The following is a 57,671-nucleotide window of genomic DNA, read 5'->3' as shown; positions in this document are numbered from 1 at the left end:
TCTCTAAACCTTTCCAAATCAGCTTGAATCGTTGATTCTACTACCCGTCCTAAAAATAAGTTATCCATGATTTTGCCAATAATGCCAGGGATGGCATAGGACACAGATAGCTTGACGATGCTACTAGTGTGGCGATCGTAAAAACGAATTGCTCCCTGGTTTGGCAAACCATCAATTGATTTCCATTGAATAATTTGGTTGGGAATAACTTTAAGAATCTGAGATTTCCAGGTAAATTCCAAACCACCAGTATTGAGTTTCCAAATAGATATCTCTGGATTATCGGGCGGTATCTTTACCGAATCAATCCATTTCATCCACCGGGGCATTTGTTCTAAATCAGACCACAGACTCCACACTAAATCAATGGGAGCCTCTACTTCTACCTGTACGCTATGCTCTAGCCAATCTGACATTCTCTGTTCTTCCTCTGGAGTTCGCTACTGCTTGATACTCTCTAAAATTGCGTTTGCCGCGCGTCTTCCCGAAATTGTCGCTCCTTCCATACTATCGATATAGTCTTGCTGGGTATAGCTCCCTGCTAGGAAGAAATTCGGGATTGGAGTCTTTTGGTTAGGGCGGTATACGTCCATTCCTGGCGCTTCTCGATAAAGAGATTGGGCAAGTTTCACGACACCATACCAAGTCATGTTAAGTTCCCGTGATGAGGGGAAAAGTTCATGCACTTGTTTGAGGACGTGCTGGGCGATCGCTTCGTTACTTTCTTTAATAAACGGATCTCCCGGAGTTAGCACTAGTTGCAGCAAAGAACCTTGGCCTGGACGATAGTAATCACTGGGGCTAGTCAATGCCAAGTCAGCAAAACAAGAAAAGTCTGCATCAGCAGTGTACAGCAAGTTATCTATCCCAGTGGCATAATTGAGTTGTTTGCGTTTTTGGGCATCTTGCAGTTCTGTCACCCAACCATCAAAGCGCAATTGGACTGTAGCAACTGGTACTGCATCCAATTTGTAGATGTTGTCAAATTCTGACCATTTCCGCCATTCTTGCGGTAGTACTCGCTGAATTCCTGGAATATCACAGGCGCAGACATAGGCATCTGCGGTAATAATTTCGGTTGTATCGCCTTGGGCTACTACTATGCCATTAACACGGGTTTGTCCACCTTCTTCGGCAAATTGAATTTCTCGCACTTGCCGACGAGTGTAAATTTTAGTACCTCTGGCTTCTAAATATTCCACGATGGGTTTGTGTAAGTAACCATCAGGCGAACCTTCTAGCATCCGCAATACAGAAGCTTCGCTTCTAACGGCGAAAAACTGGAAGATGGTTAACATACAACGGGCAGAAATATTTTCGCAGTCAATAAATCCCAAAGCGTAAGCAATGGGATTCCACATCCGTTTGATGCTACCTTCACTACCACCGTGACGGCGAAACCAATCGGCAAAGCTAATTTTATCCAGATTGCGGATGGTGTTCATCGCCCCGTCGAAGTCTACCAATCCTCTGACTATTGGGCTGGTACCTAAGGCGATCGCATTTTGCAATTTATCTTGTAAAGATAGTTGGGAAGTCGTAAAAAATGCTTTTAAGCCATTCAAAGGCGCACCCGTAAAAAAGCGAAAATCTAAAGCACCAGTACGTCCGCCTTTATTAATAAAAGTATGGGTGTGTTCTTTCAGGCGTAAATGTGACAACGCCCCCACTTTTTCCATTAAGTCAAAAAGTTGGTAGTAGCAGCCAAAAAAAACGTGCAACCCCATTTCTATATGATTGCCATCACCATCTACCCAACTACCGACCTTACCACCAACAAACGGACGGGACTCAAAAATCTGGACTTCACAGCCAGCATCAGCTAAATCTACAGCGGTTGCCAGCCCAGCCAATCCCGCACCTACAATTGCAACGCGCATTCCGTCCTCTACCTCTTCAATTTCTTTACAAATTGTAACTGGGTTGGTGTCGGAATTTGCTATTAACATCAAGCCTATTTGCGAGGTTTCACACTCGCTCTTGTCAAAAGTTAATTCTCAGAGATTTATCAGGAGTCCACCAGTATGTAGATGCACGATGGGTTGAAACCCACTGGTAATAAAATTGCTTTTATTACTTTATTCGATCCTGATCACTAAAATTTACTGACTTCAAAACGCTTGTGTTGAGATACACAAACTTTAGTAAAGGTGGACTGAAAAAAGCATTATAGATATTTTCTCGATAAAACAGCGACAATCGATGACGCTGTGGAAAAATTTCCTATCTTTCTTATCTATTTTGCTTCCTTGTTGTCATCAGATATCGGTAATCCTCGAATCAGTTCACGAATTACATCTGTTGCTGGTCTACCTGTCTGCTGACAATATTTTTCTAGTTTTTCTGCTTCCTGTGTTGCTAAATTCACAGTGATACGTTTAACGGCCCATTTTTTATTAGTCATTATCATGCAATCTGCTGTATATTAACACCATCAAAACAACAAAATACTCCAGACGAGGAGGAATAAGATTATCAGAGTTTGTGTCAAGAAACAAGCAAGGCTATAGACACAAAAAACTGTCGTTTTGTCAAATTATTTCATCATTTTCCAAAAACATAATCAGAACAGGATTACTATTGTGGCAGGAAAAGTCGTTAGTGTACATTCATGACTTGTAACAATTTTACTAGTGGGGTTTTCAAGAAAGCCTGACAATTAAATTCTATGAATTAATTTGAGATATCTAAGTTTCACTCAATCGAGATTACCAATATTTTTCTTCACAGAAAGTATTTCAACTTCTATGCTGTATGAGATCAGCGCATACTTTTTGAGAGACAATGTTGTGAACAATTTGAGACCTTCATAGGCCTGCTAGTTGCTAGGTGTGTATATTTGGCTGGTAATTACCTAATAGTACGCACACATAAGCTATCGCTCCCTGGTTAAAAAGCATTTTCCTTTTATCTAGCGACTGTGATTTTTGGTACTCATTAGATGTAGATATCCACAAACTCATATTGAGTCTTTAAGTAATCATTATGCTGGCTCCTGTAGGTAAGTTCAGTTAATTTTTACTTTGTATTTATAACTACTAAAGGTAGTCATTTAGTGATTTGTGTGTTGTTTATCAAATTTCTTAAGAGGTTGTTAAAACTATTAATTTATTGTTGATTTTATTTGATACCTCACTATATGCAATTTAGGCTTTGATCAATTTGGGTAAACAGATAATTATTAGGCAAAATTGTAGTTAAACCTCTATACAATTTTAGAAAAATCTAAATATGTATAGCTAAAAATTCAAGCAAATGTTTAATAGACCTCCTTTGCAATAGAAATAAAAAATTATTTAGTAAACACTTACCATATAAGGTAATATTTGCTTGATTTTTAGTGTTAAGGCTATTATAACCGTGATTTTTATGCTTTAAATAATCTTCATTTAATACCTGAAGTCCAGTTTTTTCAACTTTATAAAAAAAATACAAAGAAAATTTCTGAGAACTAAAGATTTAAGTGATTTCCTAGAAAAATCATGTCGATGATTAGCAAGAAATCAGAATATTAAATTTTTAGGAGACAGTTTAAATCCTCTTTTATTTGCTCATTTATCGGAAAAAAATTATCCCTGCGGGTACTGGCATAGTTTACTCAACCAATTACCGAAAAGCAAAAAAATATCCAGACTTCATAAACTTTACATAAAGTAATTAAGCCAAAAAGCGCTCGCCAGAAGATGTTTGAAAATCTACAACGAATATATGGCAGCGCCAGGCCATGATTATTGATTCACACAATTAATAGAATGATGATTGGCTTTCTCCCTAACGCAGTGAGTGAAAACCTAATTCTATGTTTTTTCTCTGAAGCAGGCAAAAAAGCAGTGTTGAACTCAGAGGAGTAAAACAAAGCTAAACCCCAAATGATTGCGATTTGGGGAGATTTTGAATTTAGTTATGAAGATTACCTGACTTTCGTTGAGATTACAGCTGCGGCATAAGTTGCAGAGTACCAATACCTAAATCTTTTGGTGAAAGCGATCGCGCCTCGAATAAAGCCATCATATCTCGCAGTTGGGGATTGCCACGAGCCGCCCCTGTCAGTCCTTTAGCAATAATTAAACCGCAATAGCCTTTGGTATTTTTACATCGCTGATTCCATTTTTTGCGAGCTTCGACATGAATAGGATCGTCATCTAAAAATTCGCCGAATAAGAACAACTCACCATTTTGAGTTTGTAACAAACCCAAATCGTAGCGATCGCCATCAAAAGGATCAGCTCCAGGATTAAAGCAAATTGCTTTTAGTCCACCAGCCGCTTCTATACTTTCAATTACAGTCTTAGCTTTAGGGCGGGAAGTTTGAATCAAAATTACAGGTAATCCATCACCTACTTGTTTGATTTCGCCTGCTGGATGATAATTCACACCTTTACGCAGGAATTCCAGCATCTCCCAAGACACCACTCCCAAGCTGAGAAAAGAATCTTCGGGAATTAAGTCATCTCGTAAAGACCGGAACATTGGTAAATCGGAAGTTTCCATGTCCGAGTCTGCTACACCAAAGCCTGCCATTTCTTCTAACTCAGATGCCAATTGTGGCATGGAAGCGACAGTCACAGATACGGATTTTGTTGCTGCATCTGATTCTGGGAGAGAAATCCGATAGCGACGGTTGAGTTCGGGAAAAGTCTCATCATGTAACTGTCGGCGGTGGTCACGGATGAAACGACAAAGGCTTTCTAGGGCTACGTAAACTACCAGCGCCTCTTCGTCATATAAAACCGACCTCAGTCCTTCTAGCGGGTGAATGTTGCCAAAAGTTGGTGCAATTTCTGATGTAGGCACCTCAGCTAAATCCTCAACTTCGTCCTCATCTTCGTCATCAGCTTCTAGATGCTCAAAAGTGAGAAACAGACAGTCTTGCTTGAGAAAAGCTTCTTCTAAGCGTCCTTGTGACTCCTCATGTTGTAAAACTGCGGCACGAAATCGTTTGAGGGATTCTTCTGAGCGATAAAACAAAATTCCATATTCCATCCCCAACATACCCATAACTGAGGCGTAAAGCGTACCTACATCCCACTTATTAATTTCTATTGATAAGATTTGCTGTTCTTCCAAAAATTCCCAAGGGGCTGCTTGCCAAAGGGCAAATGCTTTTTCTTGCAAAGCTTGGGCATACTGTGGCGGTAAATCGGGGATTTGGTTATCAACAACTTCCGCAAAACCACGAAATAATTCATCAATTAGGGGTAACTCTGGAGCGTAGTCAATAACAATATCTAAATCTTGCAGTACGCCGCGCAGGTAGAATTGAATTTCTCGGTCTCTGACTACAATTTTATGGGGTCTAGCAGGTTTAGCGGGGCTGTGGGGATGCTCCATTGCACGCATGAGGGTACGAACAATTGCTTCCGGGCCTGTTTCGGGCGGTACTACGTCCATTCCCCGAACAACACCTTGTGAGCCATCAACCCAGAGAATACAATCACCATTTGCCGATGAATCTGAATGCGGGATTGGTGATGATGACAATGGACGGCGATCGCCCTCCCATACAGAAGGAATTTGAGGTAAATTATTCAACCGACGACTGGTAGAGCGATTAAAACTTGTCATAGAGTCAGTTAATCAAAAGAAGCTATTTGCATGTCAACTGTTGGGGATGGCTTGCCTGGGAGGTAATTTTCCGGGCTGCACCTGAAGAGGAATTGTGACTCAGGCTGCCACAAGGCGTAAAATTTATTAAATACCGAATTTATAAATATACCGAGTCTCTCAATTCTAGAATAAAAAGCTTTGACTGCTTTTGACGGAGTGTTTACAATTGGCAATTTCCGGCCTCAATGTCGCTAGAATATATACAAAAATTACCCATCAACCCAGCAGCAATTACAAGCTTCTATCAGGTTACTAGTTATTAAGGAGTTAATAAAAGATGACACAAGCAACGCAGCCTCAACAACGCGGTATTCAGTTAAGCGAAGCAGCTTTGCGCCAAGTCAAACTCCTGCAAGAAAAGCAAGGTAAAGATTTGTGCCTGCGGGTAGGAGTGCGCCAAGGTGGATGCTCCGGGATGTCTTACATGATGGACTTTGAGGACAAGAGCAAGATCACCCCTCAGGATGAAGTTTTTGACTATGATGGCTTCCAAATAGTTTGCGATCGCAAAAGTTTGCTTTACCTTTATGGCTTAATGCTTGACTATAGCGATGCGATGATTGGCGGCGGCTTTCAGTTCACTAACCCCAACGCTAACCAAACCTGTGGTTGTGGTAAGTCATTTGGTGTCTAGTCGATAGTCCAAAGTCAATTGTCCAAGGTCAATTGTCCATAAATTTACCAAATTAACCATTGACTATTGACCATCGACCATTGACTATTAACTATTGACCATTGACCATTGACTCATGACGAATGACTAACACCGTTGAATCCCTGTTTGATACAGGTTTGGAACGCTATAAAGCTGGCGAAGCAGCGGATTCTTTGATCCCTGTGTTTAAAGAGGTGTGCGATCGCGCTCCAAAAACTAGTGCAGCTTGGACTTGTTTGGCATGGTTGTATCTGTTAGATAATAAATCTAACTCAGCTTATAAAGCGGCACAAAAAGCAGTCAAGTTAAGCCCGCAAGACCCACAAGCTAGAGTAAATCTGGCTTTAGCAATGCTAGAAACTGGTCAAAAAGGATTGCGTCAACATATTGATGCTGTACAACAGTTATTCTTGGTAAACCCAGAATGGCGCGACGAAATCAAAGATAGTATAGAAGACGGTCTGAGTAGAAAACCAGACTGGGAGAGTTTACTAAAAGTTCAAAAGTGGTTGTTTGAAGAATAAGGGTTAGGGGCTAGAGGCTAGAGATTAGCGTTACATCCCTATGATCACCACTTTCTCATAGCTAATTTCTAGTTCTTAATTTTTATATTCCTAGCCCCTAGTCCCTACTGTCTACTCCCCATTCCATATTCCCTAGTCAATACATGAAAGATAAATTTTTAAATTGGCTGAACTTGATTTTGGTAGCCGATGTATTCTTGGTTTTATTTGGCTTTGGTTGGTTTGCGATCGCAGTTTTTGGTGATGCTGCGGGCATAAATTTGGGTCTTGATTTATGGCACAAGCTTTGGCAGCCAGTATTTAACCCAGCTATTGGCATCCTGATGGGGGGTGCAATTCTGAGCGGAATTATCAGTTGGGTATCTCGCAAATTTCTGGCTGATTAATGATTTGTCAATAGTCAATAGTCAATAGTTTTTTGCTATCGACTATTGACTTTTATTTTAAAATCTGCTGCAAGGCTGGTTGTAAATTAGGATATTGATAGGTAAAACCTAATTCTAAGGTACGTTTCGGCAGAACTTGCTGACCTTCTAAAACTACTATCGCTCCATCTCCTAGAAGGGCTTCAATTGCAAAAGCTGGTACAGGCAACCAAGAAGGACGATGCAACACTTGTCCTAAAGTTTGAGCAAGATCATTCATACGGACAGGGTTGGGGGCAGTGGCGTTATACACCCCTTCCATATCTGACTTGGTTAAAGCTTGCAAAATTAAGTTAACTAAATCGTCAATATGAATCCACGAAAACCATTGACGACCACTCCCTATTGGCCCACCTGCGAAGAGTTGGAAAGGCGGAATCATTTTGGCTAAAGCACCACCATTGCCAAGAACAATCCCAAAACGCAGAATTACTAGTCGTACACCAGCCTCTTTGACTTTTGTGGCTTCTGCTTCCCAAGCTTGGCAAACTTGGGCTAAAAAATCATTACCAGAGACACTACCTTCATCAAAGGTCGCTGTTTCACTTGTGCCGTAATATCCAATAGCAGAAGTATTAACTAATACTTTGGCTTTGGGGTTAGCTTGAGCTATAGCTTCAACTATTTTTTGTGTACCTAACTGACGACTATTCAGGATTTCTTGCTTACGTTCTGGTGTCCAGCGTCCCTCACCAATAGGTTCACCAGCTAAATTAACAACAGCTTCACAACCAGCAATGGCATCTTGCCAAGTACCAGATGTAGTTGGGCTATAAGTAACAATTTCTACATTTGGAAAATTTGCAGGTGGAAAAACTTTTTGAGCAAAGTTAGTGTTACGAGTTAACACCAACACTTGATGACCTTCCTTGTGGAGTCGCTCTACTAAACGACTCCCAACTAATCCTGTTGCTCCAGTAATTGCTACTTTCATAATTGCACCTCCACCAAAGCCTTATTTTAAAGTTTTTTATCAAATTTTCAACTTGTGTTTCTCTGGGAAATTAACCAAAAGAGCGTAGCTTTTTCTTATTACTTGGTATGTTTCTGTAATCAATCTGTAATGATTTACCGTTTAGAGGCTTCGGTATTATACGATGGACGGAGTGTTGTAAGGCTTGAGGCTGGGGCTATTATGGCTCGCTATACTTGTTCATTTATTATTTCTATTCCTTTTGACCATCTTCAGCCATTACTTTTAGACCTTCTACAAGGCTGCGATTTGGAAATTCAGTACTATAATGCCGATTACATTCTGGCTCGTGAAATTCCTGGCAATGTTCTGTTCTCCAAGTTGGTCAAGGTTGAAGTCTTCATTGATAAATCAACCGCTACGGAAACAGAAACCCGGATGAGTGTTGTGATTAAAAACGAGGAACTACCACTCCAACTGGAAAATCATTGCCGAAAAATGTTTGAATTTGTGAAGCAGGAGATTGAAGAAAGTCGGCATTGGCATCTAATTGAAAGTCTTGCTGGGTAATTATAGGTATTTCTGCTTTTAGTGAAGATGTTTGCTAGGCTAGCTTTGGGTAAAGCTAGCTCTCACAAATTTGGATAATTTAAAACGAGTAAGCTAATAGTCAACACCTGTCTGAATTAGCTGGTTTTTAATCTTCTATATCTTCTGGATCGTCGGTCATGCCAGGGTTGATTAAGGTGATATCATACTCGCTGGAGTCGGTTTGCCCTGAGCGCTGGGTATTTCTCAACAGATAATAGATGGCGCGTACCTGAGGGCCAAAAACGATTTCGTCTTCGTTTTTTAAATCGTGAGCCGGGATTTTGCGCCCGTTAATCATCAATCCGTTGGCACTGAGTTTACCTTTAGCATCACCATCTACAATTCGATAGTAATAGCTATGACTGTTTTGCTCTCTTGGCAATCTGACTAAGGTAGCGTGACGGCGAGAGACAAACTGAGATACTAAACGGATATTGCAATCGCGGTCTCTGCCAATAGAGTAAACAGAATTTTCTAGAGGAAATTCCTTGCGACCTTGATCGTCTTCAAGAATTAGTAGATGGCTTTCATTAGTTTCTGGTGCCATTGAGGTATTGTTGCCACTATCAGCGGAATTTTGATTAATTAATGTTGGTCTGTTATTGTTTCCTGCCATTCTCGCGCACTACAGTCTAAGGTAATAACTCTGACAAATTTGAAAGCTATACTGACTGGGAAGAATAGAAAATTCACTTTCTACTCTATTAAAGGTGTAACACCTAACTATCGATTTAGTTTAACCTGAGTTGGTAAAAACCGACATTTATAGCAGGGAACAGGGAACAGGGAACAGGAACAGGCTTTAAAGTCGCTCAGTGTCCATGTTTGATCATTAGTCTTTGTTATTATCTATGCTTCTACTGCTATTGTTTGCATTTTGACATTTAATGACTCTTTGGGTAAGGCAGGAGACAGGAGCCAGGAAGGAGAAAAGATTGTTAGCTAAGAAAACTTTTTTGCCTCACCTAGCCGAGTTTAAGTCCCACACTCAAATCTCTGATTTAGCTGTGTGTAGGTTAGCTGCGGGTCTAAATCTCTATCTAAGCTCTCCTGCCTTTCAAATTCTGCCTCCTTTAATAGCAGTTAATAGCAGTCTTTAGAGACGGTGAACCAGCCTGCGTAAGAGTAAAGAGTTGGTTACAACACTGACTGAGCTAAAAGCCATGAGTGCAGCAGCATTAGATGGGCTGAGGACAAAACCCATACTGGGTAATAAAACACCTGCTGCTAAAGGAATGCCTAAGGTATTGTATGCAAAAGCCCAGAATAGATTTTGGCGGATTTTGTTGAATGTGGCACGACTTAGCTGAATTGATTCTACAACGTCGCTTAAGCGATCGCGCATCAAAACAATCTCAGCGGTTTCCATTGCCACATCTGTGCCTGAGTGTAAGGCAATGCCGACATCTGCTTGGGATAAAGCTGGAGCATCATTAATGCCATCGCCAATCATCGCCACTTTAGCTGCCGATTTTGTCTGTAATTCTTGGATAACAGTAGCTTTTTTGCTGGGGGGAACTCCGGCTATGACATCAGCACTATCTAATCCTAATTGTTTACCGATCGCATTGGCTGCTTCTGGGCGATCGCCACTGAGTAACATGACCCGTAAACCTTTTTGGCGCAATTTATCTACTGTACTTTGTGCATCTGGTCTGAGGGTATCTTGAACGGCGATAATTCCGGCTAAAGTACCGCCAACAGCTACACAAACAACTGTTTTACCTGCTGTTGCCAGTCTTTGAATTTCTTGTTGCGCGGTGTCACTTACAGCAACTCCATGCCAACTCAACCAATCTTGATTGCCTAACAGCACTGTCGTCTCTTCTACAACCGCAGACACCCCTAATCCTGGTTCGGTATGAAAATTTACCGCGTTGGGAATCGTTAACTGCTGGCGTTGTACTTCTTGTTGAATTGCTTTGGCTAGGGGGTGGTATGTGCCACTTTCGACGGCGGCGGCTAGTTGAATGAGGGAGTAGGGAGTGGGAAGTTGGGAGTGGGAAATTTCCAGGCAATCTGTGACGGTGGGATTACCAGTGGTGAGAGTGCCTGTTTTATCAAAGACTACAGTATCTAGTTGGTGGACTTTTTCTAAAACGTCACCACCTTTGATTAACAAACCTCTTTCTGCGCCTAGACCAGTGCCAACGAGAATGGCTGTGGGTGTGGCTAGTCCTAAAGCACAAGGACAAGCAACTACCATAACGGCGATCGCTAGTTTTAAGCTGGTCAAGAGTGCTGAGTGCTGAGTGCTGAGTGCTGAGTGCTGAATGCTGAGTGGAGAATGGTGACTCATCATTTCCATGCCACTGGACATGGTGACATGAGGCCAGATGTGAGTACCGAAAAAGTACCAAAAGATAAATGTCAATACAGAAGCCGTTAACACGCCATAGGTAAAGTAACCTGCTACGGTATCGGCTAATTTCTGTACAGGTGCTTTGCGGGTTTGGGCTGTTTCTACTAAGGCGACAATTTGTGCCAGTGTGGTATCTTTGCCTGTACGAGTGGCTTGAATGGCGATCGCACCTGATTGGTTTAAGGTTCCGGCGGCGACTATATCGCCTGGTTGCTTGCTCACAGGTACGGCTTCACCCGTTAACATCGACTCATCGATGGTTGTCTGCCCAAAGCGAACCTCCCCATCCACAGGAATTTTATCTCCAGGCAATACCTGCAACCATTCACCAACCCGCACTTGTTCTGCGGGGATTTCAATACTGTTAGCGCCGACTCCCCATTTTTCTGGGTCTGGGTTGGGGATTAACCGTGCTACCTGTGGTTGGAGTGCGAGTAATTGTCTAAAGGCTGTGGCAGCCCTGCCTCTGGCTTGTCGTTCTAATGTTCTGCCTAGGAGGATAAAGCCTAACATCATCACTGGTTCATCAAAAAAGCACTCCCATCCCATTTGTGGGAACAGCAGCGCTACTAAACTCGCAGTGTAAGCTGTGAGTGTTCCTAATCCCACTAAGGTGTTCATGTTGGGAGCATTGCGCCGCCAGCCTAGCCAACCATCTACAATAATTGGGCGACCGGGAAATAAGATTGTAACTGTTGCTAGTCCACAGTGAAACCAGATGTTGTCCAATATGGGCAATGTTAAGCCACTGAAGCTGCTAAAATGCCCAATTCCCGACAACACCAGCAATATACCAGCGATCGCCAACTGTTGGAATGCAGCACGCATTTCTTGATGCTGCCTTTGTGTGGAATCGTCTAAAGAAATTTGGTTACTAGCTTTGCGGGGTTGAGTTGGGAATCCAGCAGTGGTTAATCGCTTTGCCAGCGCATCCGGGTCTACCACTCCAACTTCTGATTCTACGACTGCTACTTCTGTCGCCAAATTCACGCAGGCAGTCTTGACCCCTGGATATTGGGTTAGCTGGCGTTCTACAGCATTTACACACCCAGCACACTTCATCCCACCTACATCCAGAATAATTGTCTCTGATGTTGGGGCTAGTTCTGGGTCAAGGTTCGTTTTCGGCACAAGTTGCATGGCAAGTTTTTGGATTCGCTACGAACATTCAACGCCTGACAACAAGCGTCTCTAATTCGAGCGTAGGCGAAATTTGCAACTACGACTGAATGTAAATAACATTAATTTTCTTTATTTATCGCTCTTGTCTGAGCTGAAATTGCGATTCCAGTGGAGATAAGCCATGTAAATTGCAGTTCCTAGCTGGATTGGCATAACAATAATCAGGCTTTTCCAAAAATAATGAATTTCTAAATTGGACATTGCACTGACATATCCGACACCTACCAGTAGAAATACTGCCCAGACAAGCTGTTTACGTTTCCGGTTTAGCATCTCAATCAAAATTGCTACTTAGAACCAACCCTGCTTATTCACGAAGTAAGTATCTATGAATTCTTCGGAGGACTTATTTAAATAAATCATGCCTTCAATCAGACCTATCAGTTGCATAACGATCAAGGCAATTCCGTAGGTGAAACTGCCTGCAACTATAGATATAGCCAACATAATAAAGCCTTCAGGCGCATACCCTAAAATAAATTTATGAACTCCAAAACCTCCAAACAGAATTCCACAGTAACCAGCTAGAAGTTGTTTATTAGGATGACTAGGGTTGAGATTTGCCATAGTATTGTTGCTCCTGACAGATAAGCTAATAAGTTAAATTTTTCTTCTAATTAACAACAAGTAATATCAGTTCATAATTCGTCATCAAAAAATTTTAAATTTAAAACAGATATTGTGAAACGACTAAGAAAAACTAGGGGTTTTCTTAGTATTTCAGAAATCGTCAGCTATAAAAAAATGTTTTTGGAACTGATGTTTTGTTAGTATACGCCTAAGTTCTGTCCAAATAAAGATGTCAACACTTTAAAGGAAACACTAAAAATATAAGTAATAAAGGCAATTACTTTGTAGCTTGGAACTAGCAAGCGACTTGAGAAATGTATTTAATTGCGATTATGACACCAAATACAGTATTTTTGCAGATTCTTAAGTATGATTTCTCTAGAGAGAATCAATAATAAGTATCAGCAAAAAACGGCGATATCATACCATTTTCTACAGTCCCATTAATGTTATTTCCGGACTTTTTTGATCTGGCTGCAATGATGCGATGCCAATTTAGTTGGCAAGGTCTAAATTAGACATAGATGACATGTATCAATTAACTAGAAAACTATGCCATCTTAGTTTCAGTAAACTGAAGTTACACTGAACACCTTATTTAGTTGTAGTTCGCAACTCCTATCGTGAAAAATTGAATTTACCATTCAATATCGCCTGCCACAAATGGCATAGATAGGCAATCAACATCTGAACAATAGCTTCAACTATCTAGATACTACTAAATGTTTATCTAGAGATTTTGTAATCTATTTAACAGTCTTGTTGAATTTTTCGTTGCCGCCAATATTGTTAAATTTGAGCCAGAATTCACTGAATACTGAATTTAGTCATCACCAGCGAAAAATTATGACCTACGCAGATGTAACCAGATATTTTTTGCTACCGCAACCGTATAATTGACGTTTTATTAGTTACCACTGCCTAAGAGAAATAGACTAAGTAGTGTGCCGCTATTCCAGAGGCTATGGAGCAGCATGGGAGCCAGAAGATTGCGCGATCGCGTGTATACTACTCCCAAGACGATCCCTAAAGCTGTGAGTGGTAAAACTTCTGACAAGCTGAGGTGAGCGATCGCAAATAGCAAACTACTAGCCAGAATTGCCCCCCAAACAGAAAGGTAACGAGTCAGGGAAGGCAACAAAAAGCCACGAAATAAAATTTCTTCAAATAATGGCGCTGCGATCGCTGCTGTCGAGAAAAATATCCCTAATGCTACAGAATCTTGGCTTTCTAGTGCCAGCTGCAATAACGGATTACTACCGCCCTGTCCTTGCCAGAGTTTTTGATTAATCAAAGATACTACAACAACTACAGGTAAAGCAGTGCAATAACCCCCCAGTCCCCACAACCACCACTTGTCCTGCAAACGAAAGCGAAACCAGAACTCAGGTAAAGGAAAGAACTTTTTCACCGAAACATATAATACTGACAGCGCTCCTGATGCCACTAGCATATAACTAACTAAGACATACAAAGCCTGAAGTCGCACATTCCCAACAGGGCGGGGAATAGGAAGTTGTGACAAAAACCAGGGTACTAACAATTGCCCCGTAAAGAAAAAACCCAGAACAAAAACTTGTAAGATAGTGTCTCCATCCCAAGGCGTTGACCAAGGCAAATCACCATTTTGTGCTAACAATGATTCTCTGCCCTTCAACAAGCGTTGAGTAAATAAGAAAATCAGCAAGATCGTACCTACCAAGGCGGCTAGGGCTGGCACAGTGCCGATAAGGGTGAGTTTAAACACTGCTTGGGCAGCTGCTTGTTGTTGTGCTGCTTTAACTGCTGCTAAAGGTTCTTGACGTTGCTGAAGTTGGTATAGCTGAATCAAAGCAGTGTCACGAAACCAACCATCTAAATCCTTTTGAATCAGTTGTTGGGCATTGGGTAAGATCTGGGGGGGATTACTCCAGAGTCCACCTAAAACAGCAGCAGTATCTCGAAATTCTGGGTTATCTGTTTCTACTGGCTGTTGTAATTCGTTCCAAGTTTTAAATGCTGCGTCTTGTTGTCCTTGTTGCGCTTGTAAAATGCCTAGCCGTAAATCTAATTCTGCTAGGAGTTTTTGCTGTTGAGTGAAAGACTGCTGTAACTGTTGCCGTTGTTCCGCAGTAGATATATCAGTATCAAAAGTATCTTTTGGTAGGGGTTTAGCTGGAGTAGTAATTTTAGATTGAGAATCTAGCTGTGCAAGTTGGTTTTTAACTTTATCTAGATTAGTTTGTACAGATTTTTGTGCCTCCTGATATTGCTGCGTAGCATTTTCCAGGGGCTGATCTTCCAGTAAGGCTTGGCGAATCACCTGAAAATTATCACCATTGCTATTTTCTGGTTGCCAAGCTTGAGCTTGCAGTGCAATATTTATTTGATAAAGTTCCAGCCGACTTTGGAACTGGGGTTTTTGCCAACTACTAACTAAAGATAAAGTTGCTAACCCAATTGCTACCAAAGTCGAAATTATTAAAACCAACCGTTTGATTGTCATCTATCCCCCTTTGACGAACCAGAACACACCCCTTGGGAATTATCGCAAGAAAAAGCAAGAGGTGGATAGACATCATCAATATTGTGAGTCTACTTTACAAGGACAGCGATCGCCCTGAGCATTTCACCATGTTAAATTACAACCTACTCCACTGCTTACCATCCGCCGAGGATCTGCCAGACTCTGACGACGAACCTGTGGATAAGCAACTACAACATTCTATTAAGCTTTAAGTCTTCTACAAATTTTTCAACTAAAGTATTGTAAATTTAAATAAAAAATTTTGTAATTATTTATTTTATTTTCTCCCGTACCCAAGCGCGAAATAATTTGAGAAAAGCAATTTCTCCCCTAGTTTTACTTTGTTCAATAAACTGGTTAATATCACGCACTGATACTATAGGAAAAGTAATAATAAAGTCACACTCAATATATTGCTCCTCTACTAATTGATAAAATTTTAAATCTTGTCCATTATATCTCCATAGTTCAGGGACTTTTAAACTTAAGTAAATACTTAATTTGTTAACTGAACTGCTTTTACTAAAAATGCTCACCCTACAAAACTGAATTCTGCTGTAAATAAGAGCAAAGCCCAAGGTAATACCAAATTGAAAAATGATTGCGACTGATGGATTGCTCAACAGGTTATGCAATAACTGTGTTAAAACCCCTCTTGAAAATTATGTGCAAGCAGGGAAAACAGTTCTACCTACTGGCTGGAATTTTCGCAAACTCTAACATTCAAAATGGTATAAATTACACTTGGACTTAGGCAAAATTAATATAGTATATGGTTACAAAAGCTTTTTTAATTTGGAATTAGATGTTACTGAGTATAAATGAAATGATTACCCAGCAAATCTATTACCCTGACATTTTCTAAATCTAAATAAGATTTTTTAGCGACAGACTTACGAAGATTTGAGTTTTGCAGATGACATTTATATTCTCATCAGCTTCGCAAGCGTTTTGAGCAATATGTGCAATGAGCGAGTTCAACTTAGTAAACTAAGTTGCCAGTACCCCGTAATTGTCGCAAAGAATTGATGCAATATGGACAGTCACACTTAAATATCCTAATTGCAGCATCACTTTCTTCTTCTGTAAAATTCAGTTCCGCAACGTTGGTGTCTGATGGCTTAGATGAAACCACCATAGATTTAGGTGGAGGAGGAGCCTTGGGATCTCTCTCAGAATCTCGAATACAAATAAAATCCTTCAGACCGTGGGGATTAGTGATACAGGTACGACCGTCGTTGGTGTGAATTAATTTTTGGGTAAGGTTAACAGAGGCATGGGCTGGATGTATTGCTGCCAATGTAGACATCAGAGAAGTAAAAATTGCCGAGCTAGAAAGCAAATTAAGTACCAATTTTTTGTTCATATATTTCCTGATAGAACATCTCTGAATGCCAAGCCTATCCTATTAGTTGTTCTTGGTCAAGATGATGATGGTGAGAAATTGTGAAAGATGAATGAACTGTTGATTTTTTTCTGCCATTTTTAGCTAAAGAAGCAAAAAATCTATTTTATTCATCTATCAAAGTGAGTAAAATAATTGCCTGTTAAAGCTCACGTGATTAAGCAACTAAAGAATACAAGACGACTAAATAAAATTAATGAGTATGTAAAAGCTTTTTATGTCTAGCCAAAAACATTAATATACAGAATTGCACGGTGGTAAAATCTAATATCTTGTGTTATCTGCTTAATAATCGGTTTTACATAGATAGCTGTTATGAGAGATTGTGAATAAACTTCAGTTGAAACCTCACAGGTGACAACTGTAAAGCAGTTAAAGCTACTCTTAGCTATAATCCTTACCGATGCGTTAAATTTTCTCTACTCATCCGAGGTATTTGATGACTACTCAAACTCATCCTTCAGTTTTGAAAAAAACAGCAAGTGTGACTTTATCTACACCTGTACAAGCCACACTTTATGTTTCTTTGTGTGCTTTGACGCTTTGGACTGTTTACTTCACAACTAACCCAGCCATCCACGATCGCGTACACTCTGTACGTCACCACACTTTGCTTGTAGGTTGTCATTAGAAGTATTTTTTGTATAAACCGATGGGGAATTAGGGAGATAAGAAATTTAAACTATTTTCCCCATCATTGAAAAAATCTATCAAAATAATTGCGATCGCTCAGCAGTGCTAGAGTAACTCCTCTAGTCTTTCAAGATATATGCTTAAAACTAAAAAGTTAAAGGTTCATCTACTCGTCAGTACGATAGTTGGTTTGATGAGTGTGGGTTTTGATCACTCAGTTGGTTTGTCTCAGTCACCTCAACCAAATGTCCGACTCACCACTGAACCACCTCTTAACCAAGTTATACCTTTTGAAGCAGAAGCCAGCACACCTCAATCTCCGGTAAAACTGACACTACAAGCAGTAGATGTAACAGGTAAATCTTTAGAAAATGCCAAAGTTCACCTACAAATTTTCACTCCCCCTAAAAATCCTTGGTTTACGACAGATTTTCCGATAGTGGAGGGAACTAAGTTACTAGATATAGAAGCGATCGCTCCCAAAGGTCAACTGCAAATTCAGCAAATTTTACCAATTCGGGGTAATTACCAACTACAAGTCAATGTTACTCCCATCACACCCAATGCTTTTACACCAATTCAACAAAATCTCACGCTGTCAGTTCCCGAAAATCCAATCAAGTACCGCAATTTTGCGATTCTCGCTGGAATTTTATTAATTGTTGGCTTAGGTGGTGGCTGGGTAATTGGTGGACGGCAAGAAATCCAACCAGGAGAAATTGCACCCCAACGGGTAAGATTATTGTTGAGTGGTGCAACTGTTGTGGCTATCGTTGCTTTATTGGGAGTTAACTTGAGTGCAGAAATTGCTCAATCGCAGACATCTCATACAGAACATCATCATCACACTGCTGCGGCTGAACCAGAAACTAATAACTATGGCATTGTCAAACAACAGGGGTTAGAAGTACAACTGTTGGGAGATAACAATGCCACAGTTGGCGAACCTGCTAAATTACAAGTGCAAGTTCTTGATCAAAAAACTAAACAACCAGTTTCCGATGTCTTGTTAAAGATTAAAACGACTGCATTGGAAGATGGCTGGGTTCCTTTTGCTTACCAAGGTATCCCAGATGCAACCGGAAAATTCTCCTGGGAACAGCAATTTTTTGATGGCGCACCTCACAACATTCAGGTAGAAGTTGCACCCCAACCAAATGCATCACGGCAATTTTCACCTCTGCGGGTGCAAAAAAATGTAGATGTAGAAGGGGTTGCGCCACCTTTAACAATTCGGTTGATTGTGTTGGCTTACCTCACAGGTATTATCGTCATCGGTTTGTTAGTAGGATTGCAGCTAAGGCGGAAACTAACACCACAATACTAATGTTGCACCTGCTGAATTAAGGTTTGTGTTTGTTGATAGCTGACGGTGTCTCCTTGCTGGCGAAAAAGTGTTGCTGCTTGCTGAAGATCCGCGATCGCGTTACGCTGATCTCCTAAAGTATATTTAGCCAGTCCACGATTGCCGTAAGCATCAGCTAACTTAGGATTTAATTTAATTGCTTGGTTAAAGTCAGCAATTGCGGCTTGGGGATTTTTCTGTTTAAAGTAAGCAAGTCCCCGATTGTAGTAAGCATCCACAGACTGCGGATCAATTTTGAGTGTTTTGTTAAAATCGGCAATTGCTTGTTGCAGATTTCCCAGTTCGGCATGAACCGTTCCTCGGCTATTATAAGCATCTACATGGTTAGGATTGAGTTGCAATGCTTGGTTAAAGTCGGCAATTGCTGCTGCTAAGTCTCCAATTTGCGATTTAGCTAGACCTCGCAAGCAAAAACCTTCATAATATTTGGGATTTTGCTGTACTACTTTGTCAAAATCTGCGATCGCTGCACTAAAGTTACCTTTTTCTAGCTTCTGCACTCCTTGTTGAAAATATTCTTGAAAATTTGTTTGGTTGCTTGGTGTGTTTGCATATACAGCCACAGGTGTTGCACTAAACAACATGGTAATTCCCAATACGGCGATTTTTTGCTGGATATGGTTCATAATTTCACCCCTTTACACTTACAACAAAAGCTAGAATTTTGCCTATTTCCACATTTTAGCTAAGCACTTCCTAACAACCACTCGCAAATAGTTTGCCATAGCAGCCAAGCATTTAAATTAATAATCGCGATCGCTACTAACCATGATAAAATCTTCAGCCACCAAGGATTAACAAATTCACCCATTAAGTGACGATTACTGGTAAACATCACTAATGGTACTACCGCAAATGATAGCTGTAAACTTAAGATTACTTGACTAAAAATTAATAAGCTGCCTGTACTTTTTTCCCCAAAAAATATAATAGCAATTAATGCTGGCACAATTGCAATGAGCCTTGTTAATAATCGACGTAACCAAGGTTTCAGGCGTAAATTTAAGAAGCCTTCCATGACAATTTGCCCTGCTAAGGTGGCTGTGAGGGTTGAACTTTGTCCAGAAGCTAATAATGCTAAACCAAAAATTGCACTAGCTGCATTCACACCTAACAAAGGAGAAAGCAATTTATAAGCATCTTGAATTTCGGCAACATCTTGATGTCCCGAAAAATGAAAAGTTGCTGCTGCAACAATCAATATTGCTGAATTGATCAACAATGCAAAACACAACGCAAATGTTGAATCAATCGTACCGAATTTAATAGCTTCCCATCGCTTTTCGGTAGTTGGTTGCCAAGCGCGTGTCTGGACAATGGATGAGTGCAAATATAAATTGTGGGGCATAACTGTTGCACCCAAAATGCCAATGGCAATGTATAGCATTCCGGGATTTTGTAAAATTTCTACTTTGGGAGCATAACCTAATAAAATTCCGCCCCAATCAGGACGCGAAAACATAATTTCTAGTCCAAAACAAATGCTGACAGTTCCTACTAACATAATTACTAAGGCTTCCGTATAACGAAAACCTTTATTTTGTAGTAATAACAATACAAATACATCTAGCGCTGTGATGCACACACCCCAACTTAGGGGAATACCAAAAAGTAATTGTAACGCGATCGCACTTCCTAAAACTTCTGCTAAATCACAAGCGGCGATCGCAATCTCACACAGCAACCATAAACAAAAGCTCACACGCGGACTAAAATAATCTCGACAAGCTTGGGCTAAATCTTTCCCCGTCGCCACCCCCAACCGCACACACAACGACTGCATTAAAATCGCCATCAAGTTGGAAAGCATAATCACCGTTAGCAGTGCATAGCCAAATTTAGCCCCACCAGCTAAATCAGTCGCCCAGTTCCCAGGATCTATATATCCTACAGAAACTAGATATCCTGGCCCTGCATACGCCAATATCTTACGCCAGAAACTTTTCGTATGCGGGACTTTTATGCTGCGGTGGACTTCAGGTAGGCTGGGCTTTTTAGCACTATTCTCCGAAAAAGGCATTCGTTAAAACTCAATTTTTCATAATTTCCTCATAATCTTACAAAATGCTGACGCATATACATCTTTCTGGAGATAAATTCGCAAATATTCACATTGGCTGAAAATTTCTCTGCACATTCAACAGCATACTTAAATTATTACTTGATAAAGATTCTCTTTCTTAAAATTTCAGCTTGCATAAAATTTTAGTTTCTAATAAATTTGAATATACGCTCATATATTAAAAAACCTGAGTTTTGACAAAATGAAGCATAAAACACATTCAGAACATTCCAGTTGTTGTAGTCATGAACATGAACATCAGCATCATGAGAATCATAACCATAACCATGAGCATAATCATGATGAGAATCATAACCATGATCACGGGGGAGAATTTATCTTAAAAAACGAGATATTTTCTCTAACTTTGATTGGCATTTTATATTTATCTGGGTTAATTTTTGAACAACAGTTACACAATACACCTTATTCTATTGGTGAATATCTAATTTTTATCCCTGCTTATCTTCTAAGTGGATGGAGTGTTTTAAAAACAGCCGGACGGAATATCCTTCGAGGGAGAATTTTTGATGAAACATTTTTAATGACAATCGCAACATTAGGCGCTTTAGCAATTCATAAATTACCCGAAGCTGTGGGTGTAATGTTGTTTTACAAAATAGGAGAATTATTTCAAGATATAGCCGTTAGTCGTTCCCGCAACTCGATTAAAGCTTTATTAGAAGTACGTCCAGATTATGCCAATCTTGAGATAGAAGGCGAACTAAATAAAGTGTCTCCAGAAACAGTAAAAATAGGAGACATTGTGGTTATTAAACCTGGTGAAAAAATTCCTTTAGATGGTGAAATAATCACAGGAAAGTCTCAAATTGATACATCTGCTTTAACAGGAGAATCTGTACCGCAAACAGTTAAAGTTGGAGACACGGTATTAGCTGGATCAATCAATCAAGTTGGATTAATCAAAATTAAAGTTACAAAATTATTTAATGAGTCTTCCATTGCTAAGATTTTAGATTTGGTACAGAATGCCAGAAGTAAAAAAGCAGAAACCGAAAAATTCATTACAAAATTTGCCCGTTATTATACGCCAGTAGTTGTGTTTATATCTTTGGCAGTAGCGCTATTACCACCTTTATTAATTCCTGGCGCTACATCTTCAGAATGGGTGTATCGGGCGTTAATATTATTAGTGATTTCTTGCCCTTGTGGATTAGTAATCAGTATACCTTTGGGATATTTTGGTGGGATTGGTGGTGCTGCTAAACGCGGTATTTTAATTAAAGGTTCAATGTTTTTGGATACTTTAACCACAGTCAAGACAGTAGTTTTTGATAAAACAGGCACTTTAACAAAAGGAGTATTTAAAGTACTAAAAATTGTCCCATTCAATGGATATAATGAACAAGAAATATTGGAATTAGCAGCAAAAGTAGAAGGTCATTCTAATCACCCGATCGCGCAATCAATTCGAGAAGCATACGGTGATAGTCTTGATATATCAACAGTGACAGATTATGAGGAAATAGCAGGTCATGGAATTAGGGCAAAGGTAGACAATAAAGTAGTATTATCAGGAAGCGATCGCTTACTACATATAGAGAATATTATCCATGATACCTGCAATGTTGAAGGTACAGTTGTGCATTTAGCAATAGATAATATTTACGCTGGATATATTATCATTGCTGATGAGTTAAAAGCCGATGCTAAAGAAGCGATTCAAGCACTCAAAAAACAGGGTGTAGAAAAAACAGTCATTTTAACAGGAGATAATCAGGCGATCGCTTCTCGGATTGCTCAACAACTTGGCATAGATTCCTATATTGCCGAGTTATTACCAGAAGAAAAAGTCGATGCAATTGAAAAGTTAATCAGCACCAATAATAAACATAGCAAAGTAGCCTTCATCGGTGATGGAATTAATGATGCACCTGTAATTGCTAGAGCCGATGTTGGTATGGCAATGGGTGGTTTAGGCTCAGATGCAGCCATTGAAACTGCCGATATAGTCCTCATGACAGATGCACCTTCTAAAGTAGCCACAGCAATCCAAATTGCCAAAAAAACTCGCAAAATTGTTTGGCAGAATATTAGTTTTGCCTTAGCAATTAAAACTGCATTTATTGGCTTAGGTATTTTAGGTGTAGCAACAATGTGGGAAGCTGTGTTTGCTGATGTTGGTGTCGCTTTGTTAGCAATTTTTAACGCTACTAGAGTGATGAAATAAAAGGGAACAGTAGACATGAAAAATCGTCACTAATAACTCATACTGTTCAACAGAGTAATACAGTGAATCTACCCATCAAAAACATAGCAACTGCTGCCTTAGCTTTATTAATTAGCTACTCAGCAACCCCAGCAGTTGCATTACCCCAAAATCACTTTCATCACCTCACGATTGCGAAATCACAACCGTTAACAGATAACTTAATTGTTCCTGGCGAACGAGTCGGGCCGATTACACGTAAAACTACTAAAAAAGATTTAGTGAGGCTATTTGGTGCTGCTAATTTAGTTGATAAAACTATTTATGGCTCAGAAGGAATCGGTCGTTTTGCTGCTACTCAGGTAAACTTAGGTCGAGAGCGATCGCTTTTGGTAGTTTGGAGCGATAACACTCGTACTAAACCTCTAAATGTGCATAACTTAGGAACTGCTTGGAAAACCCGCGAAGGTATTGGTGTTGGTACTGGGTGGAGTGAGTTACGCCAAAAATTAGGCAACTTTAAACTTTATGGACTGGCTTGGGATTATGGCGGAACTATTTTGCTAGATACCAGCCGGCTATCGCGCTATCAAGGTAAACTGATCTTACGGGTGGATGCTGCACCCAATGCTTCCGAGAAATATCCTAATGATTATCGTGCAGTGTTAGGTGATAGCACTTTTTCTTCCAGCAACCCCCACTGGAAACCTTTGGGAGTGAGGCTGGCGGAAATAACTGTTTTACTTAACTCAGAGCAGTAAACTCATTTACTGGAGATTCTTGGACTTCTCAGCCTGAAAAACTGCGATCGCTAAATAATCAGTGTTTATTTATACCATTTTTTATTCATACAATCGCTATACTCATTTATAGGTTCTACCTGGGAATGATGAAGTGGCTTTGCCACTTCTTTTTATTAAAGCTTAAGTATATAGGAATCCGATTTGATTACTGAAAATCCTTGTGTAGGTAGGGAACAGGGAACGGGGAACAGATAACAGGAAATTTATTTGTGTACTGATTTTTTTCACTAATCAAATATGCGTCCTATATAAAATTAAAAGTACAATCAAAAGTAGGGTGGGCATTTTAAGCGAATATATTAGTAAATGCTCACCTTACAGATATCTCAGCACTTTTTAATCATTAGTCAAATCATCACGCCATTTATTGTGGTTTTCTTTGAGTTCGATTTCACGCGATCGCGCTAACTGCCAAGTTCCCCACATTAGGGGTTTTTGTCTTTCAACATGATTGATAAACTGCATGATTGATTGATCGGCTTTAATGGGTGTTCTTAAGTCAAAGCGAATTGTCCGAAAAATTTTGTTGTCACCCTTAACAAAATTTTTACCTAAAAATTTCGTTAGCCACAGCACAAATTGATTAAATAACCTGCCAAAAACTCCTCTACGTTTTTTAACCATTAATATAGTTTGACCTTCTGTTTTACCAGATTCTAAAAGACGCAGAGCAAACATCAGATGTAAACCTAGAAAATCAGGGCCAAGCGTCACAATAGCAATAGAGCCATACCAATAACAAACACTGTAATTAATGGCTTTTTTTGATATAGAACGAATCAGTTTTGTAAAGTTAGAATCCCTAACTATATCTGTAATATTAGTGAAAATAATAGCATTATGATTATACTCCTGCTTATCAAAGATGACTTCTAATGGTAATTTGTGAACTGTATTGAAGTGTTGAGCATCAATTGCATTAATCATCACCACATTAGGATGACAGTTTTTGACAAAGTGAAACCCAAAAGTTACATCAAAATCATCTTGTTCTAAATCTGGAATAAATGGTAGTGGTTGTTGTGGAGTTTCTCCAGTCCAAATCCAAATCATGCCGTACTTTTCATCGGTTGGCCAAGTCTTTAATTTAATAGGTAGTGGCTCATCTAAGCAGGGAATTTCTACACATATTCCTTGCTCATCAAACTTCCAATGATGGAAAAAACAGCGAATTTCGTTACCTTCAACTCTGCCTTCTGCTAAGTGAGCGCCCATGTGTGGACAGTAGGCATCACAAATAACTACCCTTTTATCTTGACCACGATAAACTACTAGATTTCTGCCCAAAATAGTGACGGCTTTTACCTCACCTATTCGCAGATTTTGAGATGGCATTACCCAATGCCAGCCCTCAATAAAACGCTCTGGGTTATTAAAAGTTTTAGGTTTACGCATCGAGATAAAATTATGCGAGTTAACATTGATTTTTAGGTTTCACTAGAAGTGAAGCGGTTCCTCTAGGAATATCATGTTAATCTCAGCAAAACGGTTATTTTAAGTACTAGCAAAAACATTAATTCAATTCATTTAAACAAAACTGTTAAATTTTTGGCATAGCAATAAAAACTGGTATTTTCTAGAAACTAATTATTATCAAGAGTTGTAAAACTAAAACTACGGAAAATACTAATAAATTTAAGAATATTCTGCTTTAATAATTCATTTGAAAAGTTAGTTTTTCATAAATATAAGGGCTAAAGGAAACTTGTCCTTTAACCCTGACTCTAATTTCTACAATCAGTCTGTTAGTTTCTAATCAAGAATTAAGCTGCGGGATAGCCTGCTTCGGCTAAAGCATCCTTAATTTTTTGCTCAGAAGCTTGAGTTTCTACACTAACCAGCTTAGTTTTAGGATCGGCTTCAACGCTGGCATTGGCATCAACTGTCTTTACTGCATTGGTAATATTGTTTGCACAAGCAGAACAAGCCATGTTGGGAACTGTGAGTGTAAGTGTCATAGTTGTAAGATTTTGAACGATAAAACTATTTAGACCAAGCTTGATACCATTGCTGCATCTGCTGAATTTCAGCAGTTTGTGATTTGATGATAGCTTCAGCTAAGTTGCGAATTTCAGGATGGGTAGCATTATTAGCTACCATCTTTGCCATCATCACTGCTGACTCATGGTGAGGAATCATCTGGCGAATAAATTCCTTGTCGAAGTCAGAAGCATTTTTCAAAGTCTCCAGATTCATCTCCATGCCCATCATTCCTGAGTGCATGGACATTCCTGGCATACCATGACTTCCACCATGATGCATTGCCATACCATTTTTTGGAGTAGCAGGGACTTCAGTACCGTACCATTGTTTGTACCAAGCTCTCATTTGCTCAATTTCTTTGGTTTGGTCGGCTTTAATTGCAGTAGCCAGCTTTTTCAACTCAGGATGTTGCGCTTTTTGCAAAGCCAAATCTGCCATTTCTACCGCTCCCTGATGGTGGGGAATCATCATTTCGATGAAGTGCTGATCTACTTGTTGTCTCCCAGCCATCTTATGTGGCATAGTGCTGCTTGCACCACAAGGCGGCGATGATAACGGACGCTGTTGTTCTGCTTTGGCATTATAGGTTATCGATAAACCTGTAATAGTACTTCCTGCGAGTATACCTACAAGCCCATAAATTGTTGTTTTACTTAACATACTGTTCCTCCTTTCTGGTTCAAAGGAGCTATTTGTGTTCTACTTGGGTGCATCTTGTTAGACTTAAATTCATCCTAAACTCTCCATGAGACTGGAGAATCTAGCAGACTTTACAATTCGTTACATTTACTAGGCGACAAAAGGATGTGTTGTCTAAAAATCTGTTGGTGTAAGCCCTGATGATCCATAGGCTGAAAACAAAAAGCCCCCGGTTTTTGCCGGGGGTATCTATCTCTATCAGCATCAACCTATTCCTACATAAACGAGAATCGCACTTGTCAGAGGTTATTGCATCAGCACTGATGCATTTATTGCATAACATCAATCCGATTATTGCAAAAAAGTGTAAAAGATAAAAGCGATCGCTCCCAATATCCAAAAGAAAAAGGCTTAACAGTACGTTAAGCCTGAAAATGTCCTAGTGCTTAAGCAGACATCCGTGATTAATTTAGACATACTAGCTTGACAGTTCATCTCCCTAAAGGAGGTCATTTGACGTTGAAGAAAAAACTTGAGAAAAATAACACATCACGTTAAGCTTCCTTAGCGTAACTGCACGCGGTGACATCAGGTAATGACAAATCAACACTCCCTAGAAATTCCCTTCTGTACTTGGAATCGTCCCATAGGCTTAGGCTGGGACAAACCTTATACCGTCCGCTACGCTAGTAATATTGATGATGGCCCTTGGCATGGTATGCCTTTGGGCGGTTTTGGTGCAGGTTGCATCGGTCGTTCTTCTAGGGGAGATTTTAACCTGTGGCACATCGACGGCGGTGAACATATCTTCAAAAATGTCCCGGCTTGTCAATTCAGTGTGTTTGAGTTGCATGGCACATCTTCTCAAGCCTATGCTTTATCTACTGCATCACCGGAAGATGGTAGCCTCAATGCTTGGCAATGGTATCCAGCAAGTACTGAGTCAGCTTTTACAGGGAATTATCATGCTTTATACCCGCGTAGTTGGTTTGTATATGAAAATGTGTTTCAAGCACAGCTAACTTGTGAGCAGTTTTCACCTATCTGGGCAAATAATTATCAAGAAACTAGTTATCCTGTGGCGGTGTTTTTGTGGAAAGCGCATAACCCCAGCAATACACCGATTACCCTCAGCATTATGCTGACTTGGGAAAATATGGTGGGCTGGTTTACTAATGCGTTGAAGTCGCCGGAAGTAAAAATCCGTGATGATGGTAGTCCAGTTTATGAGTATCAGCCGCGTTGGGGTGAGAGTAAAGGAAATTACAATCAGTTAGTGGAAAACTCTGAATACTTAGGCTGCTTTTTAGGACGGGTGGGGATGACTGAACCTGTGCAAGAAGGTGATGGGAGTTGGTGTATTGCAACCTTAAAACATCCCCAAGTAGAAGTGTTTCACCACAGCAGATGGAATCCTGAAGGTACGGGTGAGGAGGTATGGCAAAGCTTCGCGGCGGACGGTTCTTTGCCTAATTATATAGAGCCAAATCCAGCGACCGAAAATCAACAGTTAGGCAGTGCGATCGCAGTTCGGTTCACTCTCCAACCAGGGGAAACTTTAGAAATTCCTTTTGTGTTGGCTTGGGATTTCCCGGTAACAGAATTTGCAGCGGGAATAAATTATTACCGCAGACATACAGATTTTTTTGGTAGGAGTGGAAATCAAGCTTGGGAAATTGCGACTACTGCTTTAGAAAATTATCAAACTTGGCGATCGCAAATTCAAAGTTGGCAAGCACCAATTCTCCAGCGCGAAGATATGCCAGATTGGTTCAAAATGGCATTATTTAACGAATTATATGACCTGACTAGCGGTGGTACTCTTTGGAGTGCAGCATCAGAAATCGACCCTATCGGTCAGTTTGCTGTGTTGGAATGTTTAGATTACCGCTGGTATGAAAGTTTAGATGTGCGGTTGTACGGTTCCTTTGGGCTGCTGTTGCTGTTCCCAGAATTAGAAAAGTCGGTAATGCGGGCTTTTGCACGGGCAATTCCCCAAAGTGATGACCATCAAAGGATTATTGGCTATTACTATACAATTGGTGCAGATACGACAACTGCCACCCGTAAAGTTGCAGGTGCAACACCCCACGATTTAGGCGCACCCAATGAACAAGTCTGGGAGAAAACTAATTACACCTGTTATCAAGACTGTAATTTGTGGAAAGATTTAAGTTGCGATTTTGTTTTGCAAGTCTACCGAGATTTTCTGCTGACTGGTGGCGATGATGTAGAGTTTTTAGCAGACTGTTGGGATGCAATAGTGCAAACCCTCGATTATCTGAAAACTTTTGATAAAGATGGTGATGGAATTCCTGAGAATTCTGGCGCACCAGACCAAACCTTTGATGATTGGCGGTTACAAGGGGTTAGTGCTTACTGTGGCGGCTTGTGGTTGGCTGCTTTGGAAGCGGCGATCGCAATTAGTGATATTTTAATAACGAACCACAGAGATGCTGAGAAAGAGAAACAGAAGTCTATCTATGAAAAATGGTTACAGCAATCTCGCCCTATTTACGAAGAAAAACTGTGGAATGGTCAGTATTACAAATTAGATAGTGGTAGTGGTTCTGCTGTGGTGATGGCAGATCAATTATGCGGTCAATTTTATGCAAGATTACTAAAACTACCGGATATTGTACCGAGCGATCGCGCCCTTTCTGCTCTGAAGACTGTTTATGATGCTTGCTTTTTGAAGTTCCAAAATGGTCAATTTGGTGCGGCGAACGGTGTGCTTCCCGACGGTTCTCCAGAAAACCCCAAGGCTACCCATCCTCTGGAAGTTTGGACAGGAATCAATTTTGGACTAGCGGCTTTTCTAGTGCAGATGGGAATGAAGGATGAAGCTTTGCGACTAACACAAGCTGTAGTACAGCAAGTTTACAACAACGGACTGCAATTCCGCACTCCAGAAGCTATCACCACAGTCGGGACTTTCCGCGCTAGTACTTATCTCCGCGCAATGGCGATTTGGGGTATTTATTTAGTGATGAATAAATAGACAACAGGTGAAAAATACTCACAAATGTAATTTGTGAAGATTGGATATCAGGGTGCAAGAGGCGTTGCTTACTTACACCCTATTCCTCTAAACTTCTTGTTTAAACCGTTGATTTTTCGTCTCAATCTGTAAATTCTAATAAGAAAGGCTAGGGGGAATAGTCCCAGCCTTGGCAGATAGATGTGTATCTCTGGTATTAGTAAAATATCGCCTATGAATATGTCACTGGCGTTTCAATTCCTTGGCAAAAATGCGATCGCACTAAAATAAAAAAGGCGGAAAGACCGCCAACTTACACTTACACCTTATTTATCTGACTAAATTCAGTTTGCCTTATTGAAATGACATTGTTATTACAACAATATGTCAAACCATGACAAGGTATTCTTTTTCTACCTCAATCAAAGGCTAATAATTTTGCAGTATTTGTGACATTCTGTATAGAAAAAATCAACCTTATTGTTATCAAGGGTTTTAGCCTAGGAAGGGCTTTTCTGAGCTTCTTTTTGAGCCGCTTCGCTATACTTCCTATATAGTTCAGTACGAATCTGAGCTTCTCGATAGCGAGTGTGATTTGCTGGTACTGCTGCCATTAAATCAGATGCTCGTTGCCACTTAGCAGCTAAATCTAACCATTGAACTGAAGTTGTAGCTGTTTTGCCACTAATGGTAGCTTGGTTGGCAATTCGCACAGCAGCTCCAAAAGGATCTTTCTCTTCTTCAGCGTCACCAAAATTACTTTTAGCAGTCGTGACTGGTGCAGCTGGTTTACTTTCTTTAGCGTTGGCTGTAGTGACAGGTTGAGATGTTTCTAATTGAACTAAAATTTTCAACCTATCACCTAACTGAGCATATACAATCCAACCCAACAACACTACAAAGCCCACACTGACGGCTGTTGGTATTCTGGTTTTTGGTAAATACTTATATTTATCTCTTTTATTTAGTACGGAAGTACGAGAAGATTGATTCTTTAGCAGGGCTGATTGTGCTAGTTGTGTAGCTCCTGCCAAATCCTGAATTAGCTGTTTAACTAAATGTGGTTGAGTTAAGGTAATTTCCTGTGACCACAGTAATTGATTTTCACGATCGCTATAAATTTCTTTTAGCCAAAGTAATTGTTCTTCTCTAACAATTCGGCTATTAATATTAACTCGATGAATATTGCGCGGTGCGATCGACTCCAGGATTTTCTGGATTTGTTCTACTAAGGTCGATTGTTCCAGTTGCTCTTTTTTAGATGCTTCACAGAGAAGTTGTAAAACTCCATCAGCAAAAATAGCTCTGGTTCTGACACCAGAGTGGGCTAACTTTTCGTTTAATAATTGAATAATTGCGGCAACGCTACCCTGGTGAGCTTGCCAAGCAATATCATTTATCCGATCTACCATTTCTAGCATTTGAGTTTTCGTGATAGCTTTTTAACCCTGATTTATTACCGGACTGTGGATACTTAGGCTTCTGTTCATGGGAACTTTAGCTTGTCTTAGATTTTATGAGTAAAAAGACGAGTTGCCAAATAAAATCTTTAAAATTTAGCCTGCTTCTGCTTTTGGCAAGAAGACCTATCAGTTTTAGTCAGTGTACCCTGATTCTGAGTAACTGATTCATGAAGCAGTTATAAACATCACTTCTGTAGTATAAAGTTCTGCACGTCTAAATAGTATCAGGGTCAATACCTAGCAATCACAACTTTTCTCAGAATTTTTCTACCTGAGACCTGTTGCTTGTTTGACTATTCTTTCCTATTGCAGTGCTTCTATAGAACTCATATTTGATGAGTGAAAAAAATCAGTACACAACTAACTTTCCTGTTATCTGTTCCCTATTCCCTGTTAAGAGTTCCCTTCCTACACAAGGATTTTCAGTAATCAAATCGGATTCCTATACCATTTCCCTAGTAATTAGCAGCTTTTCTTCAGTGTCTTCTCGATAAAAACCCATAAATCAGCACCCCTAACTGCTGTGAAGAGAGAAAATAGGGGTAGGTAGTAGATTTGCTGATAACTCTTAAACAAACTGCTATGGCGATCGCCTTTAAGATATCACCTTAGCTTGCAGCTATAAGTTAAATAAGCAAAGCTTAATTACTCTTCTCTCCGCCGAAAAAATTGTTTTTCTGATAACTTATCTTTCTTGGAACAAAATTCTGAGCAGTTTTTAGCCTCATCAGTCATCACAATAGAAGGTTGCACTGCACATTTAAGATAATGGTTGTTAGAATAAAAGCGGCAATTTTTACAAGGGACTTGATGCAAGCTCTTGACGCTAAATACCATCTTGTTATCTAAAACACTCTGGATTTTTCTTAATACCAGAAAAAAAATTATCCAACTAAACAGAAGACCAATCGGACTTAAATATAACGTTGCAGCCGGAACATTTAAGCCTTGAGGTTGTGTTTTTTGATTTTGCAACTCACTCCGACCCAAATAAGAATCATTGACTTCTATTGTTTTTTTAACTTCTGTTTTAATAAACATAATATTACTATAAGTATTTGTGACAGATTGATATGTGTTAAATGAAAATGCTGAACGGATTTATAGGAATCGGATTTGATTACTGAAAATCCTTGTATAGGTAGGGAACAGGAAACAGGGAACGGGGAATAGCAAAGAAGTAATTAAGGTCTACTGATTTTTTTCAAAAATCAAATATGAGTCCTATATATGAAATAACCTTAATAAGAATAATGTATAGTAACTTACAATTATCTACATAATCAGCGGTTAAGTATACCTACACAATATTTTATTAGATAACTAGTAGTACTAAGTATTCTGTTTAAGATTCTAATTATATATTTAGCAAAAGAAAATTCATTGTATCTCTGCCAAGAGTTTTGATTATAGTTGATGGGTATATATCAAAAGAAATAGGCTACTCGTTTATTTTGCTAAAAATAACTTTATGTTAAAATACTGAAATATTTTTTATTTTAGATTTACAGTTTTCATGCTTTTTAGGCATAAAAAAAGGTGGTTTTACCCACCTGAATGTCTTACTCTCCAGAAAACTTATTTGCGGCTACCTAACCACTTAGCAGCTGCGATACCTAAAATTGCGGCTACTACAGGGTTACTCAGGAATTTAATAATACCAGGTTGCTCTGCTAGTACTTCGCGGAAAATGTCTGGGTGGTTGTGATAAGCAAAAGATGCAAGTTTGCTGACATCATCTGCACTCATCCGGTTGGGGTTGTGAGTGGAAAGACCTAACTGTTGTTCCAAATGGCGCTCATCTAAACCTCTTTCTTTTAAGTGTTTGAAGAAAGCGCGAGCAACATCATCGCGTTCATTGGGTTTAATTTGTGCGATCGCCTTTTGTAATTCTGGCTCCATTTGGCTGGAGGGAATGCGCTCTGGATGAAGAGAACGACCAAATAATTGGCGACGTTGATCTGTAGTTGTCCGTTGAGCGAAATCGTCAAAATTATCGTATTGAGTAGCTGCATCGGTTGATGGCTCATCCAATGATTCCACATCACCTTGAGCTAAATCTTGCATTATATGCCGTCTGTATTCTTCGCTGGTTGACACTTTTTTATCTCCTTATTCAGAACCAATTTCCGAATTTTCTCTTTCTCAATCCAAAATCTAAAATTCGTATTAGCTATACTTCACTTGATTAGTCTGAACATCGTATTGAGTCGTCAGAATTAACTTTTTGTCAGGGCCGTAAACCAAAACAGTTAAATCTTGATTAGGGAAATTCTTCCGAAAACCTTGAACTAAAGACTTGGCTAAAGGTTTAACTTCATTTGGACGAACTTCACGGGAAATCACAACACCTAATTTGTTGTTATCTCTCACGTATGCGTCCTTAATTAATCCTCTGGATGTTTGCACAACCCAGTTACCAAAAGTTTGACCCCCAGCAGTATTACCTCTCTCTAATTCGCTGTAAGCTACATCTCTACCAATTGCAGGCGGGTTAGTTGTGCGATCAGCTTGAGTGACTGTAGAGCCACCACAAGCGGTAGTTACGGTTAACACCACAATTAAAATACCAGCGATCGCAATTTTCCGAATCTGCTCCAGCAGTATCATCTTCTCACTCCCAACATGAAAGCTTTTATATGTCAAATTATTTGTATTTCTTAGCTAGTGAAATTGAATAGGATATTATTTTTAACTTCATAATTAATCATTTCTCTAGCTAAGGAGAGCAGAAATTTAGAGACGTAAAAGATTGCATCTCTAAATTTGCGCTCTGTCAGCCTAGGTTAATCAGAAAGAGAAGAATGAGTATCTAAGTTTCAATTCTCTAGATTTCATCCTTTTATTAATTGCAAACACAATTAATTCTAGTCAATCTTTCTTTTTACAGAATCTTTGACATCTTCCATGCCTTGACGTACTTCGCTTTCAGCTTGTTTTGCTTTGCCTTCAGCTTTATCTTCTGGATCACCAGTTACATTACCCATTGCTTCTTGAGCTTTGCCTTCAATATTTTTAGCAGTAGCTTTTGCGCGATCTTCTAAGCTCATTTTACTCTCCTAATCTTATATAAATAAACATTCAAAGTTGTTATTTACTTTGAACTTCTTGGTTATCACTCTTACAACTTAACTTTATATTTCTGCTGTAGCCTTCCACCACAGGATATATTATTGGTCTCTATAAAAGGAGAGATACTAACAATAATCAAAATCCCCGACTTCTGAAAGAAGTCGGGGATCTGAAACTAAACCTTTAAATTAAGTTAGATTAGTAATGATATAAATCTAGCTTTTTCTACTATTAAAATCATTAAAAAACCCGCTTTCTTTTAGAAAGCGGGTTGATTAGATAATGAAAAATGATTTTTTGATCTAGTCGATAAAACCCATAAGAATTTCAGAATCGTCAATAATATTTGATGCAACTGGACGGTTCCCCATTACGGAATAGCTGCTAGAAACTACCAATGAACTAGAAGCAATTGGACGCAGACCCGAGAGGTTAATGCTATCAACAACTTTGATAGTATTGGCAGCAATAGGACGAATACCCATCACATTGATGGTCTCTACTACTTCTAAATTACTAGCAGAAATGGGACGTATACCCGCAATCGAGACTGTCTCAGCTACTTGTAAATCACTGCCAGCAATCGGACGAACCCCAGCAATAGCAAGTGTTCCAGGCTTATCGGAATTATTTGTATCTTGAGTGCTTTGCTCGTTATTCACAGCTTGACCTTGATTATTTTCAACTTCCACGGTTGTTTCTCCCTTTAGTTTGGCACGTCTTTGACGCGGACTAGCTGCTTTGCCAGTGCTGCTTATGGCCATAAACTAATACCTCTGGTTTCTTAATTGAACTTTACAATATTTGAGGAAAAATTAGACTTTTTTCCATATATCAAAGTTTACCCTTAAAAAACCTTGCATAGGTATAATTATCTTCAAAACTTACACATAAGTAAATTTAAAGAATAAATATTTGTAAAATAATATTGCTATTTATTCATTTGGGTACGGAAGCTCAACAGGTACAGAGTGGTTCGCTACTATGAGATAGGGTATTTCCAATGAGAAGTGCTGAGTTGAAAGTGCTGAGTGCTGAGTAGAGAGAACATCGAATCACAGATGGGCTATCAAACTTTTTTCGTACTCAAGCATTTAGAGTCATACAAAAGTACTTAGCACTTTTTACTCAGCACTCAGCACTCAGCACTGAGTAAGGTAAAACTGTATGACAGAATTTTGTCTTCAAGCTCCCTTTGCACCTACAGGTGATCAACCACAAGCGATCGCACAACTTGTTTCCAGTATCCAAGCGGGTAATCGTTACCAAACCTTACTGGGAGCCACAGGAACCGGCAAAACCTTTACAGTAGCAGCAGTAATTGAGAAGGTCGGTAAACCAGCCTTAGTTTTGGCACATAACAAAACCTTAGCTGCACAACTTTGTAATGAGTTACGTGAGTTCTTTCCCAAAAATGCAGTTGAGTATTTTGTCAGCTACTACGATTATTATCAACCAGAAGCGTATATTCCCGTAACCGATACATATATTGAAAAGACAGCTTCGATTAATGATGAAATTGATATGTTGCGTCACTCAGCGACGCGATCGCTGTTTGAACGTCGTGATGTTATAGTCGTTGCTTCTATTAGCTGTATCTACGGTTTAGGAATTCCCGCTGAATACTTAAAAGCAGCCATACCCTTAAAAATTGGCATGGAAGTCAATCAACGCGAAGTTTTGCGCGATTTAGCATCTGTGCAATATAGTCGCAACGATTTAGAAATGGGTCGAGGACGTTTTCGCGTCCGGGGTGATGTTTTAGAAATCGGCCCAGCCTACGAAGATAGAATTATTCGTGTGGAATTTTTTGGCGATGAAATTGACGCGATTCGCTATATTGACCCGGTAACAGGTGAAATTATTAATAGTTTGGATGCTGTTAATATCTACCCAGCGCGTCACTTTGTTACACCAGAAGAACGGTTAGAAATCGCTTGCGAAGATATTGCCTTTGAATTAAAACAGCGAAAACTAGAATTAGAAACAACAGGCAAATTATTAGAAGCGCAACGGATAGATCAGCGCACTCGTTACGATTTAGAAATGTTGCGAGAAGTTGGTTATTGCAACGGTGTAGAAAACTATTCGCGTCACCTTGCAGGCCGACAAGCAGGCGAACCACCAGAATGTTTAATTGATTATTTCCCAAAAGATTGGCTGTTAGTTATTGATGAATCTCATGTGACTGTGCCGCAAATTCGGGGTATGTATAACGGTGACCAAGCTAGGAAAAAAGTGTTAATTGAACATGGATTTCGTCTTCCCAGCGCCGCAGATAACCGTCCTTTAAAAGCAGATGAATTTTGGCAAAAAGTCAACCAATGTATTTTTGTTTCGGCTACACCTGGCAATTGGGAATTAGAAGTTTCTGATCATCACATAGTTGAGCAAGTAATTCGTCCGACTGGGGTAATTGACCCCGAAATTTCTGTGCGTCCGACAGAAGGACAAATTGATGATTTGCTGGGAGAAATTAAAGATAGAGTTGACCGCAATGAAAGAACGTTAATTACAACATTAACTAAGCGTATGGCGGAAGATTTGACCGAATATTTGCAAGACCACAGTATTCGTGTGCGGTATTTGCATTCCGAAATTAATTCAATTGAACGTATTGAAATTATTCAAGATTTACGCGATGGGAATTTTGATGTGTTAGTTGGGGTAAACTTGCTGCGGGAAGGTTTGGATTTACCAGAAGTTTCCTTAGTAGCAATTTTAGATGCAGATAAAGAAGGTTTCTTACGTGCTGAACGTTCTTTAATTCAAACGATTGGTCGAGCCGCACGTCACGTTCGCGGACAAGCGATTTTATATGCTGATAATTTAACAGACAGCATGATTAAAGCTATTGAAGAAACTGAAAGACGGCGTAATATTCAAACTGCATATAACCGGATACATGGAATTACACCGCAACCAATTATCAAAAAATCTAGTAACGCAATTTTGTCGTTTTTAGAAGTATCGCGCAGGTTAAATGCCACAGAGTTAAAAGCGGTAGATGAACATATTAATGAAATACCTTTAGAGGAGATTCCCGACTTAATTACCAAGTTAGAAGCACAGATGAAAGATGCCGCGAAAAAACTAGAATTTGAAGAAGCAGCAAAATTGCGCGATCGCATCAAACATCTGCGAGACAAATTAATCGGACACTAGTAGACTAGTACAGTTCGGCGGAAGTAAACTACCTATTCTAAATAGCTGAAAGCCGTACTCTCAGAGGTTGTTTTAAAAGTCATAAAAGAAGATACTAAAAACCCCTCTCCAAACCTCTCCCCGACGCGGAGAGAGGCTGTAAAACCCCCATTCCCTCATGAGTGTTGGGGGGTTGGGGGTTTAGGTTTTTAAGATTTTGATGTTCACAACAATACTTTCCAAACATCCTCTCAGAGTTTCTTCATTTCATACTTCATACTTCATACTTTAGCCTTTTTGTACTAGTAGTACTATTCTCCTAAATAAATACCTAAACCACGAGCAGTTTTGACCAAAGCATCTTCTGGGTTGACGGCTTTATACTGAGCGATCGCTTCTTCTATTGGTACGGTGATCACTTGGCGATTTTGCCAAGCAACCATGTAATCGTATTTACCTTCCTCAATCAGATTGACGGCGGCTACGCCAAAAGCAGAGGCGACTAATCGGTCTAGAGGTGAAGCTGTACCACCGCGTTGGATGTGTCCTAACACTGTGACTCGTGTTTCTGCACCAATGCGATCGCTAATTTGATCGGCTAGATATTCCCCAATTCCCCCATATCGTGATTGACCCAAACGATTAGTTAAGGTGCGAATTTCGCCTTCTTGAGTTCGCACTGCTTCGGAGACAATAATTAAACAATAGTTTTTGCCTTCCTCTTGACGGTTTTTAATGTGGTAGCAAATGTCATCCATACTGTAGAGGATTTCGGGAATTAAAATTACATCTGCACCCCCGGCAATTCCCGCAGCTAAGGCGATGTGTCCGGCATCACGACCCATTACTTCTAATATCATGACTCGACTATGAGAAGCGGCGGTGAAATGTAATTTATCCAGTGCTTCTGTAGCAATATTAACAGCGGTATCAAATCCAATGGCATGTTCAGTAATGCCGATATCATTATCAATGGTCTTCGGGATACCGACTAAGTTGATCCCGCCTTGTTGTGCAAGGCGACGCAGAATCGCTAAACTACCATCCCCACCAATGCCAATCAACGCATCTAAATCTAATTGATGATAGCCTGCAATAATTTCTGATGAGCGATCGCACAAACTACCATCAGGCATAGGAAAAGCAAAAGGATCACCTTTATTAGTAGTTCCTAACATTGTGCCGCCAGAGGTTAATAAAGGATCAACTTGGTCGATTTCTAATTTAGTAACTTGTGGCGGCCGTGCCATTAATCCTAGAGTTGCTTGCCGAATGCCTAAGACTTCCCAACCTTTACCGTTAGCACAATGAACAACAGCTCTAATCACTGCATTCAAACCAGAGCAATCTCCGCCACTGGTAAGAATTCCTATACGCTTACTTTTACCCATATTTTTTAACGTTGCAAACGTGAAATAATTTCACTCACTACCAGAGTTAGCTAATGCTTGAAAAATCTAATTAAATGCTATGAATTTGGTTGATTAAATCTCTATATTGCTTGATTTCAGACCAAAAACACATCATAAAATTGATAACAGCAAAGTTTTACGGTCATCTGACTAGAAGCTTAATCTCAAAGTATAGTTTTGATTATTTCATTACTTTAAAAGTCTAGGATAATTTGTGTATACCCCATTTTTCCGAAACAAAATTTCATGATTTTCAGTATTTAATAATTTAATGTTGCTAATTTTAACTATTAAAAACTGAAGTCTTAATGCTTGATTTTGTGAGGGCAGAAAAACTCAGTCAAAAGTATGAAGTATGAAGTATGAAATTCTATCTTCTACTTCTTGGCTTTTGACAAAGGACAAATAACCAACTTCAATTTACTTACCTGGCAATTCTACTCATATACCTGCCCCACAGTTGAGCGGCTTGGGCGCTGCTACCAGAAGTGGGGGAATTATTATCATTTCCTAGCCAGACACCTGTAACTAAGCGGCGGCTAGGAATAAAACCAATAAACCACAGATCAACGTTTTTATCAGTAGTACCTGTTTTACCAGCTTCTCCCATACCAATAGCAGCACTACGACCAGTACCTCTGGAGACCACTCCCCGCATCAAGGTGGTCATTTGATCAGCTACATCTGTAGAGAGAACTCGCTTGTTAGCCTCGCGGTTTTGGTCAAAGGAATAGATCACCCGGCAGCTTTTTAAATCATTCCGATCCTTGCAATCACCGCTATCTAAAATTCGGCTAATCGCATGGGGTGGATTCCACACACCTTGATTGCCAATCGCACCAAAAGCCCCAGTCATTTCTAAAACATTCACTACACTTTGACCCAGTACTAAGCCAGGAACCGGATCAAGCTCTGACTTTACCCCCAAACGCTGTGCCATTGCCACAACTTTATTCAACCCTATTTCTTTAGCAACTCGCAAAGCAATTGGGTTTTCGGAAAGGGCAAGACCTGTAGCAATGTCTAAACTTACGTCTGCACCAGCACGACAAGGTTTATAGGTAAAGCCTTGCCAAGGTAAAGGGGCGCAAGAATAAGTTTTATATGGTGAAATTCCCTGTTCGATGGCGGCTGTATAGGCAAAAATTTTAAAGGTAGAACCTGGTTGCCTTTTGGCTTGGACAGCGCGATTGAATTGGCTTTTGCGGTAATCAGTACCGCCTACCATCGCCAGAATACTACCTGTTTTCGAGTCTAAAGTAACGATCGCCCCTTGGGAAAAACGAAAGGTTGAGCCAGAAGTACTGACTGAGTTTTTCAATGATGCTTCGGCTTGGGCTTGAATTGCTGGATCTAGCTGGGTTTCAATGATGTAGTTTCCTTCTCTGGCTGCGCCTTCTCCTAATATTGATTCCAGTTCTTGAAACACATAACTGTAAAAATAAGGCGCAATCGTTTTGGCTTGCTGTTCGCAAACTTTAGGGCTGACTTGGACTGTAGAACGTCTCGCCCGATTTGCATCTTCTTGGGAGATTTTGCCCATTTCCAACATTCGCTTAATCACGCGGTTGCGGTAATCAGCAGCTTCTAGTTTATTTGGGCCGTCACCACAAAAATCAAAGGCGTTGGGAGCAGGTAAAATTCCCACTAATGTTGCGGCTTCTGCTAGAGTTAATTCTTTCGCTGACTTTTCAAAATAAAACTTTGCCGCATCCTCAAAACCAGAAGTATCTCCGCCTAAAAATACACGATTTAAATAAGTCAGCAAAATTTCATCTTTGCTATAAAACGTTTCTAACTTGAGAGCTACAATTGCTTCACGCAATTTTCGTCCGAGGGAGTCCTGATTACCAACATAATCACGGAATAAACTACGAGCAACTTGTTGGGTAACTGTACTTGCTCCTTGCTGTAAATCGCCACTGCGGCTATTAATTAACACTGCACGTAAAATCCCCAAGGGGTCTACACCAACGTGCCAGTAATAACGAGTATCTTCTGAGGCGACTACAGCGTTAGCCAAATAAGGGCCAAAATCTTGCAAGCGCTTCATGTCTACGTGGGCGGTTGTGCGCGGTTCACGTAGAGGGGTTGAACCATCACGGGCGTAAACGATGACAGGGGCGCGAGTAGCTGTTGGTAGAGGTCTGACAGAAAACTTCATCCATTCCACACCAATCACCAAAGCTAACAGTGCAGTAGCACCACCAACACCATAACCTGCCCAAGTTGCAGCTTTGACATACCATGCTGGCGGATCGACATATTGCAATCTGACTGATGCAGCTAGTTCTGGTGGCCCTAAAGTGATGATGTCGCCATGTCGCAGTTCTAAAGAAGTCAGCCGTCTTTTACCAAGATAAATGCCATTGGTTGAGTTTTCATCTTTAATCACGAACACAGGTTTGCGTTGGGTAGAGTCCCGCGACAGTGACAGATGAATTTGGCTGACGACTGGGTTACGAACGACTATATCGCTAGATTTAGAACTTCGTCCTAGGATATAGCGATCGCCTAACAATGGATAAACCTCCGCCTTATCCGCCCCTGCATCTTGTACCCACAGTTCTGGTACTTTGGCGTTCGGCTTAAGTGCCAACTTGGAAAAATCGACCCTAGCTTGAATTGTATGTACTGCTTGAGTCAGTTGACCAAGTATAGTTTGCGGCTTTTGCGGGGGTTGGGGAGAACTCATCGGCTATTTACATCACGATTATTTGGCAGTGAAGAATCGGCGAATGGCGATTTCCTGACAGATCTTTCACCATTTTACTCATAGCCACAACAGATTGTGGCGTTCTGATCATCGTGCTTCTAGCCCAGCTTGTAAATCCGCAAAAATAAGGAGCGTTATTGAATTAAATGATGATGATTGTGGGGTAAGCCAGACAGCCTGCCCCATCAATACCAAACATGGTCATCTACAAAACTATTAAAATTATTTTAATTAGCTTGTTACTGCAACCAACTTTTTGCGACTAGGACGCTTACGGTCTGATTTTTTCTTCAGTCCCACAGCTTGCGCTTGGTCACTGTCTGAACCGTACTGTCCGCGCACAACTTCTTTCATTGCTATCACAGCATTGTGAAATTCCCATTCTGCCAATCGCGCCGCATCAGCCGCCGCACGATATAAAGTTAATTTCTCAGTTTCGGCTTGTTGCGTAGTCAACATAGCTTGATAAGCTTGTTGTAAGTTAGCAGCAGTAGCATCAGCACGGCTGGTTTCGTAAGCACTGATAGTTTGCAAGCCGTGTAATGAGTCAACATCTTGACTAATAACTTGAGGGCGCAAACGACGGGTTGTATCTGGATTTGTCATAGTTGTCTACGTAATAAATTATATATTTAATGTACCCATTGCAACAAAAGAACTAACAGTATAAATAATAGTCTGATAATTAACAGTAATTTAATGTTCGCAAGGCGTGGCATTAACAATGCAAGGCGTGGCATTAACAATGCAAGGCGTGGCATTAACAATGCAAGGCGTGGCATTAACAATGCAAGGCGTGGCATTAACAATGCAAGGCGTGGCATTAACAATGCAAGGCGTGGCATTAACAATGCAAGGCGTGGCATTAACAATGCAGGGCGTGGCATTAACAATGCAGGGCATGGCATTAACAATGCAGAGCGATGTATTAAAATTGCACGAAGCGATCGCATCAAAAATTAAGCTTGCTTTGCTTGTATCAACGGGAATGGAATGGTGCGATCGCCCAATAAAATTAACCTCAAACTCAAACTCCGCGTAACTTTGCGCTTACCTCCGCGCCACTCCGCGTTTAAAATTAAGCATAGTTATAGTACACAATATATATGAATATTTCCTTGACTCCAGAAATAGAGCAATTTATTCAAAATCAAGTTGCAAGCGGTAAGTATGCTTCAACAGAAGCAGTGATTATTGCAGGTATTAAACTGCTGGAAGAAAGAGAATGTATTTATCAAGGTAGATTTGAAGAATTGCAACAGGAAATCATGATTGGAGTCGAAGCTTCAGAACGTGGGAAAGTTATTGACGCAGAAACGGTTTTTCATCAACTAGAACAGAAACTACAACAGCGTCGTCAGCAGACTAATAAATGAGCAATATTTGTAGATTTACTGCTCCTGCAAGTCGGGATATTGAGAAGATTATTGATTATGTTGCTGACAACTAGCCAGATTTTCACGAAAAGTAATTGTGTTAGGATGACTTACCCCTAAACTCAGTTCCGCAATTTGCAAAGCCTTCTGGAACAGTGGTTCGGCTTCACCGTACCTGCCTTGGGAATAGTACAAAAATGCCAAGTTGTTGTAAATGGAGGCGAGATTGGGATGCTTTTCTCCCAGCAGCCGTTGCCAGAGTTGCAAAGCTTTTTGGTAAAGTGGTTCGGCCTCGCTATCCCGTCCTTGAGAATGGTATAGGAATCCCAAATTGTAGTAACTGGTAGCGACATCAGGATGCTCTTCTCCTAAAAGCCGTTGCCTGAGTTGCAGCGCTTTTTGGTAAAGTGGTTCGGCCTCGCTGTACCGTTTTTGGGAATTGTACAGAAAAGCCAAGTTGTTGTAACTCTGAGCGACATCTCGATGCTCTTCTCCTAGCAGCTGTTGCCTAAGTTGCAAAGCTTTTTGTAACAATGGTTCAGCTTTATTGTACTTTCCTTGAGAATTGTATAGTGACCCCAAATTGTTGTAACTGGCAGCAACATCGGGATGCTCTTCTCCTAGTAGCCGTTGCATGAGTTGCAAAGCTTTTTGGTAATATGGTTCGGCTTCGCTATACAGTCCTTGTAAATTGTATAGTGATGCCAAGTTGTTGTAACTGGTAGCGACTGAGGGATGCTCTTCACCCAAAAGCCTTTGCCTAAGTTGCAGAGCTTTTTGGTAAAGTGATTCGGCTTCACTGTAACGTCCTTGAGAATTGTAAAGGTTAGCCAAAGTGTTGTAACTAGTGGCGATATCTTGATGTTCTTCTCCTAGCAGCCTTTGCCAGAGTTGCAAAGCTTTTAGAAACAGTAATTCAGCTTTGCTGTAATGTCCTTGTAAATAGTAAAGATTAGCTAAATTGTTGTAACTAGCAGCAACATCTTGATGTTCTTCTCCTAGTAGCCGTTGCATGAGTTGCAAAGCTTTTTGATAAAGTGGTTCAGCTTCACTGTAACGCCCTTGAAACCTATAAAGATTAGCTAAGTTGTTGTAACTGGTGGCGACATCTTGATGTTCTTCTCCTAGCAGCCTTTGCCAGAGTTGCAAAGCTTTTTGAAGCAGTGGTTCTGCTTCCCTGTATTGTCCTTGTAATTTGTAAAGTGATGCCAAATTGTTGTAACTAGCGGCGACATAAGGATGCTCTTCTCCCAATCGCTGTTTTGCCACTGATAAACATTGCTTTCGCCAAGGTAAAGCTTGGGCGTAAGCTCCTTGACCTTCATAAAATTGACCTAAGCCAAAAAACGGCCAAATTAAATCTTTATCACTTAACCAAGTGTGGTAAGCCTTGGCAACTTCAGCAAGGTGGCGAATAATGGGAGTAAATGTAGTAATGTCTTCCAATACAGGTTTTTGAGGAATTGCTTGCGCTACTTCTACCATCGCCGCGCAGTAATTATATTTTTGCTTATCAGCAACAGCTAAATTATTTTGCTTACCTCTAAAAAACTCTTGAATCAGTCGATGTAACCGATAACTATCTTCACCTTGGATTAAATGCAAACTTTCTAATTCAACTCTCGCATCTTCCAAGGCTTCCGCATCTTGATCTTTTGCCGCACTTTCCACCAAATCCCAAGGAATTGGAGCTAAAGCAAATAAACTGAGTAAACACCCTAACTCTTGAGCAGGTTCACTTAATTCTGTCCAACTCAATTCAAAAGCTGCGGCTACTCCTCGTTTTACATCAAGTGTCCAAGTAGGGTCATTTTCATCCACCACTAAAGAAGGATGAGCTAATCCTTTTTCTTCTAACCGTCGCAACATCTCCGCTAAAGATATCTTGCGTTTTTTTACATACCTTCCCACTAATTGCAACGCTAAAGGCAAATAACCTAAACGCTGACATAGTTCTTGAGCCTTTGCCGATTCTTGTTTTACTTTATCTTCCCCAATTAATTGATTGAGTAATAACAGCGCATCAGTTTCTTGTAAAACTTCCAGAAATAAAGAACCAGCTAAATCTAACTTGAGTCGCGTGGTAATAATTACCTTAAACTGAGATGGTTGGGGTGGTAGGTAAGGTTTTATCTCACCATAATTTGTCACATCATCTAAAACTATGAGCGTGTTTCCCTCCCGCCAATGTTGCCAACACCAACGCACTCGTTCCGGTAACTCTAAATCATCAGGAATTGGCAAACCTAAATCTGTTCTGGCAAATTGTACAATTTGCAAACCAATATCTTCTGCTCTTCCTTGTAGCCAACAAATTCCACCAGGGTAACTCTGTAATTGTAAATGCAGCAGCGAATACTGGATTGCTAATTCTGTTTTCCCCACGCCCCCCATACCTTCCACAGCCGCAATAACTACTTCATCATTACGTTGCAACTGTTGATAAAGACGTTTTAATTTTCCCTCTCTTCCAACAAATTTATCTGTGTTACTTTTAGGAATGTTTTGCGGAAATCCAGTTGGTTTAGGAATATTATCTAAATTATTAACTGTTTGGTAAATCTGGGTAATATCTTTGATTGTAATATTGCCACCGACTTGTAAATTTTCAAGTTTTACTTGTACAACTTTAGAGTCTGGCTCGTTTGTCATAATTTTAAATTAGAATATGGCATTACATTATGAGGCTTTTGTTGGGTTTTGCTATCGCTCCACCCAACCTACAAACTGCAATAAATTGCAAATTATGAATTATCTTTCAACTTGTTGGTTTAAATTACTCACATCAATGTTTTTAGCTTTCACTTCTTTAACGTTTACTTGCTCAACTGAACCGTCCCCCGCAACTTTTTGAGTGAGATCTTTTACTGTTAAATCCTCAGTTATTTCAATATCACTCAAAACTACTTGACGGATAGTTGCATCTTGTGACTTTAGCTGTTCAACAAGTTCTCTCAATTTATTTGCAAATTCTGCATCTGCATCCATCTGGGTTTGCAGTTCATCTCGTAGCTTTTCTTTATTCTTATCTGTGGGATCATTTTCGGCTCGTTTGAGTAACCCTTCTGTTCCCTCTGCTTGAAACTTTGCCCGAATGGTGTCTACTAGTTTTTTAAATGTCTCAGCCGCACCTTGGCCTAAAGCTTTACCACTTTCTTTGATTGCTTCCGAGAAAAACAAAGTGACGATCACTGCTGCGGTTAAAGGTTCTACCATAAGTTTGTACTTAAATTGAGTAGTAACAAAGTGATATACAAACTTACTGTACAATTTTTCGGATTTTGAAGCGATCGCAAATAGCTGCTACACCTAATTGTTGGGATTCATCGCGTTTCCCCTGAATCAAATCGGTAACTTTCAGCATTTTCTGGGTGATGTTTCAGTAGTTGAAATAACAAAAGTGAGAATTGTTGAAGCAGTTTATAGAATATTGATTTTAATTTCATAAAATATTTTAATATTTGCTTAGACAATATCTCGACAGCAACTTAATTGTCTTAGCTGAGTTATTTGATTTACATTAATAAATTTCTGATCCCTATCGTGAAAAGGTGATTTTATCTCATATTGTTGCTGATATAACTAGATTTTGTCGCTTGATTTTTGTATTTTAGGAAACTAACATAGCTGCGGGAAATTATTGAAATTATTATGCTTTAGCATATATAACTAAATTCCACAGCACAAATAAACATCATCTTTTAGGAAGATTTTCTAAATTTAATTGTTTGATTTAATGGGGCGAGTGTTCTGTTTCCGTTGAGGTTAATTTCATAATGAAGGGAAAATCTCTGTCGTTGATTGGCACAGCTTTGACTTTGGCTCTCAGTGCTAACGTTGCAGTTGCTCAATCCAGTAAATCCCCAATCGCCCAATCCAGTAGCACATCCAATAGTTCACCAACGGAAATTCAGCTGTCGCCAGAAGGTTTAGAAATTCTGTGTAAGCGTTTCCCCTTAAATTCACGTTGTCCTAACGGTCAACCACTCACCCCCAGCTCTTCTGGTACTACCACCGTACCAGACACACAGCCTTCTGGAACCACAACAACTCCCGACAGCACAACAGTACCTGCTGAACCTGGTACTCCTGGTAGCACGACTGCACCAGATACCACTGCTCCTACCCAAATCACACCAGCACCAGGTAGCACAACTACACCAGATTCCACAACTCCTGGTACTACAAATACACCAGATTCCACAACTCCTGGTAGCACGACTGCACCAGATACCACTGCTCCTACCCAAATCACACCAGCCCCAGGTAGCACAACCACACCAGATTCCACAACTCCTGGTAGCACGACTGCACCAGATACCACTGCTCCTACCCAAATTACACCAGCCCCAGGTAGCACAACTACACCAGAATCCACCACTCCTGGCAGTGTAACTCCTGCGCCCGGTTCTAGCAGCACACCTGACAATAGCATCCAACCAGGCTCGGCATTACCTTCTAAATAAAAGTACAAAATCTGGTTATGGAAAACTTCTGTGATATCGCGTCTATTTGAACACGCAACGTGAAAGCTGGGGAATTAGACGAATATGATATGACAGGTAGTTAAAAGCTAGTAGAATTCACAAATTATAAGAGAGAGTGCGATCGCATTCTCTCTTATAATGTTTGGAATCAAAATAAAAAGTAACGCTGCGCCATTGGTAAAATTGTTGCAGGTTCACAAGTTAGTAATTCCCCATCTGCTCTCACTTCATAAGTTTCGGGATCTACTTCTATTTGTGGTAGTGCGTCATTTAGTTTCAAGTCGCGTTTACTCAACTGACGTGTTCCAGCAACAGCAACAGCAGGTTTTTGCAATCCCAGATGGCGCGGAATTTCTCTTTCTAAAGCCACTTGCGAAACAAAAGTTAAAGACGTTGCATTCCTAGCACCACTAAAACTGCCAAACATTGGTCGCATATGTACTGGTTGCGGTGTAGGAATACTGGCGTTAGCATCACCCATTTGTGACCATGCAATCATCCCACCTTTAATTACTATCTCTGGCTTGACACCAAAAAACGCTGGTCGCCATAAACATAAATCTGCGAGTTTCCCCGCTTCTACTGAACCGACATAATCGGCAATACCATGTGTAATTGCGGGGTTAATAGTGTACTTGGCTACATATCTTTTTGCTCGTAAATTATCTGCTTCACTATCTCCAGCAAGGCTTCCTCGTTGTACCTTCATTTTGTGGGCAGTTTGCCATGTCCGAATTATTACTTCCCCGACTCTCCCCATTGCTTGGGAGTCAGAAGAAATCATGCTAAATGCACCTAAGTCGTGCAAAATATCTTCGGCGGCGATGGTTTCTCTGCGAATGCGCGACTCAGCAAAAGCCACATCCTCAGCAATACTTGGGTCGAGATGATGACATACCATCAACATATCTAGGTGTTCATCTAAGGTGTTGACGGTGTAAGGACGCGTTGGGTTGGTAGAAGAAGGTAGAACATTGGCTTGACCGCAGACTTTAATAATATCTGGTGCGTGTCCACCGCCTGCGCCTTCAGTGTGGTAAGTGTGGATGGCGCGGTTTTTAAAGGCGGCGATGGTATCTTCCACAAATCCAGCTTCGTTGAGGGTGTCGGTATGAATGGCTACTTGCACATCATATTCATCAGCCACACTCAGACAAGTATCAATAGTGGCGGGAGTTGTACCCCAGTCTTCGTGCAGTTTTAAACCCATCGCACCAGCTTGCACTTGTTCTGCTAGTGCTTGAGGTTGACTAGCATTACCTTTACCCAAAAAGCCTAGGTTCATCGGAAAAGCATCAGCAGCTTGCAACATCCGATAAATGTTCCAAGGGCCGGGAGTGCAAGTAGTAGCGTTGGTTCCAGTAGCGGGGCCAGTTCCGCCGCCAATCATGGTTGTAATTCCAGAGGCGATCGCCACTTCAATTTGCTGCGGACAAATAAAATGAATATGGCTATCAATCCCGCCTGCTGTGAGAATCATTCCCTCTCCAGCTAAAGCTTCGGTTCCAGGGCCAATAATAATATCTACGTTGTCTTGAATATAAGGATTACCAGCTTTCCCAATTTTAAATATCTTGCCATCTTTAATGCCGATATCTGCTTTGACAACTCCCCACCAATCGAGAATCAAAGCATTGGTAATGACTAAATCTACTGCACCATCGGCGTTAGAAATGGGAGATTGTCCCATGCCATCACGAATAACTTTACCACCGCCAAATTTCACTTCATCGCCGTAGGTAGTAAAGTCTTGTTCTACTTCTATAAATAATTCTGTATCTGCAAGGCGGATGCGATCGCCTACTGTCGGCCCGTATGTTTCAGCATAGGCGCGGCGATCCATTCTATAACTCATTATTTAATTCCTTCGAGATGTAAGATGTGGTCAAAAAGAATTGAATGATGCTGGTTGAATATCTAATTCGTCTCTCCACTCTGATAAAGACTTATCCCAATGTTCTTCCCATTTTTGCGTCAATAGTGGCTTTGCTGTTGACCCCATCTTATATCCCAGAGTTATTTGTTCTAATAAATTAGGCAGTTGGTCTGGCGATTTTACCAATGTACCTAATAGACTTACTCCTACTAATACAAATGCTAAATTTCTGCGTGTCTGCGCCATTTCAAAAGCCTTAAGACCGATTTCTCCGAGTCCATCAGTCTTAAAACCTGTGACTACATGCCAAATATCATGAGTTTGGCGCATACGCAAAGTTAGATAACTAATATCATCTTCTATTTTGATTTGACGATAAAATCCAGGGTCGAAACCATTTTGTTTAATATAGGATGCGTAAGCATAGCCTAAAGATGTTTCGGGATATTGTAAGAGCTTTTCTATATCAGGATGAGGTGCAATATATCTTTCTTGAATCAGTTGTGCTATTGCTGGCTGTGTTTTGAGCCAATTTATTGATGATTCAGTGGCTTTGCTATCACGCAATCCATCTTCAATATCGTAAACATAGTCAAGATTAGCTGGGTCTCTGTACAAATTCACCAGTGCTTTCAAGATAACTTTAAAATCAGCACTGAGGCGTTGATGTCGTTCTAATAGCAACATAGCAAATCCTTAAAGTGTTTCATCTATTTTAGACTTGTGGCAGTTGTCCGTTGATTTTGCCATTGAAGCCGTAAACTTGACGACTACCCACTAATGGAACTAATGTGACTTCCTTTTCATCCCCTGGTTCAAACCGGACTGCTGTCCCTGCGGGAATATCAAGACGCATTCCCCGTGCTTGTTCTCTATCAAAATTTAGGGCAGAATTGACTTCATAAAAGTGAAAATGAGAACCAACTTGGATAGGGCGATCGCCTGTATTAGCAACTTGCAATTTTACTGTTGGACGACCTGCATTGAGTTCGATTTCACCTGTAGCTGTAATAATTTCTCCGGGTATCATAATACTTTTAAAAAATAAAAATTAACGAATAGGATTATGTACTGTTACTAACTTAGTACCATCAGGAAAAGTTGCTTCTACTTGCACTTCATGCACCATTTCTGGTACACCTTCCATCACATCATCTCTTGTTAATAAAGTTGTGCCATAACTCATCAATTCTGCAACAGTACGTCCATCTCGTGCGCCTTCTAAAATAGCAGCAGAAATATAAGCGACTGCTTCCGGGTAATTTAATTTCACACCTCTTTGTTTTCGTCTTTCCGCTAATAAAGCAGCAGTAAAAATTAATAATTTATCTTTTTCCTGCGGCGTAAGTTGCATCTTTGCATCCTTTATGGTTCGTTTAAATCTGCCAAACTCTTGGTATACAGCTACCACGACTCAAAAAAGATGTTCGCAGTATCTGCCAAACAGCCGTAAACCAGTTTCTCACCTCTGATGTGGAAGCGCCGCGATATCTACACAAAAGTCCATGTTCTAGTTGTGTCACGCCGATGGAGTGCTGAGTGTTGAGTGCTGAGTGGGGAGTGAAGCAAGAACGTGCTTTAGCAATGATTTCGGTGGAGACTGGATGACCAAGCCAAATTAAGCTACCGACAATTGGCTGTCCAAATAAACCATGCGGACTGTGGAAAATGTCTGTATTACCTGGTAAAAATTGACGATCTATCCATAATGGAACACCTTGCTGCCAAATTTCAGTATGCGATCGCCATTCTCCCTGTAAGAATTTTTCTCCTCTAGCACTGCGACCAAAGCGGGTAATTTCCCAACCTAAAAAACAAGCTTTGGTTGCTAATTCTACCCGTAAATCTTGGCGGTAATCTGCGCCGTTAAATAAAATTGTTTCTTGCGGTAACAATTCTAAACAAGCACCCGCATCAATTTGGATATCTAGCGTTTGTCTAGCTTGCAAGCCATTGCTGCGATAAATCTTACTGGCTGCGGCTGTGGTGATTAAAGCTTGCGCATTGGGTTGGAGGTGAAAATTGGATGATAAGCGATCGCCTCCTACAACTCCGCCAGCTGTATGTAAAATTACGCTATGACAAACTTTTTCGCCTTCAGGGTAAAAAGGGCGTTGTACCTTTAGCGGCGCTTGATGGTGATTGTAAATTAGCTGGGTGGAATTTAGGCGATCGGCATAGACTAAGTTAAGTTTGCCATGCCAACTTGCTGTTTGTGGACTATAAACCATTGTTAATAAATAAAAAAACGAAGTATAACTAATTCATACTTCATTTTTTATTATCTAGTAATTAGCTTTTACTTTTAGTTAGATCACACCCAACTGCAAGATTAGACTTTAACTTTTTTTGTTAACATTCCCTTTCTCTTAATGAACCAGCCAACACCACAAGTAATAAGACTAGCTGTTAAAGTATCAGGCTCAGGCACTTTACTATAAGTAACTGTCCCAGTAACGATTTCAGTATTGGGATTGGTTATCGAAAAAATTGTAAAATCTCTACCAGAGATTTCATAACTTAAATCACTATCAGGATTTCTATCATTAAACAGATACTCTAATCCTACAGATGTCCGTCCTGTTAAGAAAGTGGTTGGAAATACAATAGGAAAATCTGGATAGTTGACATCATCTGTCTCATCATAAACAATTGATTCACCAGCGAAGCTAAAAGACAATGATTGAACTGGTGCGACTGGAATATTATCATTACTAAAAGTTGTATCATCAAAGCTAAAAAATCCCTGCCCTCTGGTGGTTGGACTATCAATCTTAAAAGCATAATTGATAATAGCAGCAGAGGCATACTTTACATCTAAAGTAGTCAAAGCTAAAGTTAGGCTTGTAGTAACCAGAACTAATCGTGAAACAAGCTTCATTTTTTTCCTCTCAATAAACTTCTGCAAGTTTTGCCAACTGCAAATCAAAAAGCAATTTGATTTGCAATTACTCAAGTCTTATTTGAACTTCAAAACAGACATTTTTCTTGAAAACCAAGAGTAACGGTAAAAGACCCAAGTTATCACTATTTGGTAGCAGCAAGAAAACAAATGCTTAATATTTAGAATCAACTTATCTTGGGTTTATTGGTTTAAGCATAGTTTAATTAAAGGTAAAGATAATTATAAAATTTGCTGCTCTGTCTAAAATTATTTATATTATATTATTGCTCTAGCTGCTATGTAATAACATTTCATTTAAATACTTATACTCATAAGTTATGTACTAACTTTATTGAAATTTTTATTAATAAAATATTTTAAGATACATCCGAATTAAAGAAATAATTTGTGGCACAAAACTGCGTTTACAGAATTAAATATTTATTTTGTCATACAAAAAGCACGAAAGATAAAATACAACCTTTCTTGCTGAAATCAAAAATTTTATGTGTTTAGTTTATTTAGTTTATAATCTATTAAATTAACATACAGGTTATCTGGCACAAGAGCTTTAGAAGTAGTAATCTTCAATTCTTTGGTTAAAGCATCTAGCATAGGCTCATGTGCCAAATTTTGTAGTCTTTTCCAGTCATCCTCTCAAGTAATTTATTTCCCTACTTTTTGAGCGAAAATATTCATACTCTGCCAAAAAGCGAAATCTTCATTCATCTGTACTGACCATGTTTTATCGTGAATCATGGGCATAGTTGCTGTTGTCTTCTCTACATTTTTGTTTTGACAAGCTGGCGGTAATTTGGAATCTACAAGATTCACACACGAGTTATCTGGTACAAAAGCTACGTTAGTTGTTAGCTTCAGTTCTCTGGTTAAAGCGTCTGATAGTGGTTCAGCATTCACATCATTCATACCGAGGTAGGCAATATTCTGTAAATCTTCCATCGTCCGCTGCATACTAACTGCGTTGTAATTAGTACTCACAAGGGTACCGCGTCTGAGATATTGAGAGTTAGCTACATAACGTCGATTTTGTTCTGGTGAACGTTGAATTTCGTGAGGCTGGTTTTCTCCAGTTCTACGAGTAATTTCCCCAGATGTCATGCTAACAACTATCATTTGGTTCTCATGCTGGCTACTAACGAAAACTTTATTAGCCATCACTGGAGTTTTATCATATTTACTCACAGTTAGACCTGCTACAACTGCTTCCATAGCTAAAGACGTTGTATCTGTATCATTGAATAATCCGCCATCATAATTAGGGAAGAAAGCTGTTGCGCTAATCTTTTGACTTAGCGGCATCCAAAAGGCATTTGGTTCATATTGTTTGCCATCGAAAATATACAAATCAGTAGCTGCTAAAGGCGCAATAGTTGAACCTAGTACATAAGTAGCTAAAGATGCATTATCTTCTACGTCATTATTGACAGACTGAGTGTTTAGAGCGCTTGCAGATTGTATGTTTGCACTTAAGGTACTGGCAAGTACAAGTCCTAATAGATACCCTTGAGATTTGTTAATCACCATGAAACCTTCCGATACTTTTCGTAACAGTTGAATAAAGCTTTCTTTATAAATATTTAAGGTTTTTGGTTAAACTGAGAATAAGTATAGGTTATTTCTTGTTACTTTATTACGAATATATTTTGTTTTGTTAACTTTCGTATATAATTTCTTTTGCAGAAAATAATTAATTAAATGTAAATTTTGCTACCCTTAAATAAGCTAAATAAAACTAAAAAACCTTATTTTAAAAGACTTTTATCTAGGTAATAAGATGATCTTATTTGCTAACCTATAAAGTTTTTGGTTAAAAAACTTAAAAAAATCGCAGAAAAAACAATATACAAATTGCAATAATTAAGTCGAACTGGACAAGAAAGTGGAGACTTCATCAAAGATTAAGTTTGTAAAATTGTCTTCGATACAATGCGAGTCTTTTTAAGTTCAGCTGAGGAGAGTTGTTCACCAGTTTGCAAGCGAGTGGCGGATGTTTGCAGAATGGTGGCTGCGTTGATATCTCCGATTTGTAAAGCGGTTTTAGCAGCAGTTTGCAACATCGTTGCTGCACCGATGCGATCGCCTTGTTGTAATTTCATTTCAGCTAACTGAGTTTGGCGATACTTTGCTAATGTCAGAATAGACTGCTGTACTTGAGGATTTAGGGCAGGTTGATATTTTTTAACTAAATTTGCAGATATTGTTACAAGCGGAGTGAGTAAGCACTCTTTGTTAAGCGCTGGGTTATCGTAACGCACTTGAATCTGCCCAATTACTTGTTCTCCTTCAGGTAATTCTCCTAAATAAAGATTTGCCAAAACTACCCGTTCTACATCCTGCATCAAATCACCCAAACGCACAACAAAGCCACCATTCGTTTCTCTTTGCACTGGTAACTCAATTGTGTCTGGAGAAACTTGGGCGATGGGTTTTAGTTCCGCGAGTCGGACATTAGGTACAAAAGAGAATAACAAGTAAGCATTAGTTAACCCTACGGAATTAATTCGACTAAACAAACGGCTGAATTCATCCACAGCTTGTTCTGGATGTTCAATATAAACTAGACTACCGCCGCCAGCATCGGCAATTTTTTCGAGTAAGTCTTGGTTCCAGTTATTGCCAAATCCAAGAGTATTAATAGTCAGATTGATTTTAGCTGCCTTTTGCGCCAGTTCTAGACAGCGTTGATTGTCATCTGTGCCAATTTCCCACTTCCAAAGCCGCAAACTGCTTTCACCGTGTCCATCAGTAAGGAGGAAGGCGTGGGAAACAGCGCCTTTTGCCCCTTGCATTAATTCTGTAATGCCTAATTCTAAACCCGCTGCAATGGCTGTACCGCCACTGGCGTTGAGTTTGTTTTGTAACAGCGATTTAATGGTGTTGGGATCTTGAATTACTTGATGGGGAACAATCACCTCGGCAGAACCAGAAAAAGCGACAATTGAAATGCGATCGCCTGGCTGTAACTTATCTAATAATTGCTCTACTGCTTGAATGACAGTTTGCATAGGTTTGCCATGCATAGAACCGCTTTTATCCAAAATCAAGCATAAATTCAGTGGCAAACGCTCCTCAAACTGATCGGCAATCGCAGAAATCGAAATTGCTAATTGACGTTGACTGCTGACTTGACCTGCATCAACGTTACGATCATTTAGCGAACAGAGCAATTTAACTTTCATTGCGGCGGGATATCTTGTAACACAGTTTTTGAGACAATACGAGTTTTCTTGCGATCGCTTTCGCTTAAATCTCCTCCCGATTGTAATTGAGTGGCAGAAGTTTGCAATACTGTGGCTGCACCTGTATCTCCCATTTGCAAAGCAGTTTTAGCAGCAGTTTGCAGCATAGTTGCAGCACCGATGCGATCGCCTTGTTGCAATTTTGCTTCTGCAAGTTGGGTTTGACGATACTTAGCTAAAGCCAAAATAGATTGCTGCACCTGGGGATTAATATCTGGTTGGTAAGCCCTGGTAACATTTCCATATACTGGAAGATTGGTAGTAAATAACCCTGTTTGATTCTGGGCAGGGTCATCGTAGCGAATTTGGACATTTGCGATCGCTTGTGTACCTTCCGGCAATTGTCCCAGATAAATATTAGCTAAAATTACTCGTTCTACGTCTTTCATTAAATCGCCCAAGCGGATAGCAAAGCGTCCATCGGCTTCTTGTTGTAAGGGGAGTTCGATAGTATCTGGGTAAACTTGGGCAATGGGTTTAAGTTCTGCCAACCGGACATTGGGCATTAAAGAAAATAAAAGATAAGCATTTGTCAAGCCAACAGTTTGCAGGCGGCTAAATAAACGCCCAAACTCATTCACAGCTTGATCAGGCTTTTGAATATAAGATAAAGTCCCTAAACCAGCGTCGGCAATTTTTTCTAAAACATCTTGGTTCCAGTTGTCGCCAAAGCCCAAAGTGTTTAAAGTCAAGTTGTAACCAGCAGCTAACTGGGCGAATTTCAAACAACGGTTATTATCGCCGTGTTCATTTTCCCCATCAGTTAACAAAAAAGCTTGAGAAATTCTGTCTTTCTTGCCTTTGGCTAACTCTTCAATTGCCAAACGCAAACCTTCATCAATTGCTGTTCCGCCATCAGCAGATAAACGGTTGATTTGCTTTTTGATTTTTTCTGGGTCTTCAACAGATTGATTTGGGATTAAGACATTAGCGCGGTGATCGAAGACTACCACACTCAGGCGATCGCTGGGTTTAAGTCTGTCAACCAACAAATTAGCGGCTTTTTTCACAGTTTCCAGCGGTCTACCATTCATCGAACCGCTATGGTCGAGAATTAAGCACAAATTAATCGGCAGATTCCGGTCTTGAGTATCCGCGATCGCCGAAACTGAAATAGACAACTGACGTTGACTACTAGTTTGATTTGCGTCAACATTCACATCATTCAGGGCAGGCTGCAAATTGACCTTCATAACCCAAACTTCCTAAATCAGGATATATATAAATAATTTAGTCAGAATCCAACACTCAAGAGCCAAAAGACAGAATTTAGCAGGAATTGAAAATGAGTAGTAAACTTTTTCTTAAATGGTATTCTGACTTCCGAATCCTGACTCCTGAATTCCTACCATACTTATAAATAACTTCAAATCGCCAGATTAGCGCTACGGAAAACTTATCCTGCCCAGATAGATTAATATATTCACAATATCTTAGAAGCCTAGCTTGAGCAGATGCCAGCTATCTCGACAATTAGCGAGGAAACCGCACCTGACTCTAGCTGGCATCACGCTAGGATGTATTACAGTTAACGGCATAATTTCAGGCGATCAGTTGCTATGGACATTTCCCCCATCAAGGCTGTTCAAGCCCCATACTACGGCGATAACTTCTACCGGACACCGCCGCCAGATTTACCCTCCCTTCTATTAAAGGAGCGAATTGTCTATCTGGGAATGCCACTGGTTCCTGCTGTCACGGAATTGATCGTCGCTCAATTATTGTATTTGCAGTCAGACGACCCCGAAAAACCTATTAAAATCTATATCAACTCAACTGGGACTTCTGGTTACAGTGGCGAACCCATCGGCTTTGAAACTGAAGCCTTCGCCATTTATGACACAATGAAATACATTAAGCCGCCCATCCACACCATTTGTATTGGTTCAGCGATGGGTATGGCAGCGATGCTACTGAGTGCTGGTACTAAAGGTTGTCGCGCCAGCTTGCCCAACGCTAGTATTATCCTGCACCAGCCCAAGAGCTACGCCCAAGGTCAAGCAACTGATATTCAGATTCGGGCGAAGGAAGTTCTGGCAAACAAAGCATCGATGGTTGATATTTTGACCCGTACCACCGGACAGGCGGCAGAAAGAATCACCAAAGACATGGATCGTCTCTTTTACATGAGTGCATACCAAGCAAAAGAGTACGGTTTAATCGATCGCGTGTTTGAAAAAGAAGAACTCGCTAATCCACCACTACCTACTAGTGTCCTTTAAATAGTCAATGGTCAATTGTCAATGGTCAATAGTTAAAAAACCTTTGACTTTGGACTTTAGACTTTTGACTCTTGACTAAAAAATTAATCACAAACGGAGTAAAGAAAATGCCTATTGGCGTTCCTAAAGTTCCTTACCGGATGCCCGGAGGGCAGTATACAGATTGGATTAGCATCTATGATCGCCTTTACCGGGAACGGATTATTTTCCTGGGACGTGATGTTGATGATGAAATTGCTAACCAAATCATCGCTGTCATGCTGTATCTGGATTCGGAAGACCCAGGTAAAGATATTTACTTATATATCAATTCCCCTGGTGGAATGGTTACATCTGGTTTGGCAATTTATGATACGATGCAACACATCAAATCTGATGTTGTC

General features: G+C 40.0%; 53 protein-coding genes (2 of these 53 running past the window's edge). 16 read left to right on the top strand and 37 right to left on the bottom strand.

Annotation, left to right across the window (positions count from 1 at the left end):
* From ACMX3D_RS18220 to ACMX3D_RS18205, 4 genes are all read right to left on the bottom strand, one after another.
* Nucleotides 1-416 carry the 5' portion of an SRPBCC family protein gene (locus ACMX3D_RS18220; protein ID WP_482747284.1) on the bottom strand. 28 nt of this gene lie to the left of the window's left edge, so only the first 416 of its 444 coding nucleotides appear in the window; the start codon lies at nt 414-416; its stop codon lies off the left edge, out of view.
* 24 nt (nt 417-440) lie between these two features.
* Nucleotides 441-1,880 carry a 9,9'-di-cis-zeta-carotene desaturase gene (gene zds, locus ACMX3D_RS18215; protein ID WP_482752376.1) on the bottom strand — a complete coding sequence of 480 codons (1,440 nt, stop codon included), beginning with the start codon at nt 1,878-1,880 and terminating at the stop codon, nt 441-443.
* Between the two features lie 356 nt (nt 1,881-2,236).
* The gene (locus ACMX3D_RS18210; protein ID WP_062297584.1) at nt 2,237-2,410 is read right to left on the bottom strand and encodes a ribbon-helix-helix domain-containing protein; all 174 of its coding nucleotides are present in this window, start codon (nt 2,408-2,410) and stop codon (nt 2,237-2,239) included.
* 1,520 nt (nt 2,411-3,930) lie between these two features.
* Nucleotides 3,931-5,565, bottom strand: a complete 1,635-nt coding sequence (locus ACMX3D_RS18205) for a DUF6930 domain-containing protein (RefSeq protein WP_482747283.1) — start codon at nt 5,563-5,565, stop codon at nt 3,931-3,933.
* 319 nt (nt 5,566-5,884) lie between these two features.
* Here ACMX3D_RS18205 and ACMX3D_RS18200 point away from each other — a divergent pair, with 319 nt between their 5' ends.
* The 3 genes from ACMX3D_RS18200 to ACMX3D_RS18190 all read left to right on the top strand — a co-directional run bounded on the left by ACMX3D_RS18200 (nt 5,885) and on the right by ACMX3D_RS18190 (nt 7,172).
* Nucleotides 5,885-6,241 carry an iron-sulfur cluster assembly accessory protein gene (locus tag ACMX3D_RS18200; RefSeq protein WP_482747282.1) on the top strand — a complete coding sequence of 119 codons (357 nt, stop codon included), beginning with the start codon at nt 5,885-5,887 and terminating at the stop codon, nt 6,239-6,241.
* A gap of 122 nt (nt 6,242-6,363) precedes the next feature.
* Nucleotides 6,364-6,786 carry a tetratricopeptide repeat protein gene (locus tag ACMX3D_RS18195; protein WP_482747281.1) on the top strand — a complete coding sequence of 141 codons (423 nt, stop codon included), beginning with the start codon at nt 6,364-6,366 and terminating at the stop codon, nt 6,784-6,786.
* A gap of 143 nt (nt 6,787-6,929) precedes the next feature.
* Nucleotides 6,930-7,172 (top strand): hypothetical protein, encoded by a 243-nt coding sequence (locus ACMX3D_RS18190; RefSeq protein WP_482747280.1) that lies wholly within the window; start codon nt 6,930-6,932, stop codon nt 7,170-7,172.
* Nucleotides 7,173-7,224: 52 nt separating this feature from the next.
* Here ACMX3D_RS18190 and thyD read toward each other — a convergent pair whose 3' ends face one another.
* On the bottom strand, nt 7,225-8,145 hold the full coding sequence (gene thyD, locus ACMX3D_RS18185) for a thylakoid membrane protein ThyD (protein WP_482747279.1): 921 nt from the start codon (nt 8,143-8,145) through the stop codon (nt 7,225-7,227).
* Nucleotides 8,146-8,346: 201 nt separating this feature from the next.
* Here thyD and ACMX3D_RS18180 point away from each other — a divergent pair, with 201 nt between their 5' ends.
* A complete protein-coding gene (locus ACMX3D_RS18180; protein ID WP_482747278.1) occupies nt 8,347-8,694 on the top strand; it encodes a hypothetical protein in 348 nt (115 codons plus the stop codon).
* A 127-nt stretch (nt 8,695-8,821) separates the two neighbouring features.
* Here ACMX3D_RS18180 and ACMX3D_RS18175 read toward each other — a convergent pair whose 3' ends face one another.
* From ACMX3D_RS18175 to ACMX3D_RS18160, 4 genes are all read right to left on the bottom strand, one after another.
* On the bottom strand, nt 8,822-9,331 hold the full coding sequence (locus ACMX3D_RS18175) for an FHA domain-containing protein (protein ID WP_482747277.1): 510 nt from the start codon (nt 9,329-9,331) through the stop codon (nt 8,822-8,824).
* A gap of 480 nt (nt 9,332-9,811) precedes the next feature.
* The gene (locus tag ACMX3D_RS18170; protein ID WP_482747276.1) at nt 9,812-12,217 is read right to left on the bottom strand and encodes a heavy metal translocating P-type ATPase; all 2,406 of its coding nucleotides are present in this window, start codon (nt 12,215-12,217) and stop codon (nt 9,812-9,814) included.
* Between the two features lie 333 nt (nt 12,218-12,550).
* A complete protein-coding gene (locus tag ACMX3D_RS18165) occupies nt 12,551-12,826 on the bottom strand; it encodes a TM2 domain-containing protein (protein WP_482747275.1) in 276 nt (91 codons plus the stop codon).
* Nucleotides 12,827-13,736: 910 nt separating this feature from the next.
* Complete coding sequence (locus ACMX3D_RS18160; RefSeq protein WP_482747274.1) at nt 13,737-15,314, bottom strand: CPBP family intramembrane glutamic endopeptidase; 1,578 nt, start codon at nt 15,312-15,314, stop codon at nt 13,737-13,739.
* Nucleotides 15,315-15,397: 83 nt separating this feature from the next.
* Between ACMX3D_RS18160 and ACMX3D_RS18155 the strand changes: the two genes are divergently transcribed.
* Nucleotides 15,398-15,547 carry a hypothetical protein gene (locus ACMX3D_RS18155; protein WP_482747273.1) on the top strand — a complete coding sequence of 50 codons (150 nt, stop codon included), beginning with the start codon at nt 15,398-15,400 and terminating at the stop codon, nt 15,545-15,547.
* A 60-nt stretch (nt 15,548-15,607) separates the two neighbouring features.
* Here ACMX3D_RS18155 and ACMX3D_RS18150 read toward each other — a convergent pair whose 3' ends face one another.
* Both ACMX3D_RS18150 and ACMX3D_RS18145 read right to left on the bottom strand, forming a co-directional pair.
* Nucleotides 15,608-15,958 (bottom strand): hypothetical protein, encoded by a 351-nt coding sequence (locus ACMX3D_RS18150; protein WP_482747272.1) that lies wholly within the window; start codon nt 15,956-15,958, stop codon nt 15,608-15,610.
* Between the two features lie 359 nt (nt 15,959-16,317).
* Nucleotides 16,318-16,701, bottom strand: coding sequence for a hypothetical protein (locus ACMX3D_RS18145; protein WP_482747271.1), 384 nt, complete (start codon nt 16,699-16,701; stop codon nt 16,318-16,320).
* Nucleotides 16,702-17,179: 478 nt separating this feature from the next.
* Between ACMX3D_RS18145 and ACMX3D_RS18140 the strand changes: the two genes are divergently transcribed.
* Entirely contained in the window at nt 17,180-17,371 is a 192-nt protein-coding gene (locus ACMX3D_RS18140) for a CbtB-domain containing protein (RefSeq protein ID WP_096577704.1), read from the top strand.
* Nucleotides 17,372-17,509: 138 nt separating this feature from the next.
* Nucleotides 17,510-18,700 carry a hypothetical protein gene (locus tag ACMX3D_RS18135; RefSeq protein ID WP_482747270.1) on the top strand — a complete coding sequence of 397 codons (1,191 nt, stop codon included), beginning with the start codon at nt 17,510-17,512 and terminating at the stop codon, nt 18,698-18,700.
* Here ACMX3D_RS18135 and ACMX3D_RS18130 read toward each other — a convergent pair.
* Nucleotides 18,697-19,365, bottom strand: coding sequence for a tetratricopeptide repeat protein (locus ACMX3D_RS18130; RefSeq protein WP_482747269.1), 669 nt, complete (start codon nt 19,363-19,365; stop codon nt 18,697-18,699). The two genes, ACMX3D_RS18135 and ACMX3D_RS18130, sit on opposite strands and share 4 nt — an antisense overlap.
* A 59-nt stretch (nt 19,366-19,424) precedes the next feature.
* Complete coding sequence (locus ACMX3D_RS18125) at nt 19,425-20,759, bottom strand: Nramp family divalent metal transporter (RefSeq protein ID WP_482747268.1); 1,335 nt, start codon at nt 20,757-20,759, stop codon at nt 19,425-19,427.
* 244 nt (nt 20,760-21,003) lie between these two features.
* Between ACMX3D_RS18125 and ACMX3D_RS18120 the strand changes: the two genes are divergently transcribed.
* Both ACMX3D_RS18120 and ACMX3D_RS18115 read left to right on the top strand, forming a co-directional pair.
* On the top strand, nt 21,004-22,992 hold the full coding sequence (locus ACMX3D_RS18120; protein ID WP_482747267.1) for a heavy metal translocating P-type ATPase: 1,989 nt from the start codon (nt 21,004-21,006) through the stop codon (nt 22,990-22,992).
* 62 nt (nt 22,993-23,054) lie between these two features.
* A complete protein-coding gene (locus tag ACMX3D_RS18115) occupies nt 23,055-23,732 on the top strand; it encodes a hypothetical protein (RefSeq protein WP_482747266.1) in 678 nt (225 codons plus the stop codon).
* A 378-nt stretch (nt 23,733-24,110) separates the two neighbouring features.
* On the opposite strand, the gene ACMX3D_RS18110 is transcribed toward ACMX3D_RS18115, so the two are convergent.
* From ACMX3D_RS18110 to ACMX3D_RS18100, 3 genes are all read right to left on the bottom strand, one after another.
* Nucleotides 24,111-25,199 carry an aromatic ring-hydroxylating dioxygenase subunit alpha gene (locus ACMX3D_RS18110; protein WP_482752375.1) on the bottom strand — a complete coding sequence of 363 codons (1,089 nt, stop codon included), beginning with the start codon at nt 25,197-25,199 and terminating at the stop codon, nt 24,111-24,113.
* A gap of 338 nt (nt 25,200-25,537) precedes the next feature.
* A complete protein-coding gene (locus ACMX3D_RS18105) occupies nt 25,538-25,732 on the bottom strand; it encodes a heavy-metal-associated domain-containing protein (RefSeq protein WP_482747265.1) in 195 nt (64 codons plus the stop codon).
* Between the two features lie 25 nt (nt 25,733-25,757).
* Nucleotides 25,758-26,417 (bottom strand): DUF305 domain-containing protein, encoded by a 660-nt coding sequence (locus ACMX3D_RS18100; RefSeq protein ID WP_482747264.1) that lies wholly within the window; start codon nt 26,415-26,417, stop codon nt 25,758-25,760.
* Between the two features lie 574 nt (nt 26,418-26,991).
* Between ACMX3D_RS18100 and ACMX3D_RS18095 the strand changes: the two genes are divergently transcribed.
* Nucleotides 26,992-29,397: a GH116 family glycosyl hydrolase gene (locus tag ACMX3D_RS18095; RefSeq protein ID WP_482747263.1), complete on the top strand. Its 2,406-nt coding sequence runs from the start codon at nt 26,992-26,994 to the stop codon at nt 29,395-29,397.
* A 479-nt stretch (nt 29,398-29,876) separates the two neighbouring features.
* On the opposite strand, the gene ACMX3D_RS18090 is transcribed toward ACMX3D_RS18095, so the two are convergent.
* From ACMX3D_RS18090 to ACMX3D_RS18065, 6 genes are all read right to left on the bottom strand, one after another.
* Nucleotides 29,877-30,788: a hypothetical protein gene (locus ACMX3D_RS18090; protein ID WP_482752374.1), complete on the bottom strand. Its 912-nt coding sequence runs from the start codon at nt 30,786-30,788 to the stop codon at nt 29,877-29,879.
* A gap of 696 nt (nt 30,789-31,484) precedes the next feature.
* The gene (locus tag ACMX3D_RS18085) at nt 31,485-31,880 is read right to left on the bottom strand and encodes a hypothetical protein (RefSeq protein ID WP_482747262.1); all 396 of its coding nucleotides are present in this window, start codon (nt 31,878-31,880) and stop codon (nt 31,485-31,487) included.
* Nucleotides 31,881-32,417: 537 nt separating this feature from the next.
* Nucleotides 32,418-32,939: a hypothetical protein gene (locus ACMX3D_RS18080; protein ID WP_482747261.1), complete on the bottom strand. Its 522-nt coding sequence runs from the start codon at nt 32,937-32,939 to the stop codon at nt 32,418-32,420.
* Between the two features lie 69 nt (nt 32,940-33,008).
* Entirely contained in the window at nt 33,009-33,449 is a 441-nt protein-coding gene (locus ACMX3D_RS18075) for a hypothetical protein (RefSeq protein WP_482747260.1), read from the bottom strand.
* Between the two features lie 257 nt (nt 33,450-33,706).
* Entirely contained in the window at nt 33,707-33,889 is a 183-nt protein-coding gene (locus tag ACMX3D_RS18070; protein ID WP_482747259.1) for a CsbD family protein, read from the bottom strand.
* 324 nt (nt 33,890-34,213) lie between these two features.
* A complete protein-coding gene (locus ACMX3D_RS18065) occupies nt 34,214-34,675 on the bottom strand; it encodes a hypothetical protein (RefSeq protein WP_482747258.1) in 462 nt (153 codons plus the stop codon).
* 403 nt (nt 34,676-35,078) lie between these two features.
* Here ACMX3D_RS18065 and uvrB point away from each other — a divergent pair, with 403 nt between their 5' ends.
* Nucleotides 35,079-37,076 carry an excinuclease ABC subunit UvrB gene (gene uvrB / locus ACMX3D_RS18060; protein WP_482747257.1) on the top strand — a complete coding sequence of 666 codons (1,998 nt, stop codon included), beginning with the start codon at nt 35,079-35,081 and terminating at the stop codon, nt 37,074-37,076.
* A 290-nt stretch (nt 37,077-37,366) separates the two neighbouring features.
* Here uvrB and ACMX3D_RS18055 read toward each other — a convergent pair whose 3' ends face one another.
* From ACMX3D_RS18055 to ACMX3D_RS18045, 3 genes are all read right to left on the bottom strand, one after another.
* Nucleotides 37,367-38,446, bottom strand: coding sequence for an ATP-dependent 6-phosphofructokinase (locus ACMX3D_RS18055; protein WP_482747256.1), 1,080 nt, complete (start codon nt 38,444-38,446; stop codon nt 37,367-37,369).
* Nucleotides 38,447-38,891: 445 nt separating this feature from the next.
* Entirely contained in the window at nt 38,892-41,162 is a 2,271-nt protein-coding gene (locus tag ACMX3D_RS18050) for a transglycosylase domain-containing protein (protein WP_482747255.1), read from the bottom strand.
* Nucleotides 41,163-41,414: 252 nt separating this feature from the next.
* Nucleotides 41,415-41,789, bottom strand: coding sequence for a hypothetical protein (locus ACMX3D_RS18045; RefSeq protein ID WP_482747254.1), 375 nt, complete (start codon nt 41,787-41,789; stop codon nt 41,415-41,417).
* A gap of 118 nt (nt 41,790-41,907) precedes the next feature.
* On the opposite strand from ACMX3D_RS18045, the gene ACMX3D_RS18040 reads away from it, so the two are divergent.
* Both ACMX3D_RS18040 and ACMX3D_RS18035 read left to right on the top strand, forming a co-directional pair.
* Nucleotides 41,908-42,225 carry a hypothetical protein gene (locus ACMX3D_RS18040; protein ID WP_482747253.1) on the top strand — a complete coding sequence of 106 codons (318 nt, stop codon included), beginning with the start codon at nt 41,908-41,910 and terminating at the stop codon, nt 42,223-42,225.
* A gap of 64 nt (nt 42,226-42,289) precedes the next feature.
* Nucleotides 42,290-42,559, top strand: a complete 270-nt coding sequence (locus tag ACMX3D_RS18035) for a type II toxin-antitoxin system ParD family antitoxin (protein WP_482747252.1) — start codon at nt 42,290-42,292, stop codon at nt 42,557-42,559.
* 48 nt (nt 42,560-42,607) lie between these two features.
* Here the strand turns inward: ACMX3D_RS18035 and ACMX3D_RS18030 are convergent, their stop codons facing one another.
* The 3 genes from ACMX3D_RS18030 to ACMX3D_RS18020 all read right to left on the bottom strand — a co-directional run bounded on the left by ACMX3D_RS18030 (nt 42,608) and on the right by ACMX3D_RS18020 (nt 46,005).
* Nucleotides 42,608-45,211 (bottom strand): tetratricopeptide repeat protein, encoded by a 2,604-nt coding sequence (locus ACMX3D_RS18030; protein WP_482747251.1) that lies wholly within the window; start codon nt 45,209-45,211, stop codon nt 42,608-42,610.
* 99 nt (nt 45,212-45,310) lie between these two features.
* Nucleotides 45,311-45,775: a hypothetical protein gene (locus ACMX3D_RS18025; protein WP_482747250.1), complete on the bottom strand. Its 465-nt coding sequence runs from the start codon at nt 45,773-45,775 to the stop codon at nt 45,311-45,313.
* Nucleotides 45,776-45,882: 107 nt separating this feature from the next.
* Nucleotides 45,883-46,005: a DUF2887 domain-containing protein gene (locus ACMX3D_RS18020; protein WP_482747249.1), complete on the bottom strand. Its 123-nt coding sequence runs from the start codon at nt 46,003-46,005 to the stop codon at nt 45,883-45,885.
* Between the two features lie 330 nt (nt 46,006-46,335).
* On the opposite strand from ACMX3D_RS18020, the gene ACMX3D_RS18015 reads away from it, so the two are divergent.
* Complete coding sequence (locus ACMX3D_RS18015; RefSeq protein ID WP_482747248.1) at nt 46,336-47,025, top strand: hypothetical protein; 690 nt, start codon at nt 46,336-46,338, stop codon at nt 47,023-47,025.
* Between the two features lie 169 nt (nt 47,026-47,194).
* On the opposite strand, the gene ureC is transcribed toward ACMX3D_RS18015, so the two are convergent.
* The 9 genes from ureC to ACMX3D_RS17970 all read right to left on the bottom strand — a co-directional run bounded on the left by ureC (nt 47,195) and on the right by ACMX3D_RS17970 (nt 56,259).
* Nucleotides 47,195-48,901 carry an urease subunit alpha gene (gene ureC, locus ACMX3D_RS18010; RefSeq protein ID WP_482747247.1) on the bottom strand — a complete coding sequence of 569 codons (1,707 nt, stop codon included), beginning with the start codon at nt 48,899-48,901 and terminating at the stop codon, nt 47,195-47,197.
* 30 nt (nt 48,902-48,931) lie between these two features.
* Nucleotides 48,932-49,609 carry a Coq4 family protein gene (locus ACMX3D_RS18005; protein WP_482747246.1) on the bottom strand — a complete coding sequence of 226 codons (678 nt, stop codon included), beginning with the start codon at nt 49,607-49,609 and terminating at the stop codon, nt 48,932-48,934.
* A 28-nt stretch (nt 49,610-49,637) separates the two neighbouring features.
* Complete coding sequence (locus ACMX3D_RS18000; RefSeq protein WP_482747245.1) at nt 49,638-49,952, bottom strand: urease subunit beta; 315 nt, start codon at nt 49,950-49,952, stop codon at nt 49,638-49,640.
* Nucleotides 49,953-49,973: 21 nt separating this feature from the next.
* Nucleotides 49,974-50,276: an urease subunit gamma gene (gene ureA / locus ACMX3D_RS17995; protein WP_482747244.1), complete on the bottom strand. Its 303-nt coding sequence runs from the start codon at nt 50,274-50,276 to the stop codon at nt 49,974-49,976.
* Nucleotides 50,277-50,298: 22 nt separating this feature from the next.
* Nucleotides 50,299-51,153 carry an urease accessory protein UreD gene (locus ACMX3D_RS17990; RefSeq protein ID WP_482747243.1) on the bottom strand — a complete coding sequence of 285 codons (855 nt, stop codon included), beginning with the start codon at nt 51,151-51,153 and terminating at the stop codon, nt 50,299-50,301.
* 101 nt (nt 51,154-51,254) lie between these two features.
* On the bottom strand, nt 51,255-51,803 hold the full coding sequence (locus ACMX3D_RS17985) for a PEP-CTERM sorting domain-containing protein (RefSeq protein WP_482747242.1): 549 nt from the start codon (nt 51,801-51,803) through the stop codon (nt 51,255-51,257).
* A gap of 669 nt (nt 51,804-52,472) precedes the next feature.
* Nucleotides 52,473-53,351, bottom strand: a complete 879-nt coding sequence (locus ACMX3D_RS17980) for a hypothetical protein (RefSeq protein ID WP_482747241.1) — start codon at nt 53,349-53,351, stop codon at nt 52,473-52,475.
* A 374-nt stretch (nt 53,352-53,725) separates the two neighbouring features.
* Nucleotides 53,726-55,006 (bottom strand): vWA domain-containing protein, encoded by a 1,281-nt coding sequence (locus tag ACMX3D_RS17975; protein WP_482747240.1) that lies wholly within the window; start codon nt 55,004-55,006, stop codon nt 53,726-53,728.
* Entirely contained in the window at nt 55,003-56,259 is a 1,257-nt protein-coding gene (locus ACMX3D_RS17970) for a vWA domain-containing protein (protein WP_482747239.1), read from the bottom strand. Before ACMX3D_RS17970 ends, ACMX3D_RS17975 begins: the two co-directional genes overlap by 4 nt.
* 366 nt (nt 56,260-56,625) lie before the next feature.
* Here ACMX3D_RS17970 and ACMX3D_RS17965 point away from each other — a divergent pair, with 366 nt between their 5' ends.
* Entirely contained in the window at nt 56,626-57,288 is a 663-nt protein-coding gene (locus ACMX3D_RS17965) for an ATP-dependent Clp protease proteolytic subunit (RefSeq protein WP_482747238.1), read from the top strand.
* Between the two features lie 107 nt (nt 57,289-57,395).
* Nucleotides 57,396-57,671 carry the start of an ATP-dependent Clp protease proteolytic subunit gene (locus ACMX3D_RS17960; RefSeq protein ID WP_482747237.1) on the top strand. 318 nt of this gene lie beyond the right edge of the window, so only the first 276 of its 594 coding nucleotides appear in the window; it begins with the start codon at nt 57,396-57,398; its stop codon lies off the right edge, out of view.

It is taken from the genome of Anabaena sp. TISTR 8404 (assembly GCF_056847745.1).
This window is presented reverse-complemented; position numbering and strand designations above follow the sequence as displayed.

What these genes read in the sequence shown, in the direction of transcription:
- zds (WP_482752376.1), bottom strand. Translation starts at nt 1,880, where the DNA reads ATGCGCGTTGCAATTGTAGGTGCGGGATTGGCTGGGCTGGCAACCGCT.
- ACMX3D_RS18210 (WP_062297584.1), bottom strand. Translation starts at nt 2,410, where the DNA reads ATGATAATGACTAATAAAAAATGGGCCGTTAAACGTATCACTGTGAAT.
- ACMX3D_RS18205 (WP_482747283.1), bottom strand. Translation starts at nt 5,565, where the DNA reads ATGACAAGTTTTAATCGCTCTACCAGTCGTCGGTTGAATAATTTACCT.
- ACMX3D_RS18200 (WP_482747282.1), top strand. Translation starts at nt 5,885, where the DNA reads ATGACACAAGCAACGCAGCCTCAACAACGCGGTATTCAGTTAAGCGAA.
- ACMX3D_RS18195 (WP_482747281.1), top strand. Translation starts at nt 6,364, where the DNA reads ATGACTAACACCGTTGAATCCCTGTTTGATACAGGTTTGGAACGCTAT.
- ACMX3D_RS18190 (WP_482747280.1), top strand. Translation starts at nt 6,930, where the DNA reads ATGAAAGATAAATTTTTAAATTGGCTGAACTTGATTTTGGTAGCCGAT.
- thyD (WP_482747279.1), bottom strand. Translation starts at nt 8,145, where the DNA reads ATGAAAGTAGCAATTACTGGAGCAACAGGATTAGTTGGGAGTCGTTTA.
- ACMX3D_RS18180 (WP_482747278.1), top strand. Translation starts at nt 8,347, where the DNA reads ATGGCTCGCTATACTTGTTCATTTATTATTTCTATTCCTTTTGACCAT.
- ACMX3D_RS18175 (WP_482747277.1), bottom strand. Translation starts at nt 9,331, where the DNA reads ATGGCAGGAAACAATAACAGACCAACATTAATTAATCAAAATTCCGCT.
- ACMX3D_RS18170 (WP_482747276.1), bottom strand. Translation starts at nt 12,217, where the DNA reads ATGCAACTTGTGCCGAAAACGAACCTTGACCCAGAACTAGCCCCAACA.
- ACMX3D_RS18165 (WP_482747275.1), bottom strand. Translation starts at nt 12,826, where the DNA reads ATGGCAAATCTCAACCCTAGTCATCCTAATAAACAACTTCTAGCTGGT.
- ACMX3D_RS18160 (WP_482747274.1), bottom strand. Translation starts at nt 15,314, where the DNA reads ATGACAATCAAACGGTTGGTTTTAATAATTTCGACTTTGGTAGCAATT.
- ACMX3D_RS18145 (WP_482747271.1), bottom strand. Translation starts at nt 16,701, where the DNA reads ATGAACAAAAAATTGGTACTTAATTTGCTTTCTAGCTCGGCAATTTTT.
- ACMX3D_RS18140 (WP_096577704.1), top strand. Translation starts at nt 17,180, where the DNA reads ATGACTACTCAAACTCATCCTTCAGTTTTGAAAAAAACAGCAAGTGTG.
- ACMX3D_RS18135 (WP_482747270.1), top strand. Translation starts at nt 17,510, where the DNA reads ATGCTTAAAACTAAAAAGTTAAAGGTTCATCTACTCGTCAGTACGATA.
- ACMX3D_RS18130 (WP_482747269.1), bottom strand. Translation starts at nt 19,365, where the DNA reads ATGAACCATATCCAGCAAAAAATCGCCGTATTGGGAATTACCATGTTG.
- ACMX3D_RS18125 (WP_482747268.1), bottom strand. Translation starts at nt 20,759, where the DNA reads ATGCCTTTTTCGGAGAATAGTGCTAAAAAGCCCAGCCTACCTGAAGTC.
- ACMX3D_RS18120 (WP_482747267.1), top strand. Translation starts at nt 21,004, where the DNA reads ATGAAGCATAAAACACATTCAGAACATTCCAGTTGTTGTAGTCATGAA.
- ACMX3D_RS18105 (WP_482747265.1), bottom strand. Translation starts at nt 25,732, where the DNA reads ATGACACTTACACTCACAGTTCCCAACATGGCTTGTTCTGCTTGTGCA.
- ACMX3D_RS18100 (WP_482747264.1), bottom strand. Translation starts at nt 26,417, where the DNA reads ATGTTAAGTAAAACAACAATTTATGGGCTTGTAGGTATACTCGCAGGA.
- ACMX3D_RS18095 (WP_482747263.1), top strand. Translation starts at nt 26,992, where the DNA reads ATGACAAATCAACACTCCCTAGAAATTCCCTTCTGTACTTGGAATCGT.
- ACMX3D_RS18090 (WP_482752374.1), bottom strand. Translation starts at nt 30,788, where the DNA reads ATGGTAGATCGGATAAATGATATTGCTTGGCAAGCTCACCAGGGTAGC.
- ACMX3D_RS18085 (WP_482747262.1), bottom strand. Translation starts at nt 31,880, where the DNA reads ATGTTTATTAAAACAGAAGTTAAAAAAACAATAGAAGTCAATGATTCT.
- ACMX3D_RS18075 (WP_482747260.1), bottom strand. Translation starts at nt 33,449, where the DNA reads ATGATACTGCTGGAGCAGATTCGGAAAATTGCGATCGCTGGTATTTTA.
- ACMX3D_RS18070 (WP_482747259.1), bottom strand. Translation starts at nt 33,889, where the DNA reads ATGAGCTTAGAAGATCGCGCAAAAGCTACTGCTAAAAATATTGAAGGC.
- ACMX3D_RS18065 (WP_482747258.1), bottom strand. Translation starts at nt 34,675, where the DNA reads ATGGCCATAAGCAGCACTGGCAAAGCAGCTAGTCCGCGTCAAAGACGT.
- uvrB (WP_482747257.1), top strand. Translation starts at nt 35,079, where the DNA reads ATGACAGAATTTTGTCTTCAAGCTCCCTTTGCACCTACAGGTGATCAA.
- ACMX3D_RS18055 (WP_482747256.1), bottom strand. Translation starts at nt 38,446, where the DNA reads ATGGGTAAAAGTAAGCGTATAGGAATTCTTACCAGTGGCGGAGATTGC.
- ACMX3D_RS18050 (WP_482747255.1), bottom strand. Translation starts at nt 41,162, where the DNA reads ATGAGTTCTCCCCAACCCCCGCAAAAGCCGCAAACTATACTTGGTCAA.
- ACMX3D_RS18045 (WP_482747254.1), bottom strand. Translation starts at nt 41,789, where the DNA reads ATGACAAATCCAGATACAACCCGTCGTTTGCGCCCTCAAGTTATTAGT.
- ACMX3D_RS18040 (WP_482747253.1), top strand. Translation starts at nt 41,908, where the DNA reads ATGCAAGGCGTGGCATTAACAATGCAAGGCGTGGCATTAACAATGCAA.
- ACMX3D_RS18035 (WP_482747252.1), top strand. Translation starts at nt 42,290, where the DNA reads ATGAATATTTCCTTGACTCCAGAAATAGAGCAATTTATTCAAAATCAA.
- ACMX3D_RS18030 (WP_482747251.1), bottom strand. Translation starts at nt 45,211, where the DNA reads ATGACAAACGAGCCAGACTCTAAAGTTGTACAAGTAAAACTTGAAAAT.
- ACMX3D_RS18025 (WP_482747250.1), bottom strand. Translation starts at nt 45,775, where the DNA reads ATGGTAGAACCTTTAACCGCAGCAGTGATCGTCACTTTGTTTTTCTCG.
- ACMX3D_RS18020 (WP_482747249.1), bottom strand. Translation starts at nt 46,005, where the DNA reads ATGAAATTAAAATCAATATTCTATAAACTGCTTCAACAATTCTCACTT.
- ACMX3D_RS18015 (WP_482747248.1), top strand. Translation starts at nt 46,336, where the DNA reads ATGAAGGGAAAATCTCTGTCGTTGATTGGCACAGCTTTGACTTTGGCT.
- ureC (WP_482747247.1), bottom strand. Translation starts at nt 48,901, where the DNA reads ATGAGTTATAGAATGGATCGCCGCGCCTATGCTGAAACATACGGGCCG.
- ACMX3D_RS18005 (WP_482747246.1), bottom strand. Translation starts at nt 49,609, where the DNA reads ATGTTGCTATTAGAACGACATCAACGCCTCAGTGCTGATTTTAAAGTT.
- ACMX3D_RS18000 (WP_482747245.1), bottom strand. Translation starts at nt 49,952, where the DNA reads ATGATACCCGGAGAAATTATTACAGCTACAGGTGAAATCGAACTCAAT.
- ureA (WP_482747244.1), bottom strand. Translation starts at nt 50,276, where the DNA reads ATGCAACTTACGCCGCAGGAAAAAGATAAATTATTAATTTTTACTGCT.
- ACMX3D_RS17990 (WP_482747243.1), bottom strand. Translation starts at nt 51,153, where the DNA reads ATGGTTTATAGTCCACAAACAGCAAGTTGGCATGGCAAACTTAACTTA.
- ACMX3D_RS17985 (WP_482747242.1), bottom strand. Translation starts at nt 51,803, where the DNA reads ATGAAGCTTGTTTCACGATTAGTTCTGGTTACTACAAGCCTAACTTTA.
- ACMX3D_RS17980 (WP_482747241.1), bottom strand. Translation starts at nt 53,351, where the DNA reads ATGGTGATTAACAAATCTCAAGGGTATCTATTAGGACTTGTACTTGCC.
- ACMX3D_RS17975 (WP_482747240.1), bottom strand. Translation starts at nt 55,006, where the DNA reads ATGAAAGTTAAATTGCTCTGTTCGCTAAATGATCGTAACGTTGATGCA.
- ACMX3D_RS17970 (WP_482747239.1), bottom strand. Translation starts at nt 56,259, where the DNA reads ATGAAGGTCAATTTGCAGCCTGCCCTGAATGATGTGAATGTTGACGCA.
- ACMX3D_RS17965 (WP_482747238.1), top strand. Translation starts at nt 56,626, where the DNA reads ATGGACATTTCCCCCATCAAGGCTGTTCAAGCCCCATACTACGGCGAT.